We start from the raw sequence: 55,881 nt of genomic DNA, 5'->3' as shown, positions 1-55,881 counted from the left end.
GGGTGTTCGCGTTCGACGGGGAACTGCTCGCCGATGCGCTGAAGAAGGTGCGTACGGACAACAGTCAGGGTGAGGAGTACCTGACGGATGTGCTCGGGATTCTGCGCGAGGCGGGGCACCGTGTGGGGGCCTGTGTGGCCGCGGATCATCGGGAGATCGCCGGGATCAACAACCGGGTGCAGTTGGCGCAGGCGCGGCGGATTCTCAATGACCGCCTGCTGACGCGGGCGATGCTCGGTGGGGTCACGGTCGTCGATCCGGCGACGACGTGGGTGGACGTGACCGTCTCGTTCGAGCAGGACGTGGTGGTGCATCCGGGCACGCAGCTGCATGGGTCGACTCACCTCGGCGAGGGCTCGGAGGTCGGGCCCGATTCGCGGCTGACGGACACGCGGGTGGGTGCGGGTGCGCGGGTGGACAACACAGTCGCCCTGGGCGCGGAGATCGGGCCGGAGGCGTCTGTGGGGCCGTATGCGTATCTGCGGCCGGGGACGCGGCTGGGGCTCAGGGGCAAGATCGGTACGTACGTCGAGACGAAGAACGCGTCCATCGGGGAGAGCACCAAGGTGCCGCATCTGTCCTATGTCGGTGATGCGACGATCGGTGAGCACACGAACATCGGTGCCGCGAGTGTGTTTGTGAACTACGACGGGCAGGAAAAGCACCACACGACGGTGGGCTCTCATTGCCGTACCGGTTCGGACAACATGTTTGTGGCGCCTGTCACGGTTGGGGACGGTGCTTACACGGCTGCCGGCTCTGTGATCACGAAGGATGTGCCGCCCGGTTCGCTGGCTGTGGCCCGTGGTCAGCAGCGGAATATCGAGGGTTGGGTGGCTCGTAAGCGTCCGGGGAGTGCGGCTGCGAAGGCGGCTGAGGCGGCTTCCCGGGCGGCGGCCGAGGAGGGCTGACCGGAGACCGGTGCGGCAAAGTCGGCGTACCGTGATAAGTGCACATCCCCACCCCACCAGCTGAGACGGCCGTTGACTACCCAGCTGTGACGGTCTGTCCGCATCCAGCTGCAACCTCTGAGGAGAAAGTGCTGTGACCGGGATCAAGACGACCGGCGAGAAGAAGTTGATGTTCTTCTCCGGCCGCGCCCACCCCGAGCTTGCCGAGGAGGTCGCCCACGAGCTGGGTGTCGGGGTTGTCCCGACGAAGGCCTTCGACTTCGCGAACGGCGAGATCTATGTGCGGTATCAGGAGTCGGCGCGTGGTGCGGACTGTTTCCTGATCCAGAGCCACACGGCTCCGATCAACAAGTGGATCATGGAGCAGTTGATCATGATCGACGCGTTGAAGCGTGCGTCGGCTCGCTCCATCACGGTCATCGTGCCGTTCTACGGTTACGCGCGGCAGGACAAGAAGCACCGGGGGCGTGAACCTATTTCGGCGCGTCTGATCGCGGACATGATGAAGTCGGCGGGTGCGGACCGGATCCTCACGGTGGATCTGCACACGGACCAGATTCAGGGCTTCTTCGACGGCCCGGTGGATCATCTGTTCGCGTTGCCGCTGTTGGCGGACTATGTCGGTACGAAGGTCGACAAGGAGAAGCTTACGGTGGTCTCGCCGGACGCCGGCCGGGTCCGGGTGGCGGACCGCTGGTGTGACCGGCTTGGTGCGCCGCTGGCGATCGTGCACAAGCGGCGGGACAAGGACGTGGCGAACCAGGTGACCGTCCACGAGGTGGTGGGTGAGGTCAAGGGCCGCGTGTGTGTGCTGGTGGACGACATGATCGACACGGGTGGGACGATCTGTGCGGCGGCGGACGCGTTGTTCGCGCACGGGGCCGAGGATGTCATCGTCACCGCGACGCACGGTGTGCTGTCGGGGCCGGCGGCGGACCGGTTGAAGAACTCTCGGGTGAGTGAGTTCGTGTTCACGAACACGTTGCCGACGCCGGGTGAGCTGAGCCGGGATCTGGACAAGATCTCGGTGCTGTCGATCGCGCCGACGATCGCGAGCGCGGTGCGTGAGGTGTTCGAGGACGGTTCGGTGACGAGTCTGTTCGACGAGCAGTAGGCGTCACGAGAGATCGTTTTGGGTGCGGCCTCCCGCTCCGAGTAGACTGTTGCAGTTGCTCGGCGAGGGAGGCCGTACCGCTTCTTCAGGAGGCTCGTACGGCGGTCCGTAATCGACGCGCTCTTCGTAGCAGGCCGTTCGTGGCCGGGTGACCACGTCCGTTTCTGACTTCGAGGAGTGATCATGTCCGAGGTGAAGATTTCCGCCGAGCCGCGCAGCGAGTTCGGCAAGGGTGCGGCGCGTCGTATCCGTCGTGACAGCAAGGTTCCGGGTGTGCTGTACGGGCATGGTGGGGACCCGCTGCACCTGACGCTGCCGGGTCACGACCTGCTGATGGCGCTGCGTACGCCGAACGTGCTGATCTCGCTGGACATCGAGGGCAAGACCGAGCTCTGCATCCCGAAGGCCGTGCAGCGCGACGTCCTGCGCCAGGGCGTCCTCACCCACGTCGACCTGCTGATCGTGAAGAGCGGCGAGAAGGTCAACGTCGAGATTCCGGTGCACACCGAGGGTGAGCTGGCGCCGGGTGGCAACCTGCTGGAGCACGTGCTGGACGCGCTTCCGGTGCTGGCCGAGGCGACGCACATCCCCGAGTCCGTGACGGTCTCGATCGATGGCCTGACGTCCGGTGACTCCGTGCAGGCCAAGGACATCACCCTGCCGTCCGGTGTGACGCTGGACGTGGACGAGGACGCGGTGGTGCTGCAGGTCCTGTCCGCGCAGGCGGAGGAGGCGCCGGAGGGCGCCGAGGGCGAGGCCGAAGAGGTCGCCGAGGCCTGATCCTCGCCGGCCGTTCTCGACGGTCGTCGGCCGCTGTTCCCGTGCGGGGCAGCGGCCGACGCGTATGAAGGAGACATGGACGTGACGACCGACGCCAATGCCCCGTGGCTGATCGTGGGCCTCGGCAATCCGGGGGCGGAGTACGCCATGAACCGGCACAACGTCGGGTTCATGGTGGCCGATCTGCTGGCCGAGCGGATCGGGGGGAGGTTCAAGCGGGCGAGCAGGGCGCAGGCGCAGGTGGTTGAGGGGCGGATCGGGCCGCCGGGGCCGGCCAACCGGCGGTTGGTGCTGGCGAAGCCGATGTCGTTCATGAATCTGTCGGGCGGTCCGGTGAACGCGCTGCGGGACTTCTACAAGGTGCCGGTGGCGAACGTCGTCGCGATTCACGACGAGTTGGACATCGACTACGGGGCGCTGCGGTTGAAGCTGGGCGGCGGGGACAACGGGCACAACGGGCTGAAGTCGGTCACGAAGGCGATGGGTTCGGAGTATCACCGGGTGCGGTTCGGGATCGGGCGGCCTCCGGGCCGGATGCAGGTGGCCGACTACGTGCTGAAGGATTTCTCGTCCGCGGAGCGCAAGGAGCTGGACTACTTCGTGGACCGGGCGGCGGACGCGGTGGAGTGTCTGGTGATCGAGGGGTTGGAGCGGGCGCAAAGCACGTACAACTCCTGACTTGTCCCCCGCTGGAGTTGACCGACCGCGGGAGCATGGCCAAGTATCGCCGCCATGCCTTCTGCGGTCTCCTCCTCTCAGGGCGCATTCGCCGCGCTGCGGTTCGGGCGGTTCGCGGTGATGGGTGTGGTCGCGGCGCTGATTCTCGTCGCGGGTGTGTGGGCGTCGTGGGGGACGGCGCAGTACGTGATGCTGACCAAGGGGCGTGAGCGCGGCACGATCGAGGTGACGCGGTGTGGTGCGGAGACCTGTACGGGGCCGTACACGCCGTTGTCCGAGGGGTCGCGGGCGCGGGCGCGGGTGGTCATCGAGCGGTCGGCTGCCGTGGAGAAGGGTCAGACGTACACGGTGGTGGTGAAGCCGGGCAGTGCGGAGGTGGTCCGTTCCGGTCCGGCCGGGATCCTGTACGCGTGGGTGCCGATGGGTGGTGCGCTGCTGCTGGCGTCGGTGGTGGTGGCGGGGGGTCTGCTGCGGACGCGGCTGGCGTGGGTGATGGGCGGCATGGGGTTTGCTGTGGTCACGGCGGCGTGGGCCGTGCTGTGACCGGCCCTGGCATCGACGGTGTGTTCGGTCGGTCTCCTGTGCGTTCCCTGATCGTTACAAGGGATCATTGAGACCTTCTGGGGCACATGGGGCAGATGCGATGCGCCGTGGCTTGACGGGATCTCGCCGGTGTCAGGATGCTGAGCCGCCACCCTCCACGGCCAGCCTTTTTCCTGTGCCAGAGGTGTCTTCATGCGCGTTCCCCCCGTCCGCCGTCCTGCCCGTGCCGTGCTGCCGGCAGCTTGTTCTCTCGCCTCGGTGCTGCTTGTCGTGGGTGCCGCGACGCCGGCCTTCGCCACCGGTGACGACCCGTACACCGTGCAGTTGCGGCAGCAGCTGCCGCGTACCGCGACCTCTGCCGAGGGAGGTGTCCCGCAGGAGCCGCGCAAGGGATGCCCCGGCATCCCGGACGGGCAGGACGGCTGGCACTTCGTACTGCCGGGCCGCGCCTCGCACTTCGTGAAGCTGACTGTGACGTTCGAGCCGGGCGGGCAGCAGCTGGTGACGGACTTCGGTCCGCCGTCGGACAAGCACGCGTACGTGGCGTCACTGCCGGGTGCGGAGCTGACGTCGGCGGTGGCCGAGGTGCGCGGGGGTGAGCTGGAGCTGTTCAACCTGTCGCACACGTGCCCGGCGGTCGGCGGTACGACGCCGAGCGCCCCGGGGGCGGCCACGCCGGCCTCCCCGGAGTCCTCCGGGTCCTCGATCCCCTCCCACGCTCCGGAGGCGGCCGCCTCCGGCACCCCCGGCTCCGCGGAGGAGATCTCCACGCCGTCCGACTCGGCTCCGGCCGCCCCTGCCGGGGGCGCTGCGGTCGCGTCCGCGCCGGCCGGCGGCGGCGCGGGCGAGGGCGACCTGGCCGAGACCGGCAACGGCGCGCCGGTGGGCCTGCTGTTGGGCATCGCGGCCACCCTGCTCGCGGCGGGCGGTCATCTGGTGGTGCGGCGCCGGAGAGCCACCCGCGGCTGACGTACGGCACATGACGGTGCCCCCGTGCTCGCGATGCCGGAGCACGGGGGCACTGTCGTACGACAGCGGAGATGTCAGCCGGTGTTGCGCAGCCCGGCCGCGACGCCGTTGACGGTGAGCAGCAGCGCCCGCGAGAGGAGCGGGTCGGTTTCCGCGCCCTGGGCCGCGGCGTCGCGCTGGCGCTTGAGGAGGGTGACCTGGAGGTAGGAGATGGGGTCGAGGTAGGCGTCGCGGATGGTGAAGGTCTGCTTGAGGACCGGCTCGGCGTCGAGGAGTTCCTTCTCGCCGGTGACGCGCAGTACCTCGCGCACGGTGAGTTCGTGCTCGGCCTTGATGGTGTCGAAGACGTGCTTGAGGTCGTCGGGGACGAGGGTGTCGACGTAGTGCTGGGCGATCCGCAGGTCGGTCTTGGCGAGGGTCATCTCGACGTTGGAGATGAAGTTGCGGAAGAAGTGCCACTGTTCGTGCATCTCGTCGAGGACGGTGTCGAGGCCGGCCTGGCGCAGGGCCTTGAGGCCGGAGCCGACGCCGAACCAGCCGGGCACGATCTGCCGGGACTGGGTCCAGCCGAACACCCACGGGATGGCGCGCAGGCCGTCCAGTCCGGCGCCGCTGTCGGGCCTGCGCGAAGGCCGGGAGCCCAGGTGCAGGTCGGCGAGCTGGTCGACGGGCGTGGATGCGAAGAAGTACGCCGGAAGGTCCGGGTCCTCGACGAGCCTGCGGTAGGCGGAGTGGGCGGCGTCGCTGACGACGTCCATGGCGGCGTCCCAGCGGGCCAGGGCCTCGACCGACTGGCGGGGGGCGGTGTGCAGGGCGGAGGCCTGGAGGGTGGCGGCGATGGTGAGTTCCAGGTTCTCCCTGGCCAGGGACGGGATGAGGTACTTGTCGGAGATGACCTCGCCCTGCTCGGTGACCTTGATCTCGCCCTCGAGGGTGCCCCAGGGCTGGGCGAGGATGGCGTCGTGGGTGGGGCCGCCGCCGCGGCCGACGGTGCCGCCGCGGCCGTGGAAGAGGCGCAGTCGTACGCCGTAGCGGTGGGCGACGTCACGCAGCCGCCGCTGCGCCCGGTGGATCTCCCACTGGCTGGTGGTGATGCCGCCGAACTTGGAGGAGTCGGAGTAGCCGAGCATGACCTCCTGGACGTCGCCGCGGAGTGAGACGAGGCGCCGGTAGGAGGGGTCGGCGAGCATGTCCTCCAGAATCGTGTCGGCGGCCTTGAGCTCGTCGGTGGTCTCCAGCAGCGGCACGATGCCGATCTTGGCCCAGCCGGCGTGCAGGTCGATCAGGCCGGCCTCGCGGGCGAGGACGGCAGCGGCGAAGACGTCGTCGGCGCCCTGGCACATGGAGATGATGTACGACTCGATGACCTCGGGTCCGAAGACCTCCAGGGCCCGCTTGACGGTCTGGAAGACGCCGAGGGTCTTCTCGCCGGCCGCGTCCACGGGCGCCGGGGTCGGGGCGAGGGGACGGCGGGATCGCAGTTCCTTGGCGAGCAGCTTGGAGCGGTAGTCGCGGGGCATGTCGGCGTAGCGCCAGGACTCCTCGCCGAGCCGGTCGAACAGCTGGCCGAGGGCGTGGTGGTGGGCGTCCGCGTGTTCGCGTACGTCCATGGTGGCGAGCTGGAGGCCGAAGGCGGCGAGGGTGCGGATCGTACGGGCGAGGCGGCCGTCGGCGAACAGGCCGCCGCGGTGTGCGCGCAGGGAGTCCTGGATGATGCGCAGGTCGTGCAGGAGCTCGTTGGTGCCAAGGTAGTCGCGGCCCACCTCGTGGGGGATGCCCTTGGCGAGGCGCTGCTTGGTGTTCTCCAGCTTCTGCCGGATGCAGGTGGCCTTGAGGCGGTAGGGCTCCTCGGCGTTGAGGCGCTTGTAGCGGGGGCTGATCTCAGGCAGCCGTTCGAGGTCGGCCTGGAGGGACTCCAGCAGTTCCTCGGTGGCGCCGGCGTAGCGGATGGAGTTCGACAGGAAGCCGCGCAGTTCGTCGATCATCTCCAGGGCGTCGTTGATGCCGTGTTCGTGCTGGAGGATGAGGACGTCCCAGGTGACCTGGGGGGTCACGTTGGGGTTGCCGTCGCGGTCGCCGCCGATCCAGGTGCCGAAGGTGACGGGGCGGGTGCCGTCGGGCAGCTTGACGCCCACCCGCTCCAGCTCGGCGGTGAGGTCCTCCAGGACGTCGCCGACGGCGCCCGCGTGCAGTTCGTCGAGGTAGTAGATGGCGTTGCGGGCCTCGTCGGCGGGCTCGGGGCGCACGACACGCAGCTCGTCGGTCTGCCAGACGAGGTCGATGTTCTCGGCCAGCCGGGTGTCGTGGCGGCGGCGGTCGGAGTCGATGACGGGGGTGTCGAGGAGGGCGGCGATGCGCCGGAGCTTGTTGAGGACCGACCGGCGTGCGGCCTCGGTCGGGTGTGCCGTGAACACCGGGCGGACGTTCAGGTGCTCGACCGTCTGGCGGAGGTGCTCGGGGTCGGCGTCCTTGAGCCGGTCGGCCGTACGGGAGAGCAGGCCGCCCTCGGCGGAGCGCTTGGCGCGCAGTTCACGGCCGCGGTGGACCTGCTCCGTGACGTTGGCCAGGTGGAAGTAGGTGGAGAAGGCGCGGACCAGCTTGGCCGCGGTCTCCAGTTCGGTGCCGCGCAGCAGCTCGGCGGCGGCCTCGCCGTCCTCACGGGTGAGGCGGCGCACCTTCTCGACGAGTTCCAGCAGCTCGGGGCCCTCCTGCCGGACGAGGGTCTCCCCCAGGAGGTCACCCAGCCGGCGGATGTCGGCGCGCAGCTCGGGACTGGTCGTCGTGGTGGTGGTCTGGTCGTCGGCACTGCTCACAGGTGCGGCTCCTTGCAGTGTTGAAGCTCGTCTGGGAGGGGCACCCGGATGGCGGCCTGCGGCGGTGGGAACCGCATACGAGCCGGACATCCGGGAATAAATCTGAGCGGACCGCGCTGTCCGACCGACTCCCAGAATAGGCGTCGGGCGGAACGCGCAGGCTCTCGGGCTCTTGCCGCCGGCCGCCGCGCTGCCATACTTACGAAGCCGTAGGTTACGGAACCGTAGGAAGTTGGGCACGGTTCCGACGACCCGGCACCGCCCTCAACCCACGAACCCCACAGGGGACGCCCATGACCACGAGCTCCGATGTGATCGACGACGCCCCGCAGGCGACCGGCCCTCCGCCGTCCGCCACGCTGGGCGGGGAGCACAAGCGCTCGATCGAGCAGATCACGCTGCTGCTCTTCATCATCGTGCCGTTCCTCGCGCTGCTGGCGGCGGTGCCGCTGGCGTGGGGCTGGGGAGTGAGCTGGCTCGACCTCGGTCTGCTGGTCTTCTTCTACTTCCTGGGCTGTCACGGCATCACGATCGGTTTCCACCGCCACTTCACCCACGGGTCGTTCAAGGCCAAGCGTCCGCTGAAGATCGCGCTGGCGATCGCGGGGTCGCTGGCGGTCGAGGGCCCGCTGGTGCGCTGGGTCGCGGACCATCGCAAGCACCACAAGTTCTCCGACGCCGAGGGCGACCCGCACTCGCCATGGCGTTTCGGGGAGACGGTTCCGGCCCTTCTCAAGGGCCTGTGGTGGGCCCATGTCGGCTGGATGTTCGACGAGGAGCAGACGCCGCAGGACAAGTACGCGCCGGATCTGATCAAGGACAGGACGATCCGGACGATCTCCCGCCAGTTCGTGCTGTGGACCGTGGTGTCGCTGGCGCTGCCCGCGCTGATCGGCGGCCTGGTCACCATGTCGTGGTGGGGTGCGTTCACCGCGTTCTTCTGGGGCTCACTCGTTCGAGTGGCGCTGCTGCACCATGTGACCTGGTCGATCAACTCGATCTGCCACGCGGTCGGCAAGCGCCCGTTCAAGTCGCGGGACCGCTCGGGCAACGTGTGGTGGCTGGCGATCCTGTCCTGCGGCGAGTCGTGGCACAACCTGCATCACGCCGACCCGACCTCCGCGCGGCACGGTGTGGAGCGCGGGCAGCTCGATTCGAGCGCCCGGCTGATCCGCTGGTTCGAGCAGCTCGGCTGGGCGTACGACGTGCGCTGGCCGTCACGCTCACGTATCGATTCACGCCGTAACACCGGCGAAGACAGCTCTCGGCGCCGGGAGGAGCCCGCGAAGGCGGCATGATTGACGCTGTGGCGACCGACTCCAGCAGCACCCCGAGCAATGAGAAGCCGCGGCGCGCACGTCGCACCCGGATGACCGGTGCCGAGCGCCGCCAGCAGCTGCTGGAGATCGGTCGCACCCTGTTCGCGGCAAAGGGTTTCGAGGGCACGTCGGTGGAGGAGATCGCGGCCAAGGCCGGGGTGTCCAAGCCGGTGGTGTACGAGCACTTCGGCGGCAAGGAGGGGCTGTACGCGGTGGTGGTGGACCGGGAGATGCGGCGGCTGCTGGACATGGTGACGAGCTCACTGACCGCCGGCCACCCGCGTGAGCTGTGCGAACAGGCGGCGTTCGCGCTGCTGGACTACATCGAGGAGTACACGGACGGCTTCCGCATCCTCGTCCGGGACTCCCCCATCCCGCAGTCGACCGGCTCCTTCGCCTCGCTCATCTCGGACATCGCCACCCAGGTGGAGGACATCCTGGGCCGCGAGTTCAAGTCCCGCGGCTTCGACCCCAAGCTGGCTCCGCTGTACGCGCAGGCGCTGGTCGGGATGGTCGCGCTGACCGGCCAGTGGTGGCTGGACGTGCGCAAGCCGAAGAAGGCGGAGGTGGCCGCGCATCTGGTGAATCTGGCGTGGCACGGGCTGGACGGGCTGGAGCCGAAGCCGCGGTTGATTGGGCACCGCAAGAGCTGACGCGTCCCTGCGCGCCGGCCCGCTCGATGCTCGGCACAGTGCTTGCAGGCGCTCGGCTCAGTGCTTGAAGGTGTCCTTCATCTTCTCCTTCGCCTGACGCGCGGCACCCTTCATGCGCTCGGCCTTGCCCCCGGCCGTCGTCCTCCTGTCGCCGGCCGTGCGGCCCATGGCCTCCCTGGCCTTGCCCTTGATCTGTTCCTTCTTCCCCCTGGCCTTCTGTTCCTTGGCCACGTCACTCACTCCCGGCATGGTCGGCCCCCGCTGTCACCCCAGCGGGTGACCTCTGCCACGGACGCTCAAACTGTTGATCACGGCTCACGCCTCCTTGTAGGCGACGGCGAAGACGCGGCGGAACGGGAAGGGGGTGCCGTGGGCGGTGGCCGGATAGGCCTCGCGCAGGGCGGCCCGGTACTCGGTGAGGAACGCCTCCCTCGCCTCCGGGTCGTCGGCGAGGGCGGTGAGGACGGGGCGCAGTCCGGTTCCCTTCACCCAGTCCAGGACCGGGTCCTCGCCGGTGAGGAGATGGATGTACGTCGTCTCCCACACGTCTGCCGTACAGCCCAGGCCGGTCAGACGAGCCAGGTAGGCCTGCGGGGTGAGCACGGCGTCGTCGTGGCGCAGGGCGCCGGCGAGGCCGTACCGGCGTGCGAGGGCGCGCATCAGGCGGTGGCTCGGGGCGTCGAAGTTGCCGGGGACCTGGAAGGCGAGGACACCGCCGGGTTTCAGGCCCGCGATCCAGTCGGTGAACCGCTCCGTGTGCCCCGGCACCCACTGGAGGGTGGCGTTGCTGACGATCAGGTCGTACGGCTCCGCGGGCGCCCAGGTGCGGGCGTCCGCGTGGGCGAAGTCGAGGCGGCCGCCGCCGGGGGTGGGGCCCTCGTGGTCGACGTGGGCCTTGTCGAGCATCTCGGGCGAGTTGTCGTAGCCGGTGATGCGGGCGGTGGGCCAGCGGGCGGCGAGCAGGGTGGTGACGTTGCCGGGGCCGCAGCCCAGGTCGGCGATGCGGGGTGGCCCTGCGGGCGGTTCCGTGGGGAGCTCGGGGATGCGGGCGAGGAGGTCGGTGAAGGGGCGGGCGCGGTGGCCGGCGTGCCGCAGGTACTGGGCGGGGTCCCAGGTGGGGGCGGACATGGCGTCTCCTGTGGGGTGACCGTGTTCGTCAGGTACCCAGCGTCACGGCGAGCTTTTCTTGATGTCAAGAGAGTGAATGTCAAGAGACTTCACATCGACACAACCACTACACTGATCGCCATGGAGGACGAGGTCGATCGGCTGGTCGCAGCGTGGCGCCGGGAGCGCCCGGACCTCGACGTGGAACCGCTCGAAGTGCTCAGCCGGGTCAGCAGGCTGGCCCGCCATCTGGACCGCGCTCGTCGGCTGGCCTTCTCCGAGCACGGCCTGGAGCCCTGGGAGTTCGACGTCCTGACGGCGCTGCGGCGCGCGGGCACGCCTTACCAGCTCTCCCCCGGCCAGCTGCTGACGCAGACGCTGGTCACCTCGGGCACGATGACGAACCGCATCGACCGCCTGGCGAAGAAGGGCCTGGTGGAGCGCCTGCCCGACCCCAGCGACCGCCGCGGCGTCCTCGTCCGGCTGACGGACGAGGGCCGCGACCGCGCGGACCAGGCCCTCGCCGGCCTGCTGGACCAGGAGCGCGCGATCCTCGCGGAGCTGTCCCGCGCCCAGCGCAGCGAACTGGCTGGCCTGCTACGCCAGCTGACCGCCCCGTTCGACAACATCCCCGGTTGAGGGCCTGCCGGGCGGCTCGGGGCGAAGACGCGGGCTCTGATCAGGCACTGCTGCTTTCCTCCACCCCGAGCCGCCCGGCAGGCCCCAGGTCCACGGGCCCCACTCCGGCACGCCGGGCGAGCGCGACGGCGGCGAGGGTGGAGTGCACGCCCAGCTTGCCCAGCACGTTCTGCATGTGGGTGCGCACGGTGTGCGGCGAGAGATACAGCCGCTCGGCGACGGCCTTCCGCCCCAGCCCCGCGACCATGCAGCGCAGCACCTCCCGCTCCCGCGGCGTCAGCGACTCGACGAGCCGCTCGCCCTCGGTGCGGTGCTTGCGCGCGGCGGTCAGCTCCCGCAGGACGCCCGTCAGCAGGGCGGGCGGCAGATGCGTCTCGTCGCGCAGCACGCCTCGTACGACGGTGAGCAGCCGCGACAGCGAACAGTCCTTGGCCACCCACCCGGAGGCACCGGCCTGCAGGGCGAGCGCGGCCCTGCGCGGATCGTCCTTCTCGGCGAGGACGACGATCCGCACGCCGGGCTGCGCGGACCGCACCCCGGCGACGAGCGAGATCCCGTCCACGACCCCGTCCTCACTGCCCTCGTACATGGGCACCGCGGGCCTGATGCCCGCCACGTTGCCACCCAGATCGGCGTCGACGAGCAGCACGTCGTAGCGCCGCCCCTCGGCGGCCGCCCGCTCCAGACTGCGCAGCGCGGCCGGACCGCTGCCGGCCGCGGAGACGTCGACGTCGGGCTCGGCGGCCAGGGCCGCTGCGAGCGACTCGGCGAAGATGCGATGGTCGTCGACGACCAGGACTCGGATGCGAACCACGAAACCCCCTTCCCCAAGCTCCAGAAGAGCAGGGGATACCCATCGTCGGAAGACGACACCGGCGCGGGTACGACGCCTGAAGCACCCAGGTTCTGTGGTGCCCGTCGTTCCTTCTCCCACCTGGGACGAGGCCGTCGCAGCCGCACAGCCGCCGCCGTGCCGGAACTGCTACCCCCACCCCGGGCGCCGTACCCGACTTGTCTCGCCCCCTGAACGGCACCGGCCCCCACCGGTGCTGTTCATCAGAGTACGGCCGGGGGCCAGGAGCGGAAGGTTGTTTGCAGAACTGGCAGTCCAGCGCGTTTATGGTGAGCCGCATGTTTCGTTTTGAGACAGCAGTCGACAAAGCCCGGCGCGATCTGCTCCGCACCCGTCTACGCGAAACGAACACGAAGGCGTCACCGCTGCTGCGCGCCCTGCGCGGCACCGGTGACGAACGCGAAGCTCCCCTGCACGTCTGGGCCCTCGACGGGGCCGGCGACCTGGCCGGCGGCCTGGTCGGCCACACCTGGGCGACCTGGCTGCACGTGACATACCTGTGGGTGGCCGAACACCACCGGGGAGCCGGCCTCGGCTCCCGCCTCCTGGCGAAGGCGGAACACCTGGCCCGCGAGGAACGCTCCTGCCGCACGGCCCGCCTGGAGACCTGGGACTTCCAGGCCCCGGACTTCTACACGAAGCAGGGCTACGAGGTGGTGTGCGTGATCCCGGACTATCCGCCGGGGATCACGGAGTACACGCTGACGAAACGGCTGCTGCGCTGAGCAGAGCCGATCGAGCCGGGCTCGGCGGTCCGGGCAACATGTGTCAGTCGTCCCCGCTGCCTTCGATAGCGGCTGTGAGTGCCTGCTCGTGGCGTTCCATCTCGCCGAGCCGATGGGAGCGATGCGGGCAAGGGCGACGCGACCGCGTCGGGGGTTCGTTCCGGCCGTGGGATCAGCTCGTGCCCGTGATCAGGCTGAGTGGTACGGGAGCCTCCTTCGACGACCGCGGCAGTGAACCTGCTCAGTATTCGTCTGGAGTCAGCGGGAGCAGCCGCACCGGACAGCCCTTCCATTCCTCGGGGGTGACGGTTGCCACCACCGCACCCCGAGGACGTTCCGCCGACGGTTGGGCCACGTGCTGTGTGTGCGGCTGCCCCCACCCGTCAGTACCGGTCAGGGACAGGGCTGCGGACAGGTCCAGGGGGACGATGTCCACTGCCGGGAGCTGGGCGACGTGTTCAGCAACTCCCGGATACCGCCGGTCTGCCTCCACCAGTGCGCAGGCTGCCGCATGGAGGCGCATTCCCGTGCCGCTGGTGGCCTGGTAGACCAGCCGGGACACCAGCGGATTACCGCTCAGGGCGACCAGCGCACCGGTGTCCATCACGATGTGCAGGTCGTTCAGATCGTTCACGCTGACGTAGCCTCCGCGATACGGCGGGCGATGAGCGCATCGGCCTGCGGGTCGGACACGGCAGGGTCATAGCCGGTCCATCCCATGAGAATCTGCCGCGTGCGCTCCGCCTCCTCGGCACGCTCGGCAGGAGTCCTGACCCTCTCGGCGAGCCGGTCGAGCCAGGCGCGCAGGCTCATCCCCTCGGCTTCGGCGACGGCGGCAAGCCTGTCCCGCGTATCGGCCTGGGCCCGGATGGTGACATCTGCCATGATCGGCTGCTTTCTGCTCGCTGATGTGCTGTCCCGGCGGCACAGCTTACTCCTGGCGTACACGCATACGTATACGTCCACGCATCCGGAGGTGAGGTCGCGGCCGGGGAGAGTGAGCAGGGCCAGGCTCAGGGGCTCGGCCGGGCTGCGCACCAGGGCGTCGCGGACGACGGCCAGGAGCGACGGCACCGACTGGCCTCCGTCCGCCCCGCCGACGCACTCCCCTCGGGTCCTGGCGATACACAGCGCGTCTCCGAGCGCATCGGCCAACAGCACCGCCAGCACGGCGAATTCACCGCCGTCCGCCTCACACCCCGCAAGGGCGTCCCGCGCCCGGCCGAGCAGTCGGTCCGCGAACCCGAGCCGCGCGTCCTCGATCCGGCCGGCCAGCCGGGAGACGGGGCCGCCGTCTGCGCCCGTGAGGAGGAGGGAGGGCTGGCATTGAGCACCGGTCCACGGCAGGAGCCGTACGTGGGTCTCGTCACCGCTCATGACGCCGCCCCCAGGAAGGCGTGGATGTCCCGGGTGTCCAGGTCTACGCGGTACGTCGCACACCAGAGGATGTCGCGGCGCAGGCGCTGGATGCGGGCCTTCTCCTCGCGCTCGTGAGCGGTGAGGTAGGGGCGGACGAGGGGGGTGGAGGCGCCGTCGATGGGGTCGTACCAGGGGCGGACGGTCGGGGCGAGCGCGGTACGAGGCACACCGGATGGGAGCACCACCTGAATAACGGGCGCCCCCAAGGGTCGCCTCGGCGGCACGAAGGGAAGCGAGGGTGCCACCGCGCGATGCCTTCCGCGCGGAACGAGGAGGCCTCGGATGCGGTCCAGTACACGGACGATCACGCGGGCCATCTGATCAACTCCCATCAAGCGAGCCGTCATTGAGTTTCTCCGCCGCATCTGTGTCGATCTCGCCCCAGACGACCGCACCGTCCGCCGTCAGGTCGCGGCCGTAACGATCTGCATCGGCCAAGGCCATGAGCAGTTTGACGGGGCAGGTGGCGCAGACGGCTTCGGAGTCGCGTGACGCCGATTCCTTAGCTGGCCAACCGGGACGTCAGGCGGCGTGTCCGGGACTCGCAGCCGCGTCGTCATCGCCTTCGGCGTGCCTGTCTCCTGAGGGCTTCGGGAACACCGGTGGCCGACGCCGGGCCGGTGTGGCGGTCAGGACTGTGACGGTGCCTGTCGCGAAGGCCCCTATCGGGACACGCCCACCGTTCCGGCGGCAGCACGCGCCGCCTCGAACGGCGGTCGGCAGATCAAAACCAAGGCACCGAGGCCAGTCGTACCGCGGGCCAGACCCGCCGCCCGGGGCGGCACCCGCTCATCCTCACAGTCGTAGCGGGTGGCCGGTCCCCGCCGCTCCTTGATCTTGTTGATGCAGCGTTCGACCGTGTGGCGGTCCTTTAGCGGTCCCTGTAAAGCGTGCCGTCGTGGCCCACCGGGCGGCCGGGCCAGGGACCCCGGGACGGCCCAGGGACGGCCCAGGAATCAGCCGCCTCGCGTTCGATGCTGGCAGACAGCGACGCCCCCGTCAGTTACTCCAGCGGCTGGGGATCGACCGGCAGCTGCTCATGGTCGTCTCGCCCATCGACTTCACGGACCTCAGTGAGGTCCGGAATTCGGTTCCGAGCCGAGCACCGAAGACCGTTGCAATGCCACGGCACAGCCGTTCCAGCGGAGATTCACCAAAGCGCCGACCACTCAAGCGGCACGTTCCGGGTGCGTAAGGTTCGCCCCGGTACCCGGGTCGAACACGTGCGCCTTGCCCATGTCGACCCGCAGCTCCACGGGTTCCCCTTCGTGGGCGCGGGTGGCGGCGTCCAGGCGGGCCACGACTTGTGGGGCGGCCTCGAAGCCGGTGTCACGCACGCCGGCGTCCGCGGCCAGTTCCTCGAGTTCGGACGACTTCGCGGCCGCGCCCTCCGCCGTGAAGTAGACGAACACGTCGGAGCCCAGCGACTCGAGGACGTCCACGGTGGCGGTGAAGCGGGGGCGGCCTCGTTCGTGTGCCAGGGCCGCGTCCTCGAAGGCCTCCGGCCGGAGGCCGACGATGACGTCGCGGGGTGCGTTCTGCCGTTCCAGTGCCTGGCGCGTACGGTCGTCCAGCGGCAGCTCGCCCAAGGGTGAGCGGAGAGTGTTGTCCTCCAGGGTCGCCGTCAGGAAGTTCATCGCGGGGGAGCCGATGAAGCCCGCGACGAAGAGGTTGCGCGGGTGGTCGTAGAGCTGTGCGGGTGTGCCGATCTGTTGGACGAGGCCCTGTCGCATGACCACGACCCGGTCGCCGAGCGTCATGGCCTCGGTCTGGTCGTGCGTGACGTACACGGTCGTCGTGCCCAGGCGCCGTTGCAGCCGGGAGATCTGGGTGCGCATCTGCACCCGGAGCTTGGCGTCCAGGTTGGACAGCGGTTCATCCATCAGGAAGGCCTTGGGATCGCGGACGATCGCCCGTCCCATGGCCACCCGCTGGCGCTGGCCGCCCGAGAGGTTGGCGGGCTTTCTGTCCAGGTGTTCGGTCAGGCCGAGTACGCGGGCGGCCTCCTCGACCTTCCTGTTGACGGTGGCCTTGTCGACCTTGGCCAGGCGCAGGGGGAAGCCCACGTTCTCCCGGACGCTCATATGCGGGTACAGGGCGTAGCTCTGGAACACCATCGCGATGTCGCGGTCCTTGGGAGTGAGGTCGTTGACGACCTTGTCACCGATGCGCAACGTGCCCTCGGTGATGTCCTCAAGGCCGGCGATCATGTTCAGGGTGGTGGATTTGCCGCAGCCGGACGGCCCGACAAGGATCACGAACTCGCCGTCGGCGATGTCGAGGTCCACGTCCTTCACGGCGAGGGCTCCGTCGGGGAAACGCTTGGTGACTCCCTCAAGGGTGATCTCGGCCATGGGTGGTGCCTCCTTGCCTTCTTGCCTTCTTGCCTTCCGGCTCCGGGGTGTCGCGGATCGGGTGGCTGCGGACCGGCGACCGGCCGGCAACGGTGGCCCCGGTCAGCCCTTGACCGCTCCGGATGTGAGTCCGGCGACGATGCGCCGCTGGAAGAGCAGGACGAAAATGATGATCGGGATGGTGATCACCACGGCCGCCGCGGCGATCGACCCGGTGGGCTGCTGGAACTGCGAGCTACCGGTGAAGAACGCGATCGCGGCCGGCACGGTACGTGCGTTCTCCGTGGAGGTCAGCGAGATCGCGAACAGGAAGTCGTTCCAGCAGAAGATGAAGACCAGGATAGCCGTGGTGAACACGCCCGGCGCCGCCAGTGGCACGATGACCAGCCGGAATGCCTGCGCCGGCGAGGCGCCGTCCACCTTGGCGGCCTTCTCCAGATCCCAGGGGATCTCCCGGAAGAACGCGGACAGCGTGTAGATCGCCAGCGGCAGGGAGAACGTCATGTACGGGATGATGAGCCCGGGCCAGGTGTCGAAGAGGCCGAGGATCCGCTCGATGTTGAACAGAGGTGACACCAGCGAGATCGGGGGAAACATGGCGATCAGCAGCGACATGCCGATGAGCACCCGCTTGCCGGGGAACCGCAGCCTGGCCACCGCGTAGGCGGCCATGGTGCCCAGTACCACCGCGATCGCCGTCGCGATCAGCGCGATACCGATGGAGTTGATGAGGGCGCGGGTGAACTCGGAGGTGTCGAAGATGCCCCGGTAGTTCTCCCAGGTCCACTTCGTGGGGATGTAGTTGCCGTCCGTGAGCGTGCTCGGATCCTTGAACGACAACGCGGCGATCCACCACACCGGGAACAGCGCGTACAGCACCACGACCACGTTCACGACTGCCCAACGGGTGGCGTGTGCCTTTCCCACAGCGGCCATCAGCGCTTCACCTCCGCGCCGGGTGCGGCCGCACCGAACAGCTTGATGAAGGCGAAGGCGATGATCCCGACGCAGATGAAGATCAGCACGGAGATCGCCGACCCGATGCCCAGGTTCAGCGCGGTGAACAGGTTGTGGTAGCCGAGGATCGACAGGGAGCCGGTCCCCTGGGCTCCCGAGGTCAGGATGAAGATGTTGTCGAAGATCCGGAACGCGTCGAGGGTGCGGAACAGCAGCGCCACCAGGATCGCCGGCTTCATCAGCGGCACTACGACCTTGGTGAAGCGCTGCCAGGCATTGGCCCCGTCGACCATGGCAGCCTTCAGGGTCTCCTCGGGGACCAGCGCGAGGCCCGCGAGGAGCAGCAGGGCCATGAACGGGGTGGTCTTCCACACCTCTGCGAGGATGATCAGCCACAGGGCCGGCCACTGTTCGGTCAGCGGGGCCTCACCGCTCGGCAGCAGCTCGGCGAGGTATCCGAGCTCCGGTGTCCAGGCGTACTGCCAGGAGAACGCGGCGACGACCGTGACGATCCCGTAGGGGACGAGGACCGACGTGCGCACGGTGCCGCGGCCGAAGATCGTACGGTGCATCACCAGCGCGAGCCCCATGCCGAGGACCAGCTCGATGGCCACGGACACCGCGGTGATGAACAGCGTCACCCAGAAGGCGTCCCACCAGAACGGGGAGGACAGCACCGCCCCGTAGTTGCTGAGACCCACGAACTCCGCCTGGGCGGGGAAGCGCAGGTCGTATCGCTGGAGCGACAGGTAGATGGCGTATCCGATGGGATACGCGGTCACGGCCACCATGACGATGACGGCCGGCGCGCACAGCAGCCAGCCGAGCCGCCGCTCCTGCCGGGCACCCGCGGACAGTGCCGCCTGGTCCTTCCGCAGTTGCTCGGCCTCGGGGGGCGGCGGTGCCCCGGCCGGTTCCGCCTGCATACTCATCTCAGGCGGCAGGGGGAGGAGGCCCACGCACTGAGGCGCGGGCGGGCGGGACAGTGCGGGAGGTGGTGGGTCACGGGATCACACCCTCGGACTCAAGAGCCTGGTCGATCTGTTCTCTGATGGTGTCGACCGAGCTCTCCGGACTGATCGCGGCCGGGGGAGACAGCGTGTGGGAAACCGCGATCGACACGTTCTGATAAGCCGGAGTGATCGGGCGCACGCTCGCCGACTCCAGAGCCGCCAGCACCGTCTTGGCGAACGGGTAGTCCCTGATGAACGACGGCTCGTCGTACAGACCGCGCATCGTGGGCGGCAGGCCCCCCGTGAGCGCGGCCCTGAGCTGGTTCTCCCGGTTGCGCAGACACAGGGCCGCCTCGAAGGCCGGCCCGGGGTTGCGCGAGTACGCGCTCACGGCCAGGTCGATGCCGCCGATGGTGGGGCGCGACGGGCGGTCGGCGTCGACTCTCGGGTAGGGCGCCCAGCGGAAGTTCTTGAACAACTCCGGGTTGTTCGCCCTCATCGACGGATAGACGAACGGGTAGTTGATCTCGAACGCCGCCACCCCGGACTCCATGGCGAGGCGGTTCTGGTCCTCCATCTGGTTGGGCAGGGAGGGGTCCGCGGCCGGGGAGTTCGCGAGGTCGCGCATGATCTGGGCGGCCCGCACGGCGGGCGGGCCGAGAGAGGGCTCGGTGGCGTCCTCGTTGAGGATGGAGCCGCCCGCACTGTTGATCAGGCTGTTGAACCAGACGGTCAGGCCCTCGTACTGGGCGCCCTGGATCTCCACGTAGTGCGGTTTGCCCTGCTGGGCGAGGTCGCGGGCCATGTCCAGCATCTCGGCCCAGGTTCTGGGCGGGTTGGGCACCAGGTCGTTGCGGTACCAGAGGAGCTGTGTGTTGGTGTTGTACGGGACGGCGTACAACTTGTCCTTCCAGGTGGCGGTCTGCAGCGGTACGCGCAGGGTGCCCTCGGTCGCCTGCTGCTTCGCTCGCCCGGTCCACTCGCGGATCCAGCGGGCCTCCGCGAACTCCGCGGCCCACGTGACGTCCAGGCCCATGATGTCGACCGAGGTGTCCTCGGCCGCCAGCCTGCGCACCAGTTGCTCTCGCTGCCCGTCGGCGGCGCGTGGAAGCCTGTTGTAGATGATCCGGTAGCGGCCGCCGGACGCCTGGCTGCATTTGTCGGCGGCCTGCTGAAGCGCGCCGGAGTCGTCGGGAAAGTTGTACCAGTTCAGGGTGATCCGACCGTCCCCCGCGTCGTCACCGCCGCAGCCGGCGAGCACCGACGCGAGCAGCGGCAGTACGGCGAACGTCCGCAACCGTCGCGACCTCCTGAGCCGCGCTCTTCCCACTGCCGACCGGGAACTGGGAACCAGCCGGAAGCCGGACCTCGCGTGCACTCGCTCCACACCTCGCTTCAGGAGCCGACGGTCACGGGACTCGCACCCCGCGGCGGTTCTTTTCCCCGGGGACGCTAAACGGTATGGAGAGCATCATCAAGTACATACATCTCTAAATGCCCATAATGGTGTAACTATCTGCTTGGGGAACGAACCGTTGGTGGACCCGGGCGGGACAGATCGTGCTGGCGTACGCACCGAGGTCCTGCACAACACATGGGTGCATGTACGCCATCTCGCCGAGCAGTCTTCCGGGGTCCACTGCCAGTCGGCCGTGTTGTGTGCGTGGAGTAGATCGCGCAGCTCGCTCCCTCCTCCGGGTCCCAGGCGCTGGCGAGGACCGCGCCGGTGCTGTCGGGGAAGGCGGCGTACTGGGCGCACTCCCAGCCTTCCTCGGTGTTGCGGCCACCGGAAGGGGGGTGGGGCGGGCGGGCCAGGAAGACGCCCTCGCCCGGAACCGCTCCCGCCACTTGATCACCGTCGGCCGCGTCGAGCCCACCGCGGCCGCCACCGAGCTCGTTCCCGCGCCTGGTTGCGCACACGCCAGCACGATCCGCGCCCGCTCGACATACCCCGCCCGAATCGACCTCGAGCGGGACCACGACCTCAACGTCAAGCGGTCCTGCTCCGAGAGCACCAGCGGGGCAGGCTGCAACGGAGCCATGCACCGCACCCATCATCCCGACCACCAGACTGTGAAGCAACTAACGACGCACAACCATTAGAAGCGATCCGGGCGGCAACCTGACAGAGCCGACTCAACGGTTCCGTCGACCAACTCCCGCGCGACCAGGCGGCCCACGGCCGCGGCGAGCGTGACCGCCGAGTGCATCACCGCCAAGTAGAGGCCGGGGACCTCGGCGACTGGGCCGACGATCGGCTCACCGTCGGCCGGCATTGGGCGCACTCCGAGTCGGGTGCTGAGCAGCTCGACGATCCCGGCGCCATGGAAAGTGGACCGGACGGCGGCAAGGGTCCGTTCGGGCGAGTCCGCGGCGGCAATCAGCCGGTCCGCGGCGACCTGCCGAAGATCGAAGTCCTCAGTGTTGACCACGGTGCGGACCAGACCGGCCGGGGCGCGGAGCCGGAACAGCGGCGACGGCGACGGTTCGACCGGGACGCGCACGCCGAGCGGCGCGCCCAGCGCGGCCGTGGCAACTCCGGCCGCCAGCACCACCGTCGCACCGGAGAGGGATCCTGCTGCCGTCTCAACCCCGGCAATCTGGCCCGCTGTATCCCGGCGGACCGCGGTAACCGGCGTGTCTAGATGTACCCGAGCTCCATGGGTGCGAGCGCCCGCGACCAGCCGCTCGGTCACGCCCACCGAGTCAACAGCGCCGTCATCCGGCGCCCAGACAGCCCACTCTGGAGGCTGCCGAAGGGTGGGCTCGAGCGTCGCCACGGTGGCCGCGTCCACGATCGTCTGCCCGGGCCCGGCGTCCGGCGCACTGTCCTCCCTGGTCCAGCTCAGCGAGCCGGACCAGGTCACCGGGAGTCCCGGCAACTCGGCCCCGAGTCGGTGGTACTCCGCCGTTGCGGTGGCCCGCAGCCCGGCGGCCGGACCTTTACGCACGCCAGACGCTCCGACCCAGGCGAACGAGTCCGCCGTCACGCCGGCGCCTGGCCGCCCGGCGTCGACCAACGTCACGGTGGCGCCCGCCCGGGCGGCGTGATAGGCCACCGATGCGCCGACAATGCCGGCGCCGACGACGACCAAGTCCCTACTCACCGGTGGGCTCAACACGTTCACGACCTTAGCGTCCGCAGCGTCCGCCCGCGCGGCCTGGTGGGTCGACGCCCGCTGACCGACGACTGCCCGTAAACGAGATTTCGCGGGACACTAGCAGCTGCCCCCAGAGCACCCCATAACCGCCTGGATTACCCCCGCATGGCAGGACGCCCGCACCACCCGCCGGTGAGCGCCGGGGGCCTACTGCGTGAGGGGCACCGTCCTCCATCTGACCGGCAAGGAGCACCAGGCTGTGAAGGTCGAAATCCAGCCGGACGTACGTGACATCGCCGCCCAACTCGGGGCAGGCGTTCCCTACGCGTTGAAGGCCCTGGCCGGCCAGCTGGCGGACGACCCTGGTATGGGCTGGCCCTCAGGGCTGCCCGGCATCCTGACCGTGACGGTTCACGGCGACATGTTCGAGGACTGCCCAGACCTGTCGGTCGGCTACATACGCGAGCCGGACCGGATCGAGATCCGGTTTCTGAGGGCGACCCCCTCCACCGAGCCCTCCACGGACGCCCAGGACCAGGAGCAGGAGCAGGACCGAGACCAGCCTGCCGACCCTGTTGCCGCCGCGGTCACCGTACGGGAAGTCGCCGATGCGTGGCGGCGCATCACCGGCTGGCTCAAGCACAATGCCCCCGACTCCTACGCTGCGCTCCGCACGGGCGCCGGCCCCGCCGCCATCGCCGCCCTGGAAGAGGACCTCGGCATTCAGATACCTGTTGAACTGCAGGCCCTTTGGCTGCTGACGGCGGGCGACGACGGGGGTGATGGCTGGGGATGTCTCCCGGGCAATCGGGCGCTGATGCCCCTGGATGCCGTGGCAGCCTTCTACCGGCTGATGATGGACGCCCAGGCCCGCGAGGACGCCCTCAACACCGACCGCTTCGAAGACGACCGGATGACCGTGTGGAAGGCAACTTGGATTCCGGTTGTCGCCTTGGGCCCGGCTGACAGCACCTCGGGCCTGTACCTGGACGCTGCGAGCGGCTACCTGGGCCGCTGGTCGCGCTACAACGAAGGCCCTGGCGAAGTGCTGGATACGTTGGTCACCTACCTGGAAGAGGCTGCAGACATGCTCGAAGCGCCCGCCCTGGCCACCCGGGACAAGCCCGGTCTGATCGGTGGGGCGCTGGTGTGGCTCAGCAGTATCGACCCGGCACAGGAAGACCGGTGGCAGCCCCTGACCGGCTGACCACGGAAGAGCAGGGGGGGGCAGCCCTGCGGGCTGGCCCCCCTGCTTCGCCTGCTGGCACGTCAGCCGATCTTGCGCCACGTGCAGGTAGTCGCGGTTGACGTGCAGTGCTCGAATCCGGGAAGAGTCACGAAGAAGCCGTCACCGTCCAGCATCCGCCACGCCGGGGCCGGGAACCCGTTGAACGCCATCTGGTTCTGCACGCGCGGGATTGCTGCACGCCCGCAACGCTCCGTACCAGTCGGCCCTTTCGTCGCCGTGCGGGTGTCTGCAAGGATGCCGAAGTTCGCCGAACCGTCACCCATCTTGTCGGTGAACAACTGGGCGCACTCGGTGCCCTTCTTCACCAGGTTCGGGTTCGGCTTCGCCGTGGTCCCCGGGTAGCCGCCGGACTCGTGCGTCGAGGCCGTCGCGAACTCGTCACAATCGACCGTCCCCACCGAAGCATCGGGCGGGTGCACGCTCCAGGAGGAGCTGGTACCACACACGACGCTGTTGTCTGACGTCCACGTACTGCCGGCGCTGTTCTTCACCGGGGTGTCCGGGCCCAGGTAGTGCGTCAGCGAGTCCCACCGCTTTGAGCCGGCGTGATCGGGCAGCACCTGCTGCATGTACCAGTAGTACGCAGCACACAGCCCGGCGCCGAACCCCGACGATGTCGTCGCAGCGCGGCGCAAGCTCCCGCATGTTTGGAATCTTCGAGGTCCCGAAGTCCGCCGTCGCGGTCGCGGTGCTACTGGCGTCCACGCTCGCGGTCACCGACCAGCCAAGGTCGATTCTCTCCTTGCCCGTTCCAAGTTGTCGCGCGAGTGCCCCACCTGCCGTCGGTGCAGGCATTGCAGTCGCTTGCGTCCCAGTAGGCGTTGTCGCCTGCCGCGTTGTCGAAGTCGTCGGCCCACCAGCGCCCTTGTTCGGGTACGTCTTGATGCGCTGTTCGAAATCAAAGGTGGCGGAGCCGATCGTCGCATCCTCCGTGTCGACGAACGCCAGGGTCCCCGACCCGATGCTCTTCACGCACGCATCGGTGCGGTTCATGTAGTCCGTGCCGACCGGCTCGTCCGAGCGCCAGGGAACCAGGTCCGCCACCGGCGCGTCAGCCGCCACCGTAGCTGCCTCAGCGGAAGACTTACCGGCCTTGCGGGCTTAGAGGGCTTCTCGAAACCGAGTGTGATGACTGAGTTTGTACTGCTCAGGCATGATGCCGAGGTGGGGGAGGTAGGTCCGGTGCGTCCGTTGAGGTGGCGTGCTGGAGGTGCGTGATGGCGTCGGTGCTGGGGCGGCTGGAGGAGCGGGAACGTGCGGCCCGGAAGCGGGTGGAGGAGTTGCAGGCCGAGCTGGAGGCGGCGCAGTCGGAGTGGGACGTTTGGCTGATCGCCCGCAGGCGGGTCGGCGAGGTGTGGGACGACCGGGGTGAAACCGCAGGCTGAGATCAAGCTTCCTGGCGACATGGAGATGGTCTTCGAGGACCGCGAGACCGGCGACGCCGAGAAGGACGCGATCCTGGCGGACAAGGAACGGGCCGTCAGCACGGTGTGGCAGGCCATGCCTACGGCGACATGAAGAAGTCCGGCATGGCCTTCTACTACACAGACACCGCGCTGACCGGTGTCTACGACTACGCCAAGAACAACATCGCCAAGAACGTCAGCTGGGCTGGAACCCTGCGCTACTACGACCGCCAGGTGACGGTGTTCGACAAGACGTCGGCCGCCGTGCAGGGGACCAAGACTTCGTCCGACAGTTACGTCTTTCTTGGCCGCAGGGTCATCCTCCATCTCAGGGTTCTTGACGGCCACCCACCACATGCCCTTGTCGTTCTTGTCGACGTTGAAGTCCTTGTAGGGATGGCCTTCCTTGTACCGGGCCGCAAGCTCACCGGTGTCGCGGTTGTGGTCGCCCACAGGCCGGTACCGGGCAGGCTGGCCGTGACCGGAACGGGCTTCCATCGATCCAGGCACGGACGACGCGGAGACATTCCCGGCGTCGGGCGAGTGCGCGATCAACGAGGACCCCCAGTCCACGGAGGCGGAGGTGATTGGACCGCCTTCTTTGGGCTTGGAGCTGCCCTCGACCTTGAACGGTTCGATTGGAGAGCCGTACGCGCGAGGCAAGGCCGAGGAAGCGCCGCCGTGCGGTGTGACGTATCTGAAGGCGTCGGGCAATGGGTCCTACCCGCTCAAGGCGACTCTGACCTGGGCGATCACCTGGGAAGGCGCAGGCGGCACGGGCGGCGAACTGCCGAACGGCACCTTCGCCACCACCACCGAGGTGCCGGTTCAGGAGATCCAGGCGGTCAATGGGTGAGTCAACCGTATGCGCGCTGAGCGCCGTCATCGGAACGGCGAGGGCGCTCAGCCGCGCGGTTACGTCACCGCACCCGCCGCGCCCCCGCCGAAGGCACCGCCTCGAACACCCGAGGTGCCGTGAAGTCCGCTGCCGCGAACGCCTCTTCCATGGCCTTCGTGATGGTGTCCACGTCGGCGGTCTCCGCCAGGACGATCGCTGAGCCGCCGAAGCCGCCGCCCGTCATGCGGGCGCCCAGGGCGCCGGCGGCGAGAGCCGTGTCGACGACCAGGTCCAGTTCCGGGCAGGAGATGCGGAAGTCGTCGCGCAGCGAGGCGTGGCCCTTGACCAGGACCGGGCCGATCGCGCGGGTGTCGCCCGACTCCAGGAGGGAGACGACCTTCTCCACCCGGTGGTTCTCCGTGACGATGTGGCGGACCAGGCGGCGGACTTCCTCCTCGTCGCCCAGGCGCTCCAGTGCCGCGTCCAGGTCGGCGTACGGCACGTCCCGCAGGGCGTCCACGCCCAGCAGCGCCGCGCCCCTCTCGCAGCCGGTGCGGCGCTTGCCGTACTCGCCGTCGCTGTGGGCGTGCTTGACCTGCGTGTCGACGACCAGCAGGCGCATGCCCTCGGCCGCGAGGTCGAAGGGGATCTGCTGCTGGGAGAGGTCCCGGGTGTCGAGGAACAGGGCGTGGCCCGCCTCGCAGCACGCCGATGCCGTCTGGTCCATGATGCCGGTGGGGGCGCCGACGTAGACGTTCTCGGCGCGCTGGCACAGGCGGGCCAGCTGCCAGCCCTTCAGGCCGAGGGAGAAGAGGTCGTTCAACGCCAGTGCCACGACGACCTCCAGGGCCGCCGAGGACGACAGGCCCGCGCCCGTCGGCACCGTCGAGGTGAGGTGGACGTCCGCGCCGGTGACCTGGTGGCCCGCCTCGCGAAGGGCCCAGACCACGCCCGCCGGATACGCCGTCCAGTCGCTGTCCGACTGCGGGGCCAGGGCGTCGAGGCGCAACTCGGCGACACCGGCCTCGATGTCCGCGGAGTGCAGGCGCAGTACGCCGTCCTCGCGCCGCGACACCGCCGCGACCGTGATGTGCGGCAGCGCGAACGGCATGACGAAGCCGTCGTTGTAGTCGGTGTGTTCGCCGATCAGGTTGACCCGGCCCGGCGCCACCCACACCCCTTCCGGACCGTCCCCGTACAGCTCCTTGAACCGCTCGGCGACCGCCCCTGACACAGCCTCGCTCATGCCCTGACCCCTGACCTTTCCGTACGTCCTAGTTGCCGCGCCGCTGCGCGAACTCCCACGCGTCCGCGACGATCCCCGCGAGGTCCGCGCGGGACGGGTTCCAGCCCAGCTTCTCGCGGGCCGTGGCGGCCGACGCCACCAGGACCGCAGGATCGCCGCACCGGCGGGGGGCCACGACCTCCGGGATCGGGTGCCCGGTGACCCGGCGCACCGTCTCGATGACCTCGCGGACCGAGAAGCCGTTGCCGTTGCCGAGGTTGCAGATCAGGTGCTCGCCCGCGGTGGCGGCCGTCAGGGCCAGCAGGTGGGACTCGGCCAGGTCCGCCACGTGGATGTAGTCGCGGACGCAGGTACCGTCCGGCGTCGGGTAGTCGTCGCCGAAGACGGAGATCGCCTCCCGCCGGCCCTGGGCGACCTGGAGCACCAGCGGGATGAGGTGCGACTCGGGGTCGTGGCGCTCGCCGTACTCGCCGTACGCGCCCGCGACGTTGAAGTAGCGCAGCGACACGGCACCGAGTCCGTGGGCGGCCGCCTCGCCGGTGATCATGTGGTCGACGGCGAGCTTCGAGGCGCCGTAGGGGTTGGTCGGCGAGGTCGGTGCCGACTCGACGATGGGGACCTCCTCCGGCTCGCCGTACGTCGCCGCCGTGGAGGAGAACACCAGCTTGCGGACGCCCGCGTCGCGCATCGCCGCCAGCAGGGCCATGGTGCCGCCGACGTTGTTGTCCCAGTACTTCTCGGGCTTCACGACCGACTCGCCGACCTGGGAGAAGGCAGCGAAGTGGAGCACACCGTCGTACGACGGGTCCAGCCACTTGGCGGCGTCACGGATGTCGCCCTCCACGAACGTCGCGCCGGCCGGCACGCCCTCGCGGAAGCCCGTGGAGAGGTTGTCGAGGACGACGACCTCGTGACCGGCCTCCAGCAGGTGCTGGGCGACGACGCTGCCGACGTACCCCGCGCCGCCGGTGACCAGGTACTTCCCACTCATGAACTCGCTACCTCTCGCAGTCGCTCGGCCGCGCGCTCCGGCGGCACGTCATTGATGAACACGTTCATGCCGGACTCGGAACCCGCGAGGAACTTCAGCTTGCCGGAAGTGCGGCGGATGGTGAAAAGCTCGAGGTGAAGCGCGAAGTCCTCGCGTACGACACCGTCGAACTCCTCCAGCGCGCCGAACGGTGCCTGGTGCCAGGCCGCGATGTACGGCGTCGGAGGCTCGTCCTCCCCGAATATCCGGTCGAAGCGCTTCAAGAGTTCCAGATACATCTTGGGGAACTCCGTGCGCGCCGCCTCGTCGAGCGCGAGCAGGTCGGGGACGCGGCGCTTGGGGTACAGGTGCACCTCGTACGGCCAGTGCGCGGCGTACGGCACGAAGGCGACCCAGTGTTCGCCCTCCAGGACGACCCGCTCGCCGGCGAGTTCGCGCTCCAGGACGGCGTCGAAGAGGTTCTCTCCGCCGGTCATCTCCTTGTGAGTTGCCAGTGAACGCAGCATCAGCGCGGTGCGCGGGGTGGTGAAGGGGTAGGCGTAGATCTGCCCGTGCGGGTGCTGGAGGGTCACGCCGATCTCGGCGCCCCGGTTCTCGAAGCAGAACACCTGGTCGACGGAGGGCAGGTGGGACAGCTCCGAGGTGCGGTCCGTCCAGGCCTCCAGCACCAGGCGGGCCTGCTCCTCGGTGAGGTCGGCGAAGGCCGCGCCGTGGTCGGAGGTGAAGCAGACGACCTCGCAGCGGCCGGAGTCGCCGGCCAGCGAGGGGAAACGGTTCTCGAAGACGACCACGTCGTACGACGAGTCCGGGATCTCGCTCAGCCGGTCACCCTCGGAGGGGCACAGGGGGCACTCGTTCGCCGGCGGGTGGTAGGTGCGGCCCTGGCGGTGCGAGGCGATGGCGACCGAGTCGCCGAGCAGCACGTCGTGCCGGACCTCGGACGTCGTGACGGTCCGCTCCAGCGGGCGCCGGTCGGCGGCGTCGCGCACGGTGTCGTCCCGCAGGTCGTAGTAGATGAGCTCACGACCGTCGGCCAGCCGGGTCGAGGTCTTCTTCACGTCGGACTCCTCATTCGCCCGCCACCCAATCACTCAACACAATCAAACATAACACACCACAACTCGACAAGCCCTCGACAGCCTCCGGCTGATCACAATCGAACAAAGAACACCATATGACGTGTTCAGTTTCTGAACACGGAGGCGTAGGTTCCGCCACGGATCAGTTCGTGCAACGAAGCGAGTTCATATGCAGACCCCCACAGATCCACTTGCAGCTGAGCTGCGGCTCCCGACCAACTGGCTCGACTACACGATCCTCGGCATCTACTTCGTCGTCGTCCTCGGCATCGGCTTCGCCGCCCGCCGCTCGGTGAAGACCAGTCTCGACTTCTTCCTCTCCGGCCGCTCCCTGCCCGCCTGGGTCACCGGTCTGGCGTTCATCGCGGCCAACCTGGGCGCCACCGAGATCCTCGGCATGGCGGCCAACAGCGCACAGTACGGCGTCTACACCACGCACTGGTACTGGATCGGCGCCATCCCCGCCATGGTCTTCCTCGGCCTGGTCATGATGCCGTTCTACTACGGCTCCAAGGTCCGCTCGGTGCCGGAGTTCCTGCTGCTGCGCTTCGACAAGGCGGCGCACCTGCTGAGTTCGATCTTGTTCGCCTTCGCGGCCATCCTCATCGCCGGCGTGAACCTGTGTTCGTCGTGTACGGCGTCATCGTCACGATCGCCGGGTTCACGACGTCCGACGCCGACATCGACAAGGCCGAGGGCGTCAACATCAACCTCTGGACCGGCCTGGGGATGCTTCTCCTCGGCCTGTTCTTCCTGGCCTGGCTGAAGCTCAGGCCCACAGCACCGCCGCCGCCGGATGTCCTGCCGGACGAGAAGCCGGCGGACTGAACCGGCCGACGTTCACTTTGAGGACGCCGGGCGGGGGGGCTGGCCGGAGTGGTGCGCGGCCCGGCGCCACGAGGTGCCGCTGCGCCCACCCGACCCGCGGTCGCCGACGGCAGGAAGGGGACGTGTCGGGGGGTGTCCGCCCGCAGCGGCCGGCGTCAACAAACGGCAGCTCCCGTAGCCGACCACATCGCCGGACCGAGGAAGGCCCACCCCCGGCGCGGCCCCGACCCACAACCCCACCGCAGGCGCTACGCGCACCCCCACCGAAGCCGCACAGGCCGCCGCAGGCGTACGACACAACCCGCAGACGAAAACCCACCGCACCCGGCTACCGCTCCGGCTCCGGTGCCGTCCGTGGGATGGGACCCGCTCGGTCCAGGAGGCCCGTCCGGGCTGCCAGGGCCGCCGCCTCCAGCCGGGAGCCCACACCCAGTTTCATCAGGACCCGTTGGACGTGGGTGCGCGCCGTGGAGGGTGCGATGCCCATGCCGGCGGCGATGAGGCGCGTGTCCTCGCCGTCCGCGACGCGGACCAGGACCTCGACCTCCCTCGGCGTCAGCATCTGCAGCAGGCGTTGGCCTTCGTCGTCCGGTTGGGCCGCCGGATTCAGCAACTCGCTGAACGCGCCCTGCAGAAGAGCCGGCGCGACCGCCGCCTCGCCCGCCCTCGCCTTCATGATCGCCCGCTCGACACCCTCTATACGTTCGTCATGGCGGACATACCCCGACGCCCCGGCCGCGAACGCCGCCGCGATCCCCCGCTGACTCGGCACCGGCCCCAGCACCAGCACCGCCACCTGCGGCCGCTCCCGCTTGATTCTCGCCACGGGATCAAAGGCCCCGGGCTCCGCCGGCGTCGCCGTCCCCAGCAGGCACACCTCCGGCGCCCGGCTGATCACCAGCTCCGCCGCCCCCGCGGCGGGCGCCGCCGCGGCGAGCACCCGGTGCCCCCGCAGCTTCAACGCCGAGGCCAGCGCCTCGGCGAGCAGACGGTGGTCGTCGACCACCATGAGCCGCACTCCCATCGAGCAACCCCCCAGTCCCCCCAATGGATCTCCGATCCCCTATGGATGCCCACTGGTCCGCACGGACGAAAGCCCCCTCCCGGCTCCCCCGCTCTTCATGCCCCCGGAAGCTACACGCTTGTTCGACGTCGCGCTTCCCCTACCGGCGAGAAGTGCCACGGATCGCCGAAATTCCTCGCATTCAGCAGTGATGGACACCAGTCAAGCGGTAGATGAGCAACACGCGAACGGCCCCGCCCCCTGAACAGGGACGGGGCCGTACCAGAACCGAACAGGTCAGCTCGTGCCGAACGCGACTGCCAAGTACTCCTTCTCCCGCGTACTCGACGGCTTGCTCGCGAACACGTCGGCCATGTACAGCCGGCCCTGCGAGTAGAGGATCTCGTTGTCCTTGCCGTCGTCGCCGCTGCTGACGGCGAACACCGTGCCGCCGATGACCAGCAGCGCGGCCACGGCGGCGGCGATGACGAGGGCGGGCTGGCCCTTGAAGGGGTTGCGGGAGCCGCCGGGCGGCGGGGTGCCGGGCGCGCCCGGGTACTGCGGCTGGGGCGGGTAGCCGGGCTGGCCATACGGACCCGGCTGCTGCGGCTGGCCGTACGGGCCGGAGGCGTACGGCCCCGGCGTGTACGGCCCCGGTTGCCCGTAGGGGCCGGGCTGCCGCGGAGGCTGCTGCGGGTAGCCGTAACCGGGCTGCGGCGGCTGCTGCGGATAGCCGTAACCCGGCTGCGGCGGGCCCTGTTGAGGCGGCGGTGCCTGGGGCGGGCCCTGCGGAGGCGGTGGGGACTGCGGGGCACCGAAACCGCCACCGCAGCCACCCTGCGGTGGCTGACTGGGCGGCTGAGTCATCAGCGGCTCCCCCGTTCGATCACTGATTTTTAGCCACGCCCTGAGGGGCGTTGGGCCCCAGAGTCGTTCTCAGAAAGTTCTCAGTCGCCCTTTCTATCACCAGCCGCGGACACGGCACGGGCCCGTCTCAGCCCCTGTTCCCAAGGGCGGACGGGCCTGTGATGCCCCCGTTACGCGTGGCGGGTCCGGGGGGTGTCCCCCCAGAAAACACAGCACGCACCTTTCACGCGTCCTCCGCAAGTTCCAGCCAGCGAAGCTCCAGTTCCTCGCGCTGCCCGGTCAACTCGCGCAGCTCGGTGTCCAGTTCCGCCACCTTCGCGAAGTCGGTCGCGTTCTCGGCGATGTGGGCGTGCAGCCTGCTCTCCTTCTCGGAGATCCGGTCGAGCTGCCGTTCGATCTTCTGGAGTTCCTTCTTGGCGGCGCGCTGGTCGGCGGCGCTCTTCTCGGTCTTCTCGGCCGCGGGCGCCACGGGTGTCGCGGTCGCCGCCGCGGCCTCCTCCATCCGCCTGCGCCGCTCCAGGTACTCGTCGATACCGCGCGGCAGCATCCGCAGCGTGCCGTCGCCGAGCAGGGCGAAGACCCGGTCGGTGGTGCGCTCCACGAAGAACCGGTCGTGGGAGATGACGATCATCGAGCCCGGCCAGCCGTCGAGGACGTCCTCCAGCTGCGTGAGCGTTTCGATGTCGAGGTCGTTGGTGGGCTCGTCGAGGAAGAGGACGTTGGGCTCGTCCATCAGCAGCCGCAGCAGCTGGAGCCGCCGCCGCTCACCGCCGGACAGGTCGCCGACCGGCGTCCACTGCTTCTCCTTGGTGAAGCCGAACGTCTCGCACAGCTGCCCGGCGGTCATCTCGCGCCCCTTGCCGAGGTCGACGCGCTCGCGCACCTGCTGGACGGCCTCCAGCACCCGCAGGGCGGGGGCGAGTTCGGTGACCTCCTGCGACAGGTAGGCGAGCTTCACGGTCCTGCCGACGCGGATCCGCCCGCTCGCGGGCTGCCGCTCGCCCTCGCTGAACGCGGCGTCCGCGAGCGCCCGCAACAGGGACGTCTTTCCCGCCCCGTTGACCCCGACGAGGCCGATCCGGTCGCCCGGCCCGAGCTGCCAGGTCACGTGCTTGAGCAGCACCTTGGGCCCGGCCTGGACGGTGATGTCCTCCAGGTCGAACACGGTCTTGCCGAGCCGCGAGGAGGCGAACCTCATCAGCTCGCTGGTGTCCCGGGGCGGCGGTACGTCCTTGATGAGCTCGTTGGCGGCCTCGACGCGGAAGCGCGGCTTGGACGTCCGGGCGGGGGCGCCGCGGCGCAGCCAGGCCAGCTCCTTGCGGACGAGGTTCTGCCGCTTGGCCTCCTCGGAGGCGGCGATCCGCTCCCGCTCCGCCCGGGCGAAGACGTAGTCGGAGTAGCCGCCCTCGTACTCGTGGACGGTGCCGCGCTGGACGTCCCACATGCGGGTGCAGACCTGGTCGAGGAACCAGCGGTCGTGCGTGACGCACACCAGCGCGGAGCGCCGGCTGCGCAGATGCCGGGCGAGCCAGGCGATGCCCTCGACGTCGAGGTGGTTGGTGGGCTCGTCCAGGACGATCAGGTCCTGCTCGTCGATGAGCAGCTTGGCGAGCGCGATACGGCGCCGCTCACCACCGGACAGCGGCCCGATGACGGTGTCCAGCCCTTTCGGGAAGCTGGGCAGGTCGAGCCCGCCGAACAGACCCGTCAGTACGTCCCTGACCTTGGCGTTGCCCGCCCACTCGTGGTCGGCCATGTCGCCGATGACCTCGTGCCGGACGGTGGCCTCGGGGTCGAGGGAGTCGTGCTGGGTGAGCACGCCGAGGCGCAGCCCGCCGGAGTGCGTGACGCGTCCGGTGTCGGCCTCCTCCAGCCTGGCCAGCATCCGGATCAGCGTGGTCTTGCCGTCGCCGTTGCGGCCGACCACACCGATGCGGTCCCCCTCGGAGACGCCGAGGGACACGCCGTCGAGGAGGGCACGGGTGCCGTACACCTTGCTGACGTTCTCGACATTGACCAGGTTGACGGCCATTTTTCTCCTGCTCGCGGGGATCGATCAGCCTCCCAGCGTAGTGTGCGCCGATGGGTGACCGATCCCCCGCAGGTCACGGGGCCGCCGCGCAGGTCAGCGGGGCAGCCCCGTATGTCGTCCGGGTCAGCGGGCGACGGCGGTGCGGACCTCGCCGAGCAGGTCGTACATCGTCTGGCCCGGGCAGTCGGTCGCCATCCAGTCACGGTGACCGCTGATCGCGTTCATGCCGTCCTTCTTCGTACCGTTGACCGGGTTGGTGTAGGTCATCTGCGCCAGCGGGTCCAGGCCCTTCAGGCGGGATATCACCCTGATCAGCCGGGTCAGGGACGCCTTGGCCGCGTCCGTGGGGCCCTGTTCGGCCAGGTTGCCGAGGAGGGCGATGCCCAGATTGCCGGAGTTGAAGCCAGCGGTGTGGAAGCCGGTGACTACGTTGCCCTCCGGGTCGAAGGCGGGCAGGCCGTCGTCGCCGGAGTAGCGGCCCTCGTAGATGTTGCCGGCCTCGTCGATGAGGAAGTGGTAGCCGATGTCGCCCCAGTCGAGGGTGACCGCGTGGTACTCGTAGATCGCGCGGACAGTGGCCGCCGGGTCGGGGTCGTTGTTCGGGGTGTCCGTGTGGTGGACGGTGATCAACTGGAACGGGTAGTACTTCTCGGGCGAGTTGACCTTCCCGTCCTTGAACCGCTTCGACTCGTCGGCGCCCCAGGCCGGGCGGGACAGGTACTGGACGCCCCGCACGCGCGTGGGATCCGACGGCACCTTGACCGTGCGCTTCGGGCCGTCGGTGGTGTCGATCGCCAGGGACACCACGCCGGACGCGCCGTCCGGAGCCTTCAGTTCGTACGCCGTGGCGTTCCCGGCCGCGACCAGGGCCGTACCGCCGCCGTCGACGGTGGCGCAGCCCCTGCTCAGCGTCTGCCAGTCGCCGGACGCCTTGCCGTCCGTGAAGCGGATGCCGGCGGCGTCCTGGGTGCCGTCCCAGCGGACGCCGACGAAGGAGGCGGCGAAGGCGGTGGCGGCCGGGGCGGTGCCCTTGGCGGTCTCGGCGCGGGTGGCCGGGAACTTCTCGGGCTTGGTGCCGGAGTCCTTGTCGGCGGCCGGTGCGTTGTCTGAGCCGTCGGTCGCGGCGAAGACGACCGGGGTGAGTGCGGCACCGGCGGCCACGGCTCCGGCGGCTCCGATCATGCCGCGCCGGGTCAGGCGCGGCTGCCTGCGGTGGGAGGGAATGGGGGGCTGGGACACGGGAGTTGACCTTCCGGCCGTTCACTGACGGGCATCACACCGCACCGGGGCGGCGGACGACTGCTTGAATGGTCAAGAAGGCTAGCTGTCACACGCGTCGCAGCAGTACTGCGTTCGCAGTAGTTCGTGTGGAGATAAGGCGAAGGATGTTTAACGCCGTATCTCCACCACCGTGGCGCCCGGCGCCGGCGACACTGCCGTACGCACCGTCCGGCACGTGCCCGACGCCCGCAGCACCTCGGCCACTTGGACCGCCGACTCGGCGTCCCGCGCGAGGAACGCCGTGGTCGGGCCGGAGCCGGACACCAGCGCGGCGAGGGCGCCGGCCGCGCGGCCCGCCGCGAGCGTGCCGGCGAGTTCCGGGAAGAGGCAGAGGGCAGCGGGCTGGAGGTCGTTGGAGACAGCGGCGGCGAGCGCGTCCGGATCGCCCTTGGCGAGGGCGCCGAGCAGCGGCTGGGAGGCGACGGGCTCGGGGATTTCCATGCCTTCCCCAAGGCGGTCGAACTCCCGGAAGACGGCCGGCGTCGACAGACCGCGGCCGGCCATCGCGAAGACCCAGTGGAAGGTGCCGCCGACGTCCAGGACGGTCAGCTTCTCGCCCCGCCCGATGCCCAGCGCGGCCCCGCCGACCAGGCTGAACGGTACGTCGCTGCCCAACTCGGCGCAGATGTCGAGCAGTTCGTCGCGGGAGGCGTGGGTGCCCCACAGGGTGTCGCAGGCGAGGAGGGCCGCCGCGCCGTCCGCGCTGCCGCCCGCCATGCCGCCGGCCACGGGGATGTCCTTGGCGATGTGAATGTGGACGTCAGGGTCCCGTCCGTACCGCGCGGCGAGCGCTTCGGCCGCGCGGGCCGCGAGATTCGTACGGTCCAGGGGAACCTGATCGGAGTCCGGCCCGGCGCAGGTGACGCGGAGGGCGTCGGCCGGGGTCACGGTGACCTCGTCGTACAGGCCGACCGCCAGGAAGACGTTGGCCAGGTCGTGGAAGCCGTCGGGGCGGGCGCGGCCCACCGCGAGCTGGACGTTGACCTTGGCGGGGACGCGGACGGTGACGCTCACTGGGGACCGGGCTCCTTGTGCTCGGCGATGCGCGCGAACTGGTCGATGGTCAGGGACTCGCCGCGCGCCTGCGGGGAGACGCCGGCGGCGACGAGGGCGGTCTCGGCGGCGGCAGCCGACCCGGCCCACCCCGCGAGAGCGGCCCGCAGCGTCTTGCGCCGCTGGGCGAACGCCGCATCGATGACGGCGAACACCTCCCCCTTGGTGGCCGTGGTCTTGACCGGCTCGCCGCGGCGGGTCAGGGAGACGAGCCCGCTGTCGACGTTCGGCGCGGGCCAGAAGACGTTGCGGCCGATGGATCCGGCCCGCCTGACCTCGGCGTACCAGTTGGCCTTGACGGACGGGACGCCGTACACCTTGGAGCCGGGCGCCGCGGCGAGCCGGTCGGCGACTTCGGCCTGGACCATCACGAGGGTGCGGTCGATGGTCGGGAAGGTATCGAGCATGTGCAGCAGGACGGGGACGGCGACGTTGTAGGGCAGGTTCGCGACCAGCGCGGTCGGGGGCGGGCCGGGCAGGTCGGTGACGTGCATCGCGTCGGAGTGCACCAGGGCGAAGCGATCGGCGCGCTCCGGCATACGCGCCGCGATGGTGGCGGGCAGAGCCGCGGCGAGTACGTCGTCGATCTCGACGGCGGTGACGCGGTCGGCGGCCTCCAGCAGGGCGAGGGTGAGGGAGCCGAGCCCCGGGCCCACCTCGACGACGGTGTCGTCGGGGCGGACGCCTGCGGTGCGGACGATACGGCGGACCGTGTTCGCGTCGATCACGAAGTTCTGGCCGCGCTGTTTGGTGGGGCGGACGCCGAGGGCTGCCGCCAGTTCGCGGATGTCGGCGGGGCCCAGGAGGGCGTCGGGGATGGGGCTGGTCACGGCGACAAGGGTACGGGGGTTGGGTGGCGGTGGGGTGACTGCGTCGGCTGGGCTGTGTCTGTTGCCTGCCCGGCGTTGGTGCTGGCCGAGGGAGGGTGCGCTCGCCCGCGCCGGCGGGGTGCCGCCGCGCCCACCCGCGCAGGCCGCCGCGAGCACAACCCGCACACGCGCCGCGCCGGGCCAGGCGACGGCTGTCAGCTGTGGAGGCGTGCGCCGCAGTGGGGCCAGGGGCTGGTGCCTTGGCGGGTGTAGAGCTTCTTGGCTCGGTAGGTCTGTTCGGCGGCGGAGGCGTCCTGGGGGCGGCCTCGGCCGCCGAGGCTGTGCCAGGTCTGGGTGTCGAACTGGTACAGGCCGCCGTAGGTCCCGGAGGAGTCCACCGCATCGGGGCGGCCGCCTGATTCGCAGGCCGCAAGGCCCTGCCAGTTCAGGTGGTCGGCTCCCTCGACCGAGGTCGGCTGGGGCTTGGTGCCGACTCGGATCAGGCGGTGGCGAGGGGTGCGGATCACCTCGGACTCGATGCGGCGGGGTTTTTGTTCGACGCCGTTGATGGTGCGGAGGAAGTACGTGGTGCGGCGCAGACCCGGCTGGCCCGGGCGTTCGATGACCTGCGTGCCCTGGAAGAGGGCGGGGTCCGAAATCCGCCGAACGCCAAAGGGGATCGGCTCCTCGCGGATCTCCTTGCCGCCGGTGATGCGCAGGACCGTGATCGTCTGGCCGTCGCGCGGGAAGCTCCCCGGCGGGACGGAGGTCGTGTCCTCGCCTCGCAGGGCGATACCGGCCTGCTCCACGGCCTCCCGCACCGTCGCCGCGTTCGTACGGATCCTGCGCGCCCGCCCGTCGGCCATGATCGTCACGGCACGTTCCGTACGGACGTCCAGCGCGAGCCCCGCACGCCCGATCCGCCGGGAGCGCGCCGCCGACAGATGGGCGCCCTCCGCGCGCACCCCCAACTGCCTGAGCGCCCCGTCCACCGTGCGCGCCGTCGTCCACACCTCACGCCGGTGCCCGTCCAGCGTCAGCCGCACGGGGCGCCCGTAGCGCACCGCGACCTCGTCACCGTCGGTCAGCGCCGTACCGGGCGCGGGCGCCACCGCGTCGCGCGCCCCCACCTCGACGCCCTCGTCCGCGAGCAGCTCGGTCACGTCGTCGGCGAACGTGTGCAGCGTGCGCGGCCTGCCGTCGACGCTCAGCTCGATCGCCTTGTCCTTGGCGACGAACGCGGTGGTGCCGCCCGCGAGGAACGCCACCACCAGCGCCTGCGGCAACAGGCGGCGCATCGAGCCGTCCGTCGGCGCGGGGTACCGGGGCTTGCGCCGGCGCGCGTACCGACGGTTCCCCCCGGCGCGCGCAACGGGCGCCGGAGGCTCCCCGGCTCCCGCCACCTCGTAGGCGGGCACGTACGTGTCGTCGGACGCCTCCGCCACACCGGCCCCGACCGTTTCCGCCCAGTGCAACTCCTCCGGCGGCGCGTACCCCGGACTCGGACGGTAGGCCTCATATGCGCCGTACGCCTCATACGTCTCGTACTGCGAACTGCTCACGCCGACACGCTCCAGAGGGCCAGACGGTCCGGATGGGCCACCAGAACCTAGCGGAGCGTTGCTCACTCTCCAAAGCGACGCGACTACGCACAGTCGCTCGAACGGGGCGTCGGTCAGGTCAGTAGCCGAACGCGCGTGCCGTGTTCGCCGCGAGCGCCGCCGCCAGCGTGTCCTCGTCGACGCCCCGCACGGCGGCCATCGCCCGCACGGTGACCGGCACGAGATACGGGGCGTTGGGCCGCCCCCGGTACGGCACCGGCGTCAGGAAGGGCGCGTCCGTCTCCACCAGGACCAGCTCCAGCGGGGCCACGGCCAGCGCGTCCCGCAGGCTCTGCGCGTTCTTGAAGGTGACGTTGCCGGCGAAGGACATGAAGTACCCGGCGCGGGCGCAGATCTCCGCCATCTCGGCGTCGCCGGAGTAGCAGTGGAACACCGTCCGCTCGGGCGCGCCCTCCTCCTTCAGGACGCGCAGCACGTCCGCGTGGGCGTCGCGGTCGTGGATGACCAGGGCCTTGCCGTGCCGCTTGGCGATCTCGATGTGGGCGCGGAAGGACCGCTCCTGCGCCTCCTTGCCCTCCGGCCCGGTGCGGAAGTAGTCGAGTCCCGTCTCGCCGACGCCCCTGACCTGCGGCAACGCGGCCAGCCGGTCGATCTCGGCGAGCGCCTCGTCGAGCCCCGCGTCCCCGCCCGGCTCGCGCGCCCCCTGCCGCGACCAGCCGTCGGGGTCACCGTGCACGATGCGCGGCGCCTCGTTCGGGTGCAGGGCGACCGTCGCGTGGACGGCGTCGTACGCCGCCGCCGTCTCGGCCGCCCACCGCGAGCCACGGACGTCGCACCCCACCTGCACGACCGTCGTGACCCCCACGGACGCGGCCTTCGCGAGCCCTTCCTCGACCGTGCCGGACTGCATGTCGAGGTGGGTGTGGGAGTCGGCGACCGGTACCCGGAGAGGTTCCGGGAGAGGCGGGGCTGCTGTGTTCGAAGGCATGCCCCGATCTTACGAAAGGGGCATGCCCGCACCCGGCGCAGGCGGTGTCAGCTCGCCTTGCGCTGGAACGCGTGCAGCAGGTCGGACAGGTGCCAGTGCCGTTCCCGCGGTTCCTTCGGCTCCGCCGACTCCTCGGGGGGCCCGGCGTGCGGAGCCCGGTGCGGGCGGTCCGCCGCCTCACGCACCGACGCGACCCGCCCCGGCCGCATGATGCGCACCAGGTGGTTGTCGCAGTTCGGGCACGTGGGCCTGCTCAGCGGGGACGGCACTATGCGGCCGTCCGCGACGTACAGCACGAACTCGCGGCCTCCGGCGTCCGTGTGATGCTCGATCTCGTACGACTGTTCCCAGCCGTGCCCGCAACGCATGCAGGCGAAGGAATACGACTCGTTTACGACGGCGGTCGCCCCGTTGCGAAGGCCGGACTGCGCTGCGCTCTCACTCATGCCAGCTCCCGTTAGTCCGCTGGACCAGGGACCGGTACGTCCCTGCCACCCAGTGGACTGCCGCCCTGCCATGAACGCAGCAGACCCTGCCCACTATTGGCGTCGATTTGAGCGTCCCTTTTCGCAACCCCCCGGCGCCTTTGCCAACCCATGGGGCGCCCGCTCAAACGAAATGCGCCCTGCTCAGAACACCTTTACAACCCGCGCACACCCAAGCGCCCCGCAACGGCCTCCAAGCCCCTACGGCGAACCCGCCTTCTTCGCAGCGACCACGGCATCAAAAACCACCCTCTTGGGCACCCCGGCCTCCACCGCCACCGCCGCGATCGCCTCCTTCCGCCGCTCCCCGGCCTCCTCCCGCACCCGCACCCGCCGCACCAGTTCCTCCCCACTGGCCTCTTCCGCCCCCCGCTCCGGCGCCCCCTGCACCACCACGGTGATCTCCCCGCGCACGCCCTCGGCCGCCCACGCCGCCAACTCGCCCAGCGGCCCCCGCCGGACCTCCTCGTACGTCTTGGTCAGCTCCCGGCACACGGCCGCGGGCCGCTCCGCCCCGAACGCCTCGGCCATCGCGGCGAGCGTGGCGTCCAGGCGGTGCGGTGCCTCGAAGTACACCAGCGTGCGCCGCTCCTCGGCGGCCTCCCGCAGCCGCGCCACCCGCTCCCCCGCCTTGCGCGGCAGAAAGCCCTCGAAGCAGAACCGGTCGACGGGCAGCCCGGACAGGGCTAGCGCGGTCAGCACGGCCGACGGCCCCGGCACGGCCGTAACCCGCACCCCCCGCTCTACCGCCGCGGCGACCAGCCGGTACCCGGGGTCCGACACCGACGGCATCCCGGCATCCGTGACCAGCAGCAACCGCGCCCCGCCGACCAGTTCCTCCACCAGCTCCGGCGTACGAGCGGCCTCGTTCCCCTCGAAGTACGACACGACCCGCCCCTTGGGCGTCACCCCGAGCGCCTGTGTCAGCCGCCGCAGCCGCCGCGTGTCCTCGGCGGCGACGACATCGGCGCCGGCCAGTTCCTGAGCGAGCCGGGGCGGCGCGTCCGAGATATCGCCGATGGGAGTGCCTGCCAGTACGAGGGTTCCAGTCACGCCCCCATCCTCGCAGGGCGAACCGGAGCCGATGCGTCCGCGCCCAGAAAGGCGCCGGGCGGAACAAACTCGTCCCGCCCTTACCCCCCATGCACGGGACTCGCACAGATCGGTTCCCTACGATGGCGCGGTGACCAGTACCGCGTCCTCCATGGACACCCGGCAGGACCAGGCCCCGCATGACCAGCGGCCGTCCTGGCAGCAGCGGCTGCGCCGCTTCGGCTATGCGGCGGGTCCCACCAGCGATGTCAGGGACCGGCTGGTGCCGCCGTACACGGAGCCGAGCCCGCGGCTGTGGGCGTCCCTCGGCCTGCCGGGGACGCTCGTGGACCGGATCCTGCGCTGGTCGGGCTGGGGCGGCCCGCTGCTCGTCACCCTCCTCGCCGGCGTGCTGCGGTTCTGGAACCTGGGCAGCCCGAAGGCGGTGATATTCGACGAGACGTACTACGCCAAGGACGCCTGGGCGCTGGTCCACCGCGGCTTCGAACTCAGCTGGGGGAAGAACGCCAACGACCTCATCCTGTCTTCGGGCGGGAACGTCTCGCTGCCGACGGACGCGGCGTACGTGGTGCATCCGCCGGTCGGCAAGTACGTCATCGGGCTCGGCGAGCTGATGTTCGGGTTCAACCCGTTCGGCTGGCGGTTCATGACGGCGCTGCTGGGCACGCTGAGCGTCCTGATGCTGTGCCGCATCGGGCGCCGGCTCTTCCGCTCAACCTTCCTGGGCTGCCTGGCGGGTGCGCTGATGGCGGTGGAGGGACTGCACTTCGTGATGAGCCGCACCTCGCTGCTCGACGGCGTGCTGATGTTCTTCGTGCTCGCGGCCTTCGGCTGTCTGCTGATCGACCGGGACAGGACGCGCGCGAGACTCGCGGCCGCGCTCACGGCGTCCGCCGGGGCGGAGGGGGCCGGCCGCGTCCGTCCCGACGCGCACACCGCGGAGACGACGCGCCTGGGATGGCGCCCGTGGCGCTGGGCGGCGGGCCTGATGCTGGGCCTGGCCATCGGCACGAAGTGGAACGGCCTCTACATCCTGGCCGCCTTCTGCGTGATGGCCGTCCTGTGGGATGTCGGCTCCCGCAAGGTCGCCGGCGCCCGCCACCCGTACACGGCGGTGCTCAGGCGCGACACGGGCCTGGCGTTCCTGGCCACGGTCCCGGTGGCGATCGTGACGTACCTCGTCTCCTGGACCGGCTGGATCCTCTCCCCCACCGACGGCAGCGGCGGCTACTTCCGCAACTGGGCCGCGACCGATGGCAAGGGCGGCAACTGGACCTTTCTGCCCGACTGGCTGCGCAGCCTGTGGCACTACGAGCACCAGGTGTACGAGTTCAACATCCACCTCTCCTCGCCGCACACCTACCAGTCCAACCCGTGGAGCTGGATCATCGTCGGCCGCCCGGTGTCGTACTTCTACGAGTCGCCCCTGCCCGGCAAGGACGGCTGCCCCGCCGACGCGGGCGAGAAGTGCGCCCGCGAGGTGCTGGCGATCGGCACGCCGCTGCTGTGGTGGGTCGCCTGCTTCGCGATCCTGTACGTCCTGTGGCGCTGGCTCTTCCGCCGCGACTGGCGCGCCGGCGCGATCGCCTGCGGTATCGCGGCCGGGTACCTGCCCTGGTTCCTGTACCAGGAGCGCACGATCTTCTACTTCTACGTCGTCGTCTTCGTCCCGTTCCTGTGCCTGGCGGTCGCGATGCTGCTGGGCGCGATCATCGGCCCGTCCGGCTCCAGCGACGCCCGCCGCGTCGCGGGCGCCACGGGTGCGGGTGTTCTGGTCCTGCTGATCGCCTGGAACTTTGTTTATTTCTGGCCCCTGTACACCGGCACCGCGATCCCCATTGACAGCTGGCGCTCGCGGATGTGGCTGGATACCTGGGTTTAGGGGTCCTCGGCGATCTCCGTTCGGCCACCAAACGGAAAACTTCCGTCCCGATTGTCACTTCCACCGCATAGAGTGCAGCGGCAACTTGGGGGATCCGGGGAGGGGGCCGCTTTCATGGACAAGGGTGTGAAGGCCGCCGTCATCGGCGGCGTGTTCGCCGTGATGGTGGGCGGGGCCGGGTACGGCACGTACAACATCGTGTCGGCGCTGAGCGGCGGCGGAGGGGGCGCGAGCGGGCCGCTGGCGTCGAAGTCGGGGCCGCCGAGCTCTGACGAGGTCGAGGAGACGACCCGGAAGTTCTTCGCGGCCTGGGAGAAGGGCGACGCGGCGACGGCGGCGTCGTACACGAACAACAGCGCGGAGGCCACGCCGCTGCTGACCGCCTACGGCGGGGAGGCGCACATCAGCGATGTGCGGATCACGCCGGGCGGGGCCGGCGGGACGACCGCGCCGTTCACCGTGAAGGCGACGGTGACGTACGACGGGAAGTCCAGACCGCTGACGTACAAGAGCGAGCTGACCGTGGTGCGCGGCAAGACCTCCGGGCGGGCGCTGGTCGACTGGCGGCCGTCGGTGGTCCATCCCGGGCTGAGGCAGGGCGACACCCTGGTCACCGGCGAGTCGGCGAGCCCGCAGATCGAGGCCGTGGACCGTGACGGCACGGTGCTGACGAAGGAGAAGTACCCCTCCCTCGGGCCGATCCTGGACGCGCTGCGCGACAAGTACGGCGACAAGGCGGGCGGCACCCCCGGCGTCGAACTGGTGATCCGGCACGCCGACGAGGCCGCCGCCGACACCCCGCTGCTGACCCTCGCCGAGGGCAAGGCGGGCAAGCTGGAGACGACGTTCAGCGCGGACGTGCAGGCGGCGGCCGAGAAGGCGGTGCAGCAGTACGCCGAGTCGTCCGTCGTGGCCGTCAAGCCGAGCACCGGCGAGGTGCTGGCGGTGGCCAACCACCGCGAGGACGGCTTCAACGCGGCCTTCGAGGGCCGGGTCGCGCCCGGCTCCACGATGAAGATCATCACCGCGGCGATGCTCATCGACAACGGCGTGACCTCGATGAACGACCCGGCGCCCTGCCCGCCGACCGCCGTGTGGCAGGGGCAGACCTTCAAGAATCTCACCGGCATGGAGCCCAACGAGAACGCCACCCTGGCCAACAGCTTCCTGCGCTCCTGCAACACCGCCTTCATCAAGCTCATCGACGAGAAGCCGCTCACCGACGCCTCGCTGACGCAGGAGGCCGAACAGCGGTTCGGGCTCGGCCGGGACAACTGGAAGACCGGCATCACCTCCGTCGACGGCAGCGTGCCGACCGTCACCGGACCGGACCGGGCGGCGGGCGCCATAGGCCAGGGACAGGTCCAGATGAACCCGCTGAACATGGCGTCGGTCACCGCGACCGCCATCACGGGCACCTTCCGCCAGCCGTACCTCGTCTCGCCCGACCTCGACGGCCGCGAGCTCGCGCAGGCCAAGGGACTGTCGGCGAGCACCGCCGCGCAGCTGAAGCAGATGATGCGGCTCACCGCCACCCAGGGCACCGCGGCAGGCGTCATGGCGGGGCTCGGCGGGGACATCGGCGCGAAGACCGGATCCGCCGAGGTCGACGGCGTCGCGAAGTCCAACAGCTGGTTCACCGGCTTCCGGGGCGACACAGCTGCGGCGGCGATGACCGAGCAGGGCGGCCGGGGCGGCGAGGCGGCCGGCCCGATTGTCGCAGCTGTGCTACGAGCGGGCGGCTGAAGTCATCCACTCAGGACGGGACTCTAGGGTGGAGCCGTCGTTGGGACACGTGGGGCAACGGGGACCCTGGGGATTCGCGAAGGAACGGAAGAGCAGTGGGCAACAGAAGGCTCGTCGCCGAGCGACGGAAGACCAACCCCGTCGTGATCGGCGGGATGATCGCCGTGGTGGTCGCCGGCGCCGGCTTCGGCGTCTACGCGCTGTACGGCGGCGGAGCGGCCGCCGACAGCAGCGCGCGGACGACCTCCTCCGACGGGAAGCCGAAGGTCAAGACCGGCCCGCTGTCGGCGACCGAGGTCACCACCACGGCCCACACCTTCCTCACTGCGTGGCAGTCGGGCCAGGTCCCGCAGGCCGCCGCAGCCACCGACGACTCCGCCGCGGCGACGGCCCTGCTCACCGGCTACACCAAGGACGCCCACCTCAAGGACGTCACGCTCACCCCGGGCACCCGCACCGGCGACAAGGTCCCGTTCTCCGTCAAGGCCACGGTGTCCTACGAGGGCATCAGCAAGCCGCTGACGTACGACAGCGCGCTGACCGTCGTCCGGCGCACCAGCGACGGCAAGCCGCTGGTCGACTGGCACGCCTCGGTCGTGCACCCCGATCTGCAGGACGGCGACAAGCTGGTCACCGGCGAGTCGGGCACGCCGCCGGTCAAGGCGCTGGACCGGGACGGCGGCGAGCTGACCACCGCCAAGTACGCCTCGATCGGCCCGCTGCTGGACGGACTGCGTGAGAAGTACGGCAAGGAGTCGGGCGGCAAGGCCGGGATCGAGCTGCGCGTGGTGCGGGCCAAGGGCACCCGGTCTTCCCAGTCCTCCGACAAGACCCTGCTGGAGCTGCGCAAGGGCACTCCGGGCACGGTGAAGACGACGCTCGACCCGAACCTGCAGAAGGCCGCCGAGGAGCGGGTCGCCAAGAAGGCGCAGGCCTCCGTCGTGCTGCTGCGGCCCTCGACCGGCGAGATCCTCGCGGCGGCCAACGCCTCGAAGAACTTCAACACCGCGTTCCTCGGCTCCCTCGCGCCCGGCTCCACGATGAAGGTCATCACCTCGTCGCTGCTCATCGACAAGGGCCTGGCGTCGGCGGACAAGCCGCACCCGTGCCCGAAGTACTTCACGTACGGCGGCTGGAAGTTCCACAACGACGACAAGTTCGAGATCAAGGACGGCACGTTCAAGGCGAGCTTCGCGCGCTCCTGCAACACGGCGTTCATCAGCCAGGCGCCGAAGTTGAAGAACGACGACCTGACCAAGCAGGCGCAGCAGGTCTTCGGCCTGGGCCTGAACAACTGGTCGATCGGGGTCCCGTCCTTCGACGGCGCGGTGCCGGTGATGTCGCAGGCCCAGATGGCGGCCTCGCTGATCGGCCAGGGCGGGGTCCGCATGAACCCGCTGAACATGGCGTCGGTGTCGGCGACGGTCGAGGCCGGCGAGTTCCACCAGCCGTACCTGGTCTCCCCGAGGGTGGACGGGCGCAAGCTGGCGACGGCCTCCCGCACGATGTCCGCGGACACGCTGTCCCAGCTGCGGGAGCTGATGAAGTACACGGCGGCCTACGGCACGGCGGCCGAGGCGATGGCCGGGGTGACCGGTGACGTCGGCGCGAAGACCGGCTCGGCGGAGGTCGACGGCCAGAAGAAGCCGAACGGCTGGTTCACGGCGTACCGCGGGGACCTCGCTGCGGCGGGCGTCGTCCAGCAGGGCGGCCACGGCGGCGACACGGCGGGCCCGATCGTGGCGGCGCTTCTCAAGATGGGCGGCTGACTCGGCCTACCGGGTCACGGGCTCGGCTGTCATATAGGTCCGCCGGAGGAACCGCAGCAACGCCTTCGTCTCGAACTGGACCACCGAGACACCCTGCGCGGAGTGGAACTCGACCACGGCCTGCACCCGCCCGCAGGGCCACACCCGGACCTCACCGCTCCCGGCCGGCGCGCGCAGCCCCTGCTCCAGCAGGGAGCGGGAGAAGGTCCACTCGTGTGCCAGGGGACCGGGCAGCCCCACCCGCACCGAACGGGGATCCGCCTCGGGGTCGTACCGCAGCCGCACCGGTACGGCCTCGCTGTCCTCCTGCACCCGGACGTCGTCCGCGTCCGTGAGGATATGGGCTCGTGCATACTGCTCGACTACGGACATCGGATGGCCCCTTACGCTGCGCCACCTGTGTGGAAGCTGTGCATCCACCCCCACTCCAATGTCGCATATTTTCCGGAACATGCCCGTTCGCGTAGGACATCCCACATGCACGACGAACGAGGCTCTGGCTCTTGCAAGTAGTTCGCAACAAGCCACTATCATCGAACGGTGCATGTGCCCGACGGATTCATAGACGCCCCTACCTCCGCCGCGACCGGCCTCGCCGCCGCCGGCGCGCTCGCCGTGAGCCTGCGCGGCGCGCGCCGTGAGCAGGGGGGCACCTCCCGCTCGAGCGAATTCGAGAGTGGGGGAGAGCGGACGGCGCCGCTGGCCGGCCTGGTCGCGGCGTTCATCTTCGCCGTGCAGATGCTGAACTTCCCCGTCGCAGCCGGGACCAGCGGCCATCTGCTCGGCGGCGCACTGGCCGCGATACTCGTCGGCCCCTACACAGGGGTCCTGTGCGTCTCGGTCGTCCTGCTCATGCAGGGCGTCCTGTTCGCGGACGGCGGCCTGACCGCGCTCGGCGTGAACATCACGGACATGGCGATCGTCGGGACCGCCGCCGCCTACCCGGTCTTCCGGGGCCTGGTGAAGGTGCTGCCGCGCACCCGCCGCTCCGTCACCGCCGCCTCCTTCGTCGCCGCCCTGATCTCCGTGCCGGCCGCCGCCGTGGCTTTCACGCTGCTGTACTGGATCGGCGGCACCACCGACGTCTCCATCGGCAAGGTCGCCACCGCCATGGTCGGCGTGCACATCCTGATCGGCATCGGCGAGGCCGCGATCACCGCGCTGACCGTCGGCGCCGTGATCGCCGTACGCCCGGACCTCGTGTACGGCGCCCGCGGCCTGCGCCAGAAGCTGAAGCTGCGGGTGAACGGCGAGCTGGTCGACGCGCCGGACGCGGAGCCCGTCCCCGTGGCCGCCCGTACCTCCCGCCGCACGCTGTGGATCACGGGCCTGGCGACCTCCCTGGTCCTCGCCGGGGTCGTCAGCTTCTACGCCTCCGCCAACCCCGACGGCCTGGAGAAGGTCGCCGCCGACCAGGGCATCGACAAGAAGGCCGAGGAGCACGCGGCCGCCGACTCCCCGCTGGCCGACTACGGCGTCAAGGACATCACCGACGCCCGCCTATCCGGCGGCCTCGCGGGCACCATCGGCGTCGGCGCCACCGTTCTCGTGGGCAGCGGCGTCTTCTGGGCCGTACGCAGGCGTCGTACAAGCGAAAGCTCGAGCGAAACCACGAGCGAGTCCACGACCGGCAGCACGGCCGAGACCACGGCCGAGACCCCGCAGGCCGGCTGAGATGGGGGCCGGGCACGCGCACAGGCTCTACCGGCACGGGCACTCGCCCGTGCACGCCCTGCCGCCGCACACCAAGCTCGCGGCGGCCTTCGCCTTCGTGCTGGTCGTGGTGTCCACGCCGCGGGAGGCGATGTGGGCGTTCGGCCTGTACGCCGTACTGCTCGGCGCCGTCGCGTACGCGGCCCGGGTGCCGGCCGGCTTCCTGCTCAAGCGGATGCTGATCGAGGTGCCGTTCGTCGCGTTCGCGGTGCTCCTGCCGTTCGTGGCGGAGGGCGAGCGGGTCGACGTGCTCGGTCTGTCGCTGAGCTCCGACGGCCTGTGGGGCGCGTGGAACGTGCTCGCCAAGGGCACGCTCGGCGTGGCCACCGCGGTGCTGCTGGCCGCCACCACCGAGCTGCGCGAACTGCTGCTGGGCCTCCAGCGCCTCAGGCTCCCGCCGCTGCTGGTGCAGATCGCGTCCTTCATGATCCGCTACGGCGATGTCATCACCGACGAGATGCGGCGGATGCGGATCGCGCGGGAGTCGCGCGGCTTCGAGGCGCGCGGCGTACGGCACTGGGGCGTGCTCGCGAAGTCGGCCGGCGCGCTGTTCATCCGCTCCTACGAGCGCGGTGAGCGTGTGCACCTGGCCATGGTCAGCCGCGGGTACGCCGGTTCGATGCCGGTGATCGACGAGGTGACCGCGTCCCGGGCGCAGTGGTCCTACGCCCTGACGCTCCCGTTCACGGCCCTGGCCGTCTGTCTGCTGGGATGGATGCTGTGATGGACGCTTCGCTGGAGGTCTCGGGCCTCGCCTTCGCCTACCCCGACGGGCACCAGGCCCTGTTCGGCGTGGACTTCTCGATCGCGCGCGGCGAGCGGGTGGCGCTGCTCGGCCCGAACGGCGCCGGCAAGACCACCCTCGTGCTGCACCTCAACGGCATCCTGACCGGCGGCACGGGCACGGTGCGGGTGGCCGGGCTGCCCGTCGGCCGGCAGCACATGGCGGAGATCCGGCGCCGGGTCGGCATCGTCTTCCAGGATCCGGACGACCAGCTGTTCATGCCGACGGTCCGGGAGGACGTGGCGTTCGGGCCCGCGGCGGCCGGGGTGAAAGGGCCGGAGCTGGAGGAGCGGGTCGACCGGGCGCTGGCGCAGGTCGGCATGGCGGAGTTCAAGGAGCGGCCCCCGCACCATCTCTCCTTCGGGCAGCGCCGCCGGGTGGCCGTGGCGACCGTGCTCGCGATGGAGCCGGAGATCCTCGTCCTGGACGAGCCGTCCTCCAACCTCGACCCGGCCTCGCGCCGCGAACTGGCCGGCATCCTGCGCTCGCTGGACGTGACGGTCCTGATGGTCACGCACGACCTGCCGTACGCCCTGGAGCTGTGCCCGCGCTCGCTGATCCTGAGCGAGGGCGTGATCGCGGCCGACGGCAGGACGGCGGAGCTGCTCGCCGACGACGCGCTGATGCGGGCCCACCGTCTGGAGCTGCCCTTCGGCTTCGATCCGCGCTGCGTGACAACGGGCGCGTGAACTCCGTGACAATGGACGCGTGAACGAGGAGACGCGCAGCGAGGGTCCACCGCTGCTGGACGAGCAGCTGTGTTTCGCGCTGTACGCCGCCCAGCGCGCGGTGACGGCCGCATACCGGCCGCTTGGCGCGCGGGACGGGTCGGCCGGATCGAGACGTCCGAGCCCTCCGGGGCCCTGCGCACCCGCCCCAAGCGCTCGGTCCGCGCGGCCTACGACGACCCCGGCTCCCTCACCCGCCGCGCCTTCGCCGCGATCACGCCCTTCCCCGACCAGAACGACCCCGCATACCGCGCGGCGGCCCTGCCCGCCACGAACGGCATCGCGACGGCGGAAGGACTGGCCCGCTTCTACGCGGCGTTGATCGGCGCGGCCGACGGCGCTTCGGCGCTGTTCGCGCCGGGGACGGTCGAGCTGGCCCGCGCCGAGGAGTCCGCGGGTGCCGACCGTGTCCTGGTCGTGCACACCCGGTTCGGCCTCGGCTACATGCTGCACGGCAGCGCGTCCCCGTTCCTCGCCCCGGGTTCCTTCGGCCACCCGGGCCGCGGGGGCCCCCTCGGGTTCGCCGACCCGGGGTCCGGCGTCGCCTTCGGCTATGTGACCAACGGCTTCCGCAAGACGGTGACGGCGGACCCGAGGGCGCAGGCGCTGGTGCGCGCGGTACGCGGCTGCCTGTGACTCACACGTGGATCGGGTGCGAGGTCCGCCCCGACGCCGAGTCGATCTCCGCGTGCGCCTTGGCCAGCAGCTGCATGGCGAGTTCGTTGAGCGCCCGGGCGCCGGCGATCTCCTCCCCGACCCTGGGCTGATTGGAGTCGGTGTGGTGCCGCTTCGCGTGCCCCCGTGCCCGTACTTCACTGCCGTCGGGCAACCGGACCAGGGCCGCCGCGCGCGTGTGCTCGTCGTCCTCCTGGAACTCCAGCTCCACGTGCCATCCCACTGCGGTGTGCATCATGACGATCACCTCCGGAAGAACTAATTCCAGAGTGCTCCCGCTGTCCGCCGGATGCACGCGCCGACCGGGGATCGGGCCTCGTCACCGCTGTCCGCGCAGCCTGCGCAGCCCCAGTGCGCATGCGCCGCACACGGCGCCCCACGCGGCGTTGACGAGGAGGACCGGGATGATGGCCTGCGGATGGGCGAGGGGGCCGTCCGGTTCTCCGTCGAGGAGGGGCGAGAGGATCCCGCTGAGCACGATGCCGGCCAGCCCGTAGGCGAGACCCGCGGCGACGAGGGTGGGCAGGGGTTCACGTACCCGGCGCAGGGTGCCGGCCGCGATCCACACCAGGGAGATGACCGCCGTGAGGATCAGCGGGGTGGCCGGTTTGCCCAGGCTGTCGCTGAGGCCGGTGATCGAGAACAGCGGCCGGACCAGCGCCACGCCCGCCAGCCCGAGCGCCAGGAGCCAGCTCGGGCGCCGCAGCAGCGTCGTGGCCGCGGCCTTCCGCTCGTACGTGTTCATGCCGACGAGCATGAGGGCCGGACCGGGAGCCGGGCGTCGGCCCCGGGTGGACACCTGCCCTACATCCGGGGTTGCGGCCGGAGCCGGAGTCGTACATCCGTGGTTGCGGTGCGGTCCCGCAAGGTGTCACCGTGCGGGCGACGGCGCAGGTCATCGCGGGTTCCTAGGCTGGGCGCATGGCGAGTGACACCACCCATCGGCCCCGGCTCCCGCGCGGCCGCGCCGCCGACCTGGCGCTGGCCTGCGGGGTCTTCCTGCCGGTGGCCGTCTGGAGTGCGGCGTCGCTGATCCGCGAACCGTCGGAGCCCTGGCCCCTGACCGCCCTGGGCTGGCTGCTGATCGTGACCGCGTGCGGGGCGCTGTACCTGCGGCGCCGGTATCCGGTGGCCGTCGCGGTGTGCACCCTGGCCGCCACCGCCGCGTACTACCTCACCAGCGCGTACGACGGCCCGCTCATGGTCGTCGTGATCGTCGCCCTGTACTCCGTGGCCGCCGAGGGCCTGCTGCGGGCGGCCGTCGCGCTCGCCGCCGTCACCGAAGCCGGGGTGATGCTCGGAACGCTGGCCGGCAACGAGGACATCAACAGCATCGCCCTGTTCATGCTGGCCGGCTGGCTGGTGGCGGTGGTGGCGCTCGGCGCGGCGCGGCACGGCCGGTTCGCCTTCGCGGAGGAGGAGGCGCGGCGGCGGGCGACCGAGGAGCGGCTGCGGATCGCCCGGGAGCTGCACGACGTCATCGGGCACAACGTCTCGCTGATCAATGTGCAGGCGGGCGCCGCCCTGCACCGGCTGAAGAAGCACCCGGAGCAGGCCGAGGAAGCCCTCGCCGCGATCAAGGAGAGCAGCAGGGAGGCGCTGCGGGAGCTGCGCACCACGCTCGGCGTGCTGCGCCAGGTCGACGAGCGGGCGCCGACCCAGCCCGCGCCGGGACTGGACCGCCTCGACGAGCTGGTGGCGGCGGCGAAGCCGGCCGGGCTCGACATACGGGTGCACAGCCGGGGGCGGGCACGTGAGCTGCCCGCCGCGGTGGATCTGGCGGCGTTCCGGATCGTGCAGGAGTCGCTGACCAACGTGACCCGGCACGCCCGCGGCGCCACGGCGGTGGAGGTGCGGCTCGGATTCGGGGAGCGGGAGCTGTCGCTGGCGGTCGAGGACGACGGGGACGCGACGGGCCCGGTGGACCGCCGGAGCGCGGGCCACGGCATCAAGGGGATGCGGGAACGGGCGGCCACGCTCGGCGGCGAGCTGTCCGCGGGTCCCGGCCCGAACGGCGGATTCGCCGTCACCGCGCGCATCCCGTACGAGAATTGACAGCCGAGGACCAGAATGGGCGTCCCGTACGACACGTGATCGGAGCCGGCCCTGTCATGATCAAGGTTCTGCTGGCCGACGACCAGCGCCTGGTACGCGCCGGATTCCGCTCGATCCTGGAGGACGAGGACGACATCACCGTCGTCGGCGAGGCGGGCGACGGGGAGGAGGCCGTGGCCGCCTGCCGGGACCTGCGGCCCGACGTCGTCCTGATGGATGTACGGATGCCGGGCGTGGACGGCCTCGAGGCGTCCCGCAGGATCGCCGGCGACCCGCGTCTCGCCGAGGTGCGCGTGGTCGTGCTGACCACCTTCGACCTGGACGACTACATCTACGGCGCGCTGCGCGCGGGCGCCACCGGCTTTCTGGTTAAGGACACGGAACCGGAGGAACTGCTGCGGGCGGTGCGGGTGGCGGCCCGCGGCGACGCCCTGATCAGCCCCTCCGTCACCCGGCGCCTGATCGCGGAGTTCGCCCGCCGGGTCAGGGCGCCCGAGCCGAGCCCTCGCCTGAAGGCGCTGACCGAGCGGGAGCGCGAGGTGATGGAGCTGGTCGCGGCCGGACTGACCAACGACGAGATCGCCGAGCGGCTGGTGCTGAGCCCGGCCACCGCCAAGACCCATGTCAGCCGCATCATGTCGAAGCTGGCGGTGCGCGACCGCTCCCAGCTGGTGGTGATGGCGTACGAGTCGGGGATGGTCAGCCCGGGCTGGCTGACGGAGTGACGCAACTGCCGGTGTACGTGGGGCGGCCGGGCCGCAACCGCTGGGGTAGCCCAGGTGTCCACGACGGGCTGACGCCCTCGCACTGACCCGCCGCGCACGCTGCGCTCATGACCAAGTCCGCGACCCACACCTCCGTACCGTCGTCCGCCGCCGCCCCGCCCTCCGGCGTCTTCGGGCGGCTCGCCGCCTGGTCCCAGCGCCACCGCTGGACCGCCGTACTGCTGTGGCTGCTCCTGCTGGCCGTGATCACGGCGGGCTCGCAGGCGGCCGGCAGCGCCTACCGCAACGACTTCTCGCTGCCCGGCACCGACTCCCAGGCCGCGACCGACCTGCTGAAGGAGCACGGTTCGCGCCAGGCCGGGGACAGCGTCCAGATCGTGCTCCAGGACCCGCGGGGCATCACGCAGCGCGAGCCCGCCGTGCAGCGGATGCTCGACCGGGTCCGCGATCTGCCCGCCGTCGCCGAGGTGCGCAGCCCCTACGCCGACGCCTCGGCCGTGTCCGAGGACGGCACGATCGGCTACGCCACGGTGACGCTGGACGACAAGGCCGAGAACGTGCCCAAGGCCGACGTCACCCGGATCATCGATACCGCGCAGGCCGCCGCAGGGGACGGACTGCGGGTGGAGCTGGGCGGCGATGCGGTGCGCGGCGCCGAGGAGGAAGAGGTCGGCTCCGCCGAGGGAGCGGGCATGCTGGCGGCGCTCGTCATACTCGTGCTGCTCTTCGGCTCCCTGGTGGCGGCGGCGCTCCCCCTCCTCACGGCGCTGTTCGCGGTGGGCGCCGCGATCGGTCTGATCGCCCTGGCCTCCCACGTCTTCACGGTCGCCGACTTCACCCCGCCGATCATGATGCTGGTCGGGCTGGGCGTCGGCGTCGACTACGCCCTGCTGATCTTCTACCGCTACCGGCACGAGCTCTCCCGCGGCGCGGACCCCGCGAGCGCGGCCCGGCTCGCGCTGGACGCGGCGGGCCGTACGGTCTTCTTCGCCGGCTGCACCGTGATCATCGCGCTGCTCGGCCTGGTGGCGCTCGGCCTCGGCTCGCTCCAGGGCGTGGCCCTGGCCGTGGCGCTGACGGTCCTGGTCACCATGGCGGCGTCGCTGATCCTCCTGCCCGCCCTGCTGGCACTGCTCGGCGAACGGATCCGGCGCCACGTCCTGCAGCGCGCCGAGAGGGCTGCGGCCAAGGGCAAGGAGGAGGGCGCCCGCTGGCGTCGACTGGCGGCGGCCGTACAGCGCCGCCCGCTGCCCGCGCTCCTCGCCGCCGTCATGGTGCTCCTCGCCCTCTCCGCCCCGGCACTCGGCCTGCGCCTCGGCTTCGCGGACGCGGGCAACGACGCCCCGGCCTCCACCAGCCGCCAGGCCTACGACCTGCTCGCGGAGGGCTTCGGCCCCGGATTCAACGGCCCGCTGATCGTCGTGTCCGAGGGCGCCGCGTCGGCAGGCGAGACGGCGCGGTCCGCCCTGGCCGGGACCGACGGCGTAGCCGCGACAACTCCCGCGCTGCCCTCGCAGGACGGCAAACTCGCCACGGTCATCGTCTTTCCGGGGACCGCACCGCAGGACGAGGGCACCACCGACCTCGTGCACCGCCTCCGGGACGACGTCCTGCCGCCGTTGGAGCGGGACACCGGTGCGCGGTTCCTGGTCGGCGGCTCGACCGCGGCCACGCAGGACTTCGCGGACAGCGTGGCCGAGCGGATGCCGCTGTTCGTGGCGACCGTCGTCGGCCTGTCGTCGCTGCTGCTGATGCTGGTCTTCCGCTCGGTCCTGATCCCGCTCAAGGCGGCACTGCTGAACCTGCTGAGCATCTCCGCGGCACTCGGCGTGATCACGCTGGTCTTCCAGGAAGGCTGGTTCGGGGTGCAGCCGGGTCCCGTCGAGGCCTTCATCCCCGTGATGATCTTCGCGATCGTCTTCGGCCTCTCCATGGACTACGAGGTCTTCCTCGTCTCCCGCATCCACGAGGAGTGGGAGCACACCAGGGACCACGGACACGCGGTCCGCGCGGGCCTGGCCGCCACCGGCAAGGTGATCACCGCGGCGGCGGCCATCATGATCGTCGTCTTCGCCGCGTTCATCCTCAGCCCCGGCCGCATGCTCCAGCAGTTCGGCCTGGGCCTGGCGGTCGCGATCCTGTTGGACGCCCTGCTCATCCGCTGCCTGATCGTCCCGGCCGCGATGCAGTTGCTGGGCCACCGCGCCTGGTGGCTCCCGGCACAGCTCGCCAGGCGACTGCCGAAGGTGGCCCTGGAGCGCCCCGAATCCACCTGACGGGGGGGTGCCCGTCGCGCCCGGGGGTGTCTGTCCTGTGAACCCGACCAGCTTGTCCGTGATCGTGTGGGCGATGGCGTTCCAGTCGGCGTGCGTGACGGCGGCGAGCAGTACGGCACCGGCGACCAGCGGCGTCACGCGGTGCGCTCGCGCACGTCCACGACAGTGGCGCCGGCGTGGGCGACGAGATCCTTGGGCTCCGTGGGGAAGACGGCGTACGGAGTCCCGGCCGCCGCCCACACCACGTCATGCGCGAGCAGCGCACGATCCGCGAGAACGCGGGTCTTCGTCCGGTGCCCGAACGGCGGCACGCCCCCGATGGAGTACCCGGTCGCCTCCCGCACGACATCGGCCTTGGCCCGCGTCACGGCCCCGGCCCCGAGTTCTTCCCTCACCCGCTCCACATCCACACGCGAGGCCCCGTCCATGAGCACGAGCACGGGCACCCCGTCGGCCGCGAAGATGAGCGACTTGCAGATCTGACTGAGCTCACACCCGACGGCAGCGGCGGCCTCGGCCGCGGTCCGGGTGGCCTCGGGAAACCGGCGAACCTCCCCGAGCACACCCTCAAGTCCGAGCTCCTTCAGTGCCTCGGCGAATCGCGGATGCGCTCCGGATCCCGAGCCCTCGTCATCCTTGGCGTAAGTGGCGGCTGTCGTCATGCACGGCACGCTAGCGGTCGGTGTACGAGGCATGCGACCGACTTACGGGGCGACCGCACCGGGCAGCGGCCGAACGCGCGACCGCTGCCCGGCGTGGATCCCGGTGCCGACGGCCAGGGCCCTAGTCCCAATGCCGTGTAGTTAGGGCTTGCCGGGAAACAAGCCGTGGCTTCGGGCCTTGGTCCTCGTTGTTGTGGTATGGGGAGAC

The 55,881-nt window shown here is 70.3% G+C and carries 54 protein-coding genes and 6 pseudogenes (1 of these 60 only partly in view); 27 read left to right on the top strand and 33 right to left on the bottom strand.

The window, feature by feature from the left end; genetic code table 11:
* From glmU to H8R17_RS21415, 6 genes are all read left to right on the top strand, one after another.
* Window positions 1-911, top strand: partial view of a bifunctional UDP-N-acetylglucosamine diphosphorylase/glucosamine-1-phosphate N-acetyltransferase GlmU gene (glmU, locus tag H8R17_RS21440; protein ID WP_187824828.1) — the 3' portion only. The gene continues 538 nt to the left of window position 1, outside the view; the window shows 911 of its 1,449 coding nt (coding positions 539-1,449); its start codon lies off the left edge, out of view; it ends in the stop codon at window positions 909-911.
* Between the two features lie 133 nt (window positions 912-1,044).
* Window positions 1,045-2,025, top strand: a complete 981-nt coding sequence (locus H8R17_RS21435; protein WP_187824827.1) for a ribose-phosphate diphosphokinase — start codon at window positions 1,045-1,047, stop codon at window positions 2,023-2,025.
* Between the two features lie 183 nt (window positions 2,026-2,208).
* Window positions 2,209-2,805 (top strand): 50S ribosomal protein L25/general stress protein Ctc, encoded by a 597-nt coding sequence (locus H8R17_RS21430; protein ID WP_187824826.1) that lies wholly within the window; start codon window positions 2,209-2,211, stop codon window positions 2,803-2,805.
* 75 nt (window positions 2,806-2,880) lie between these two features.
* On the top strand, window positions 2,881-3,483 hold the full coding sequence (gene pth, locus H8R17_RS21425; protein WP_187824825.1) for an aminoacyl-tRNA hydrolase: 603 nt from the start codon (window positions 2,881-2,883) through the stop codon (window positions 3,481-3,483).
* A 54-nt stretch (window positions 3,484-3,537) separates the two neighbouring features.
* Entirely contained in the window at window positions 3,538-4,026 is a 489-nt protein-coding gene (locus H8R17_RS21420) for a hypothetical protein (RefSeq protein ID WP_187824824.1), read from the top strand.
* A gap of 192 nt (window positions 4,027-4,218) precedes the next feature.
* Window positions 4,219-4,995: an LPXTG cell wall anchor domain-containing protein gene (locus H8R17_RS21415; RefSeq protein WP_187824823.1), complete on the top strand. Its 777-nt coding sequence runs from the start codon at window positions 4,219-4,221 to the stop codon at window positions 4,993-4,995.
* A 74-nt stretch (window positions 4,996-5,069) separates the two neighbouring features.
* Here the strand turns inward: H8R17_RS21415 and ppc are convergent, their stop codons facing one another.
* The gene (ppc, locus tag H8R17_RS21410; RefSeq protein WP_187824822.1) at window positions 5,070-7,808 is read right to left on the bottom strand and encodes a phosphoenolpyruvate carboxylase; all 2,739 of its coding nucleotides are present in this window, start codon (window positions 7,806-7,808) and stop codon (window positions 5,070-5,072) included.
* Window positions 7,809-8,101: 293 nt separating this feature from the next.
* Here ppc and H8R17_RS21405 point away from each other — a divergent pair, with 293 nt between their 5' ends.
* Window positions 8,102-9,106 (top strand): acyl-CoA desaturase, encoded by a 1,005-nt coding sequence (locus H8R17_RS21405; protein ID WP_187824821.1) that lies wholly within the window; start codon window positions 8,102-8,104, stop codon window positions 9,104-9,106.
* A complete protein-coding gene (locus H8R17_RS21400; protein ID WP_187824820.1) occupies window positions 9,103-9,780 on the top strand; it encodes a TetR/AcrR family transcriptional regulator in 678 nt (225 codons plus the stop codon). Before H8R17_RS21405 ends, H8R17_RS21400 begins: the two co-directional genes overlap by 4 nt.
* 57 nt (window positions 9,781-9,837) lie before the next feature.
* Here the strand turns inward: H8R17_RS21400 and H8R17_RS21395 are convergent, their stop codons facing one another.
* Together H8R17_RS21395 and H8R17_RS21390 are read right to left on the bottom strand one after the other, a co-directional pair.
* Window positions 9,838-10,029 (bottom strand): CsbD family protein, encoded by a 192-nt coding sequence (locus H8R17_RS21395; RefSeq protein WP_223125320.1) that lies wholly within the window; start codon window positions 10,027-10,029, stop codon window positions 9,838-9,840.
* A 66-nt stretch (window positions 10,030-10,095) separates the two neighbouring features.
* On the bottom strand, window positions 10,096-10,908 hold the full coding sequence (locus tag H8R17_RS21390) for a trans-aconitate 2-methyltransferase (RefSeq protein WP_187824819.1): 813 nt from the start codon (window positions 10,906-10,908) through the stop codon (window positions 10,096-10,098).
* A 120-nt stretch (window positions 10,909-11,028) separates the two neighbouring features.
* On the opposite strand from H8R17_RS21390, the gene tamR reads away from it, so the two are divergent.
* Window positions 11,029-11,526, top strand: a complete 498-nt coding sequence (gene tamR, locus H8R17_RS21385) for a MarR family transcriptional regulator TamR (RefSeq protein ID WP_187824818.1) — start codon at window positions 11,029-11,031, stop codon at window positions 11,524-11,526.
* A 40-nt stretch (window positions 11,527-11,566) separates the two neighbouring features.
* On the opposite strand, the gene H8R17_RS21380 is transcribed toward tamR, so the two are convergent.
* Entirely contained in the window at window positions 11,567-12,340 is a 774-nt protein-coding gene (locus H8R17_RS21380; protein WP_187824817.1) for a LuxR C-terminal-related transcriptional regulator, read from the bottom strand.
* 305 nt (window positions 12,341-12,645) lie between these two features.
* On the opposite strand from H8R17_RS21380, the gene H8R17_RS21375 reads away from it, so the two are divergent.
* Complete coding sequence (locus H8R17_RS21375; RefSeq protein WP_187824852.1) at window positions 12,646-13,104, top strand: N-acetyltransferase; 459 nt, start codon at window positions 12,646-12,648, stop codon at window positions 13,102-13,104.
* 241 nt (window positions 13,105-13,345) lie between these two features.
* On the opposite strand, the gene H8R17_RS21370 is transcribed toward H8R17_RS21375, so the two are convergent.
* The 10 genes from H8R17_RS21370 to H8R17_RS21330 all read right to left on the bottom strand — a co-directional run bounded on the left by H8R17_RS21370 (window position 13,346) and on the right by H8R17_RS21330 (window position 21,882).
* Entirely contained in the window at window positions 13,346-13,738 is a 393-nt protein-coding gene (locus tag H8R17_RS21370) for a hypothetical protein (RefSeq protein WP_316959485.1), read from the bottom strand.
* Window positions 13,735-14,481, bottom strand: a complete 747-nt coding sequence (locus H8R17_RS47150) for a hypothetical protein (RefSeq protein WP_262505404.1) — start codon at window positions 14,479-14,481, stop codon at window positions 13,735-13,737. Before H8R17_RS47150 ends, H8R17_RS21370 begins: the two co-directional genes overlap by 4 nt.
* Complete coding sequence (locus H8R17_RS21360) at window positions 14,478-14,708, bottom strand: hypothetical protein (RefSeq protein WP_223125319.1); 231 nt, start codon at window positions 14,706-14,708, stop codon at window positions 14,478-14,480. Before H8R17_RS21360 ends, H8R17_RS47150 begins: the two co-directional genes overlap by 4 nt.
* Window positions 14,709-14,844: 136 nt before the next feature.
* Complete coding sequence (locus H8R17_RS47145; RefSeq protein ID WP_262505403.1) at window positions 14,845-14,967, bottom strand: hypothetical protein; 123 nt, start codon at window positions 14,965-14,967, stop codon at window positions 14,845-14,847.
* A 725-nt stretch (window positions 14,968-15,692) separates the two neighbouring features.
* Window positions 15,693-16,877 carry an ABC transporter ATP-binding protein gene (locus H8R17_RS21355; protein WP_187824816.1) on the bottom strand — a complete coding sequence of 395 codons (1,185 nt, stop codon included), beginning with the start codon at window positions 16,875-16,877 and terminating at the stop codon, window positions 15,693-15,695.
* Between the two features lie 102 nt (window positions 16,878-16,979).
* Window positions 16,980-17,813 (bottom strand): carbohydrate ABC transporter permease, encoded by an 834-nt coding sequence (locus tag H8R17_RS21350; protein WP_223125318.1) that lies wholly within the window; start codon window positions 17,811-17,813, stop codon window positions 16,980-16,982.
* Window positions 17,813-18,766, bottom strand: a complete 954-nt coding sequence (locus H8R17_RS21345; protein ID WP_262505402.1) for a carbohydrate ABC transporter permease — start codon at window positions 18,764-18,766, stop codon at window positions 17,813-17,815. Before H8R17_RS21345 ends, H8R17_RS21350 begins: the two co-directional genes overlap by 1 nt.
* 70 nt (window positions 18,767-18,836) lie before the next feature.
* Window positions 18,837-20,084, bottom strand: coding sequence for an ABC transporter substrate-binding protein (locus H8R17_RS21340; RefSeq protein ID WP_187824815.1), 1,248 nt, complete (start codon window positions 20,082-20,084; stop codon window positions 18,837-18,839).
* Window positions 20,085-20,277: 193 nt separating this feature from the next.
* Entirely contained in the window at window positions 20,278-20,829 is a 552-nt protein-coding gene (locus H8R17_RS49325) for a helix-turn-helix domain-containing protein (RefSeq protein ID WP_399477050.1), read from the bottom strand.
* A 57-nt stretch (window positions 20,830-20,886) separates the two neighbouring features.
* The gene (locus H8R17_RS21330) at window positions 20,887-21,882 is read right to left on the bottom strand and encodes an FAD-binding oxidoreductase (protein WP_262505401.1); all 996 of its coding nucleotides are present in this window, start codon (window positions 21,880-21,882) and stop codon (window positions 20,887-20,889) included.
* A gap of 220 nt (window positions 21,883-22,102) precedes the next feature.
* Between H8R17_RS21330 and H8R17_RS21325 the strand changes: the two genes are divergently transcribed.
* Window positions 22,103-23,095, top strand: a complete 993-nt coding sequence (locus tag H8R17_RS21325; protein ID WP_316959484.1) for an SMI1/KNR4 family protein — start codon at window positions 22,103-22,105, stop codon at window positions 23,093-23,095.
* Window positions 23,096-23,157: 62 nt separating this feature from the next.
* Here H8R17_RS21325 and H8R17_RS21320 read toward each other — a convergent pair whose 3' ends face one another.
* Window positions 23,158-23,628: a hypothetical protein gene (locus tag H8R17_RS21320; protein ID WP_187824812.1), complete on the bottom strand. Its 471-nt coding sequence runs from the start codon at window positions 23,626-23,628 to the stop codon at window positions 23,158-23,160.
* Window positions 23,629-24,354: 726 nt separating this feature from the next.
* On the opposite strand from H8R17_RS21320, the gene H8R17_RS21315 reads away from it, so the two are divergent.
* The 3 genes and pseudogenes from H8R17_RS21315 to H8R17_RS21305 form a co-directional block, all read left to right on the top strand.
* Entirely contained in the window at window positions 24,355-24,522 is a 168-nt protein-coding gene (locus tag H8R17_RS21315) for a hypothetical protein (RefSeq protein ID WP_187824811.1), read from the top strand.
* Window positions 24,506-24,655, top strand: coding sequence for a hypothetical protein (locus tag H8R17_RS47135; protein WP_262505400.1), 150 nt, complete (start codon window positions 24,506-24,508; stop codon window positions 24,653-24,655). The genes H8R17_RS21315 and H8R17_RS47135 overlap by 17 nt, the downstream gene beginning before the upstream one ends.
* A gap of 369 nt (window positions 24,656-25,024) precedes the next feature.
* Window positions 25,025-25,399: pseudogene (locus H8R17_RS21305) on the top strand (hypothetical protein); the annotation flags it as partial.
* A 64-nt stretch (window positions 25,400-25,463) separates the two neighbouring features.
* On the opposite strand, the gene galK reads toward H8R17_RS21305, so the two are convergent.
* The 3 genes from galK to galT are packed head-to-tail and all read right to left on the bottom strand — an operon-like array spanning window position 25,464 to window position 28,676.
* A complete protein-coding gene (galK, locus tag H8R17_RS21300) occupies window positions 25,464-26,627 on the bottom strand; it encodes a galactokinase (protein WP_187824810.1) in 1,164 nt (387 codons plus the stop codon).
* A 28-nt stretch (window positions 26,628-26,655) separates the two neighbouring features.
* Window positions 26,656-27,618, bottom strand: coding sequence for a UDP-glucose 4-epimerase GalE (gene galE / locus H8R17_RS21295; protein ID WP_187824809.1), 963 nt, complete (start codon window positions 27,616-27,618; stop codon window positions 26,656-26,658).
* Entirely contained in the window at window positions 27,615-28,676 is a 1,062-nt protein-coding gene (gene galT, locus H8R17_RS21290) for a galactose-1-phosphate uridylyltransferase (protein ID WP_187824808.1), read from the bottom strand. The genes galE and galT overlap by 4 nt, the downstream gene beginning before the upstream one ends.
* Before the next feature lie 190 nt (window positions 28,677-28,866).
* Here galT and H8R17_RS21285 point away from each other — a divergent pair.
* Together H8R17_RS21285 and H8R17_RS49320 are read left to right on the top strand one after the other, a co-directional pair.
* Window positions 28,867-29,241, top strand: a pseudogene (locus H8R17_RS21285) (Na+/galactose cotransporter); the annotation flags it as partial.
* Window positions 29,142-29,525 (top strand): hypothetical protein, encoded by a 384-nt coding sequence (locus tag H8R17_RS49320; RefSeq protein WP_399477063.1) that lies wholly within the window; start codon window positions 29,142-29,144, stop codon window positions 29,523-29,525. The pseudogene H8R17_RS21285 and the gene H8R17_RS49320, both read left to right, overlap by 100 nt.
* Window positions 29,526-29,853: 328 nt before the next feature.
* Here the strand turns inward: H8R17_RS49320 and H8R17_RS21280 are convergent, their stop codons facing one another.
* The 10 genes and pseudogenes from H8R17_RS21280 to rsmI form a co-directional block, all read right to left on the bottom strand.
* The gene (locus H8R17_RS21280; RefSeq protein ID WP_187824807.1) at window positions 29,854-30,549 is read right to left on the bottom strand and encodes a LuxR C-terminal-related transcriptional regulator; all 696 of its coding nucleotides are present in this window, start codon (window positions 30,547-30,549) and stop codon (window positions 29,854-29,856) included.
* 381 nt (window positions 30,550-30,930) lie between these two features.
* Window positions 30,931-31,395: pseudogene (locus H8R17_RS21275) on the bottom strand (hypothetical protein); the annotation flags it as partial.
* 223 nt (window positions 31,396-31,618) lie between these two features.
* Complete coding sequence (locus tag H8R17_RS21270; protein WP_187824806.1) at window positions 31,619-33,427, bottom strand: ABC-F family ATP-binding cassette domain-containing protein; 1,809 nt, start codon at window positions 33,425-33,427, stop codon at window positions 31,619-31,621.
* Between the two features lie 123 nt (window positions 33,428-33,550).
* Complete coding sequence (locus H8R17_RS21265) at window positions 33,551-34,666, bottom strand: N-acetylmuramoyl-L-alanine amidase (RefSeq protein WP_316959483.1); 1,116 nt, start codon at window positions 34,664-34,666, stop codon at window positions 33,551-33,553.
* Between the two features lie 150 nt (window positions 34,667-34,816).
* Window positions 34,817-35,722, bottom strand: coding sequence for a 4-(cytidine 5'-diphospho)-2-C-methyl-D-erythritol kinase (locus tag H8R17_RS21260; RefSeq protein WP_187824805.1), 906 nt, complete (start codon window positions 35,720-35,722; stop codon window positions 34,817-34,819).
* On the bottom strand, window positions 35,719-36,591 hold the full coding sequence (gene rsmA, locus H8R17_RS21255; RefSeq protein WP_187824804.1) for a 16S rRNA (adenine(1518)-N(6)/adenine(1519)-N(6))-dimethyltransferase RsmA: 873 nt from the start codon (window positions 36,589-36,591) through the stop codon (window positions 35,719-35,721). Before rsmA ends, H8R17_RS21260 begins: the two co-directional genes overlap by 4 nt.
* A gap of 194 nt (window positions 36,592-36,785) precedes the next feature.
* Window positions 36,786-38,132, bottom strand: a complete 1,347-nt coding sequence (locus tag H8R17_RS21250; RefSeq protein ID WP_187824803.1) for a ubiquitin-like domain-containing protein — start codon at window positions 38,130-38,132, stop codon at window positions 36,786-36,788.
* 118 nt (window positions 38,133-38,250) lie between these two features.
* The gene (locus H8R17_RS21245) at window positions 38,251-39,120 is read right to left on the bottom strand and encodes a TatD family hydrolase (RefSeq protein WP_187824802.1); all 870 of its coding nucleotides are present in this window, start codon (window positions 39,118-39,120) and stop codon (window positions 38,251-38,253) included.
* A gap of 47 nt (window positions 39,121-39,167) precedes the next feature.
* Window positions 39,168-39,566: a hypothetical protein gene (locus tag H8R17_RS21240; protein ID WP_187824801.1), complete on the bottom strand. Its 399-nt coding sequence runs from the start codon at window positions 39,564-39,566 to the stop codon at window positions 39,168-39,170.
* Window positions 39,567-39,806: 240 nt separating this feature from the next.
* Window positions 39,807-40,658: a 16S rRNA (cytidine(1402)-2'-O)-methyltransferase gene (rsmI, locus tag H8R17_RS21235; RefSeq protein ID WP_187824800.1), complete on the bottom strand. Its 852-nt coding sequence runs from the start codon at window positions 40,656-40,658 to the stop codon at window positions 39,807-39,809.
* Window positions 40,659-40,788: 130 nt separating this feature from the next.
* Here rsmI and H8R17_RS21230 point away from each other — a divergent pair, with 130 nt between their 5' ends.
* From H8R17_RS21230 to H8R17_RS21220, 3 genes are all read left to right on the top strand, one after another.
* Entirely contained in the window at window positions 40,789-42,540 is a 1,752-nt protein-coding gene (locus H8R17_RS21230; RefSeq protein ID WP_187824799.1) for a phospholipid carrier-dependent glycosyltransferase, read from the top strand.
* A 114-nt stretch (window positions 42,541-42,654) separates the two neighbouring features.
* The gene (locus tag H8R17_RS21225; protein ID WP_187824798.1) at window positions 42,655-44,286 is read left to right on the top strand and encodes a penicillin-binding transpeptidase domain-containing protein; all 1,632 of its coding nucleotides are present in this window, start codon (window positions 42,655-42,657) and stop codon (window positions 44,284-44,286) included.
* A 95-nt stretch (window positions 44,287-44,381) separates the two neighbouring features.
* Complete coding sequence (locus H8R17_RS21220) at window positions 44,382-46,055, top strand: penicillin-binding transpeptidase domain-containing protein (protein ID WP_187824797.1); 1,674 nt, start codon at window positions 44,382-44,384, stop codon at window positions 46,053-46,055.
* 6 nt (window positions 46,056-46,061) lie between these two features.
* Here the strand turns inward: H8R17_RS21220 and H8R17_RS21215 are convergent, their stop codons facing one another.
* Complete coding sequence (locus H8R17_RS21215; RefSeq protein ID WP_187824796.1) at window positions 46,062-46,427, bottom strand: SsgA family sporulation/cell division regulator; 366 nt, start codon at window positions 46,425-46,427, stop codon at window positions 46,062-46,064.
* A gap of 168 nt (window positions 46,428-46,595) precedes the next feature.
* On the opposite strand from H8R17_RS21215, the gene H8R17_RS21210 reads away from it, so the two are divergent.
* The 5 genes and pseudogenes from H8R17_RS21210 to H8R17_RS21195 all read left to right on the top strand — a co-directional run.
* Window positions 46,596-47,729: an energy-coupling factor ABC transporter permease gene (locus H8R17_RS21210; RefSeq protein WP_187824795.1), complete on the top strand. Its 1,134-nt coding sequence runs from the start codon at window positions 46,596-46,598 to the stop codon at window positions 47,727-47,729.
* Window position 47,730: 1 nt separating this feature from the next.
* Window positions 47,731-48,492 (top strand): cobalt ECF transporter T component CbiQ, encoded by a 762-nt coding sequence (gene cbiQ / locus H8R17_RS21205; RefSeq protein WP_187824794.1) that lies wholly within the window; start codon window positions 47,731-47,733, stop codon window positions 48,490-48,492.
* Window positions 48,480-49,241: an ABC transporter ATP-binding protein gene (locus H8R17_RS21200; protein WP_187824793.1), complete on the top strand. Its 762-nt coding sequence runs from the start codon at window positions 48,480-48,482 to the stop codon at window positions 49,239-49,241. The genes cbiQ and H8R17_RS21200 overlap by 13 nt, the downstream gene beginning before the upstream one ends.
* Window positions 49,242-49,260: 19 nt before the next feature.
* Window positions 49,261-49,365, top strand: a pseudogene (locus tag H8R17_RS47125) (MarR family transcriptional regulator); the annotation flags it as partial.
* Window positions 49,359-49,916: pseudogene (locus H8R17_RS21195) on the top strand (serine hydrolase domain-containing protein); the annotation flags it as partial. The pseudogenes H8R17_RS47125 and H8R17_RS21195, both read left to right, overlap by 7 nt.
* 1 nt (window position 49,917) lies before the next feature.
* On the opposite strand, the gene H8R17_RS21190 reads toward H8R17_RS21195, so the two are convergent.
* Complete coding sequence (locus H8R17_RS21190) at window positions 49,918-50,193, bottom strand: DUF1876 domain-containing protein (protein WP_187824792.1); 276 nt, start codon at window positions 50,191-50,193, stop codon at window positions 49,918-49,920.
* Between the two features lie 81 nt (window positions 50,194-50,274).
* The gene (locus tag H8R17_RS21185) at window positions 50,275-50,700 is read right to left on the bottom strand and encodes a hypothetical protein (RefSeq protein ID WP_187824791.1); all 426 of its coding nucleotides are present in this window, start codon (window positions 50,698-50,700) and stop codon (window positions 50,275-50,277) included.
* A 176-nt stretch (window positions 50,701-50,876) separates the two neighbouring features.
* On the opposite strand from H8R17_RS21185, the gene H8R17_RS21180 reads away from it, so the two are divergent.
* The 3 genes from H8R17_RS21180 to H8R17_RS21170 all read left to right on the top strand — a co-directional run bounded on the left by H8R17_RS21180 (window position 50,877) and on the right by H8R17_RS21170 (window position 55,011).
* Window positions 50,877-52,010 (top strand): sensor histidine kinase, encoded by a 1,134-nt coding sequence (locus H8R17_RS21180; RefSeq protein WP_187824790.1) that lies wholly within the window; start codon window positions 50,877-50,879, stop codon window positions 52,008-52,010.
* A 56-nt stretch (window positions 52,011-52,066) separates the two neighbouring features.
* Window positions 52,067-52,735 (top strand): response regulator transcription factor, encoded by a 669-nt coding sequence (locus tag H8R17_RS21175; protein WP_187824789.1) that lies wholly within the window; start codon window positions 52,067-52,069, stop codon window positions 52,733-52,735.
* A gap of 107 nt (window positions 52,736-52,842) precedes the next feature.
* Entirely contained in the window at window positions 52,843-55,011 is a 2,169-nt protein-coding gene (locus tag H8R17_RS21170; RefSeq protein ID WP_187824788.1) for an MMPL family transporter, read from the top strand.
* A 36-nt stretch (window positions 55,012-55,047) separates the two neighbouring features.
* Here the strand turns inward: H8R17_RS21170 and H8R17_RS47120 are convergent.
* Window positions 55,048-55,149 (bottom strand): annotated as a pseudogene (locus H8R17_RS47120) (EamA family transporter); the annotation flags it as partial.
* Window positions 55,146-55,673, bottom strand: a complete 528-nt coding sequence (locus H8R17_RS21165) for a YbaK/EbsC family protein (protein ID WP_262505398.1) — start codon at window positions 55,671-55,673, stop codon at window positions 55,146-55,148. The pseudogene H8R17_RS47120 and the gene H8R17_RS21165, both read right to left, overlap by 4 nt.
* Window positions 55,674-55,881 lie beyond the last annotated feature (208 nt).

This window comes from Streptomyces sp. TRM68367 (assembly GCF_014495685.1).
Taxonomy (GTDB): Bacteria; Actinomycetota; Actinomycetes; order Streptomycetales; family Streptomycetaceae; genus Streptomyces.
This window is presented reverse-complemented; position numbering and strand designations above follow the sequence as displayed.

Excerpts from the sequence above, each read along its gene's own strand:
- H8R17_RS21430 (WP_187824826.1), top strand. The coding sequence starts at position 2,209 with ATGTCCGAGGTGAAGATTTCCGCCGAGCCGCGCAGCGAGTTCGGCAAG.
- pth (WP_187824825.1), top strand. The coding sequence starts at position 2,881 with ATGGACGTGACGACCGACGCCAATGCCCCGTGGCTGATCGTGGGCCTC.
- H8R17_RS21420 (WP_187824824.1), top strand. The coding sequence starts at position 3,538 with ATGCCTTCTGCGGTCTCCTCCTCTCAGGGCGCATTCGCCGCGCTGCGG.
- H8R17_RS21415 (WP_187824823.1), top strand. The coding sequence starts at position 4,219 with ATGCGCGTTCCCCCCGTCCGCCGTCCTGCCCGTGCCGTGCTGCCGGCA.
- H8R17_RS21405 (WP_187824821.1), top strand. The coding sequence starts at position 8,102 with ATGACCACGAGCTCCGATGTGATCGACGACGCCCCGCAGGCGACCGGC.
- H8R17_RS21400 (WP_187824820.1), top strand. The coding sequence starts at position 9,103 with ATGATTGACGCTGTGGCGACCGACTCCAGCAGCACCCCGAGCAATGAG.
- H8R17_RS21395 (WP_223125320.1), bottom strand. The coding sequence starts at position 10,029 with ATGCCGGGAGTGAGTGACGTGGCCAAGGAACAGAAGGCCAGGGGGAAG.
- H8R17_RS21390 (WP_187824819.1), bottom strand. The coding sequence starts at position 10,908 with ATGTCCGCCCCCACCTGGGACCCCGCCCAGTACCTGCGGCACGCCGGC.
- tamR (WP_187824818.1), top strand. The coding sequence starts at position 11,029 with ATGGAGGACGAGGTCGATCGGCTGGTCGCAGCGTGGCGCCGGGAGCGC.
- H8R17_RS21375 (WP_187824852.1), top strand. The coding sequence starts at position 12,646 with ATGGTGAGCCGCATGTTTCGTTTTGAGACAGCAGTCGACAAAGCCCGG.
- H8R17_RS47150 (WP_262505404.1), bottom strand. The coding sequence starts at position 14,481 with ATGAGCGGTGACGAGACCCACGTACGGCTCCTGCCGTGGACCGGTGCT.
- H8R17_RS47145 (WP_262505403.1), bottom strand. The coding sequence starts at position 14,967 with ATGGCCTTGGCCGATGCAGATCGTTACGGCCGCGACCTGACGGCGGAC.
- H8R17_RS21355 (WP_187824816.1), bottom strand. The coding sequence starts at position 16,877 with ATGGCCGAGATCACCCTTGAGGGAGTCACCAAGCGTTTCCCCGACGGA.
- H8R17_RS21350 (WP_223125318.1), bottom strand. The coding sequence starts at position 17,813 with ATGGCCGCTGTGGGAAAGGCACACGCCACCCGTTGGGCAGTCGTGAAC.
- H8R17_RS21345 (WP_262505402.1), bottom strand. The coding sequence starts at position 18,766 with ATGAGTATGCAGGCGGAACCGGCCGGGGCACCGCCGCCCCCCGAGGCC.
- H8R17_RS49325 (WP_399477050.1), bottom strand. The coding sequence starts at position 20,829 with ATGGCTCCGTTGCAGCCTGCCCCGCTGGTGCTCTCGGAGCAGGACCGC.
- H8R17_RS21315 (WP_187824811.1), top strand. The coding sequence starts at position 24,355 with ATGGCGTCGGTGCTGGGGCGGCTGGAGGAGCGGGAACGTGCGGCCCGG.
- galK (WP_187824810.1), bottom strand. The coding sequence starts at position 26,627 with ATGAGCGAGGCTGTGTCAGGGGCGGTCGCCGAGCGGTTCAAGGAGCTG.
- galE (WP_187824809.1), bottom strand. The coding sequence starts at position 27,618 with ATGAGTGGGAAGTACCTGGTCACCGGCGGCGCGGGGTACGTCGGCAGC.
- H8R17_RS21280 (WP_187824807.1), bottom strand. The coding sequence starts at position 30,549 with ATGGGAGTGCGGCTCATGGTGGTCGACGACCACCGTCTGCTCGCCGAG.
- H8R17_RS21270 (WP_187824806.1), bottom strand. The coding sequence starts at position 33,427 with ATGGCCGTCAACCTGGTCAATGTCGAGAACGTCAGCAAGGTGTACGGC.
- H8R17_RS21245 (WP_187824802.1), bottom strand. The coding sequence starts at position 39,120 with ATGCCTTCGAACACAGCAGCCCCGCCTCTCCCGGAACCTCTCCGGGTA.
- H8R17_RS21240 (WP_187824801.1), bottom strand. The coding sequence starts at position 39,566 with ATGAGTGAGAGCGCAGCGCAGTCCGGCCTTCGCAACGGGGCGACCGCC.
- H8R17_RS21225 (WP_187824798.1), top strand. The coding sequence starts at position 42,655 with ATGGACAAGGGTGTGAAGGCCGCCGTCATCGGCGGCGTGTTCGCCGTG.
- H8R17_RS21215 (WP_187824796.1), bottom strand. The coding sequence starts at position 46,427 with ATGTCCGTAGTCGAGCAGTATGCACGAGCCCATATCCTCACGGACGCG.
- cbiQ (WP_187824794.1), top strand. The coding sequence starts at position 47,731 with ATGGGGGCCGGGCACGCGCACAGGCTCTACCGGCACGGGCACTCGCCC.
- H8R17_RS21200 (WP_187824793.1), top strand. The coding sequence starts at position 48,480 with ATGGATGCTGTGATGGACGCTTCGCTGGAGGTCTCGGGCCTCGCCTTC.
- H8R17_RS21190 (WP_187824792.1), bottom strand. The coding sequence starts at position 50,193 with ATGATGCACACCGCAGTGGGATGGCACGTGGAGCTGGAGTTCCAGGAG.
- H8R17_RS21185 (WP_187824791.1), bottom strand. The coding sequence starts at position 50,700 with ATGAACACGTACGAGCGGAAGGCCGCGGCCACGACGCTGCTGCGGCGC.
- H8R17_RS21180 (WP_187824790.1), top strand. The coding sequence starts at position 50,877 with ATGGCGAGTGACACCACCCATCGGCCCCGGCTCCCGCGCGGCCGCGCC.
- H8R17_RS21175 (WP_187824789.1), top strand. The coding sequence starts at position 52,067 with ATGATCAAGGTTCTGCTGGCCGACGACCAGCGCCTGGTACGCGCCGGA.
- H8R17_RS21170 (WP_187824788.1), top strand. The coding sequence starts at position 52,843 with ATGACCAAGTCCGCGACCCACACCTCCGTACCGTCGTCCGCCGCCGCC.
- H8R17_RS21165 (WP_262505398.1), bottom strand. The coding sequence starts at position 55,673 with ATGACGACAGCCGCCACTTACGCCAAGGATGACGAGGGCTCGGGATCC.